Annotated in this window: 50 protein-coding genes, 2 tRNA genes and 1 riboswitch; of the genes, 30 read left to right on the plus strand and 22 right to left on the minus strand. The window is 66.3% G+C overall.

Translation table 11 applies throughout. The features are described from left to right. Positions 1-101: 101 nt before the first annotated feature. The 4 genes from pstS (at position 102) to pstB (ending at position 4,387) form a co-directional block, all read left to right on the plus strand. Positions 102-1,238 carry a phosphate ABC transporter substrate-binding protein PstS gene (pstS, locus tag IV501_RS11450; RefSeq protein WP_200556477.1) on the plus strand — a complete coding sequence of 379 codons (1,137 nt, stop codon included), beginning with the start codon at positions 102-104 and terminating at the stop codon, positions 1,236-1,238. A gap of 68 nt (positions 1,239-1,306) precedes the next feature. Then, the gene (pstC, locus tag IV501_RS11455) at positions 1,307-2,473 is read left to right on the plus strand and encodes a phosphate ABC transporter permease subunit PstC (protein WP_200556478.1); all 1,167 of its coding nucleotides are present in this window, start codon (positions 1,307-1,309) and stop codon (positions 2,471-2,473) included. 5 nt (positions 2,474-2,478) lie between these two features. After that, on the plus strand, positions 2,479-3,588 hold the full coding sequence (gene pstA / locus IV501_RS11460; RefSeq protein ID WP_307812302.1) for a phosphate ABC transporter permease PstA: 1,110 nt from the start codon (positions 2,479-2,481) through the stop codon (positions 3,586-3,588). A gap of 19 nt (positions 3,589-3,607) precedes the next feature. Further along, the gene (gene pstB, locus IV501_RS11465) at positions 3,608-4,387 is read left to right on the plus strand and encodes a phosphate ABC transporter ATP-binding protein PstB (RefSeq protein ID WP_200556479.1); all 780 of its coding nucleotides are present in this window, start codon (positions 3,608-3,610) and stop codon (positions 4,385-4,387) included. A gap of 97 nt (positions 4,388-4,484) precedes the next feature. Here pstB and IV501_RS11470 read toward each other — a convergent pair whose 3' ends face one another. The 3 genes from IV501_RS11470 to IV501_RS11480 all read right to left on the minus strand — a co-directional run bounded on the left by IV501_RS11470 (position 4,485) and on the right by IV501_RS11480 (position 6,822). Then, a complete protein-coding gene (locus tag IV501_RS11470; RefSeq protein WP_307812261.1) occupies positions 4,485-5,324 on the minus strand; it encodes an anti-sigma factor in 840 nt (279 codons plus the stop codon). Continuing rightward, on the minus strand, positions 5,321-5,926 hold the full coding sequence (locus tag IV501_RS11475; RefSeq protein WP_200556480.1) for a sigma-70 family RNA polymerase sigma factor: 606 nt from the start codon (positions 5,924-5,926) through the stop codon (positions 5,321-5,323). Before IV501_RS11475 ends, IV501_RS11470 begins: the two co-directional genes overlap by 4 nt. Positions 5,927-6,192: 266 nt before the next feature. Beyond that, positions 6,193-6,822 carry a DNA-directed RNA polymerase subunit beta gene (locus IV501_RS11480; protein WP_200556481.1) on the minus strand — a complete coding sequence of 210 codons (630 nt, stop codon included), beginning with the start codon at positions 6,820-6,822 and terminating at the stop codon, positions 6,193-6,195. A 48-nt stretch (positions 6,823-6,870) separates the two neighbouring features. On the opposite strand from IV501_RS11480, the gene IV501_RS11485 reads away from it, so the two are divergent. Next, positions 6,871-6,943: transfer RNA gene (locus tag IV501_RS11485), tRNA-Lys, on the plus strand. Positions 6,944-7,016: 73 nt separating this feature from the next. On the opposite strand, the gene IV501_RS16420 is transcribed toward IV501_RS11485, so the two are convergent. Then, positions 7,017-7,733 (minus strand): HNH endonuclease, encoded by a 717-nt coding sequence (locus tag IV501_RS16420; protein ID WP_200556482.1) that lies wholly within the window; start codon positions 7,731-7,733, stop codon positions 7,017-7,019. A gap of 127 nt (positions 7,734-7,860) precedes the next feature. Between IV501_RS16420 and IV501_RS11495 the strand changes: the two genes are divergently transcribed. From IV501_RS11495 to IV501_RS11515, 5 genes are all read left to right on the plus strand, one after another. Then, positions 7,861-9,201, plus strand: coding sequence for a DNA cytosine methyltransferase (locus IV501_RS11495; RefSeq protein ID WP_234698507.1), 1,341 nt, complete (start codon positions 7,861-7,863; stop codon positions 9,199-9,201). A gap of 932 nt (positions 9,202-10,133) precedes the next feature. After that, positions 10,134-10,988, plus strand: a complete 855-nt coding sequence (locus IV501_RS11500; RefSeq protein WP_200556483.1) for a hypothetical protein — start codon at positions 10,134-10,136, stop codon at positions 10,986-10,988. A gap of 138 nt (positions 10,989-11,126) precedes the next feature. Beyond that, a tRNA-Lys gene (locus IV501_RS11505) sits at positions 11,127-11,193 on the plus strand. A gap of 191 nt (positions 11,194-11,384) precedes the next feature. After that, positions 11,385-12,071, plus strand: coding sequence for an arsenate reductase/protein-tyrosine-phosphatase family protein (locus IV501_RS11510; protein ID WP_200556484.1), 687 nt, complete (start codon positions 11,385-11,387; stop codon positions 12,069-12,071). 63 nt (positions 12,072-12,134) lie between these two features. Next, positions 12,135-12,584 (plus strand): arsenate reductase ArsC, encoded by a 450-nt coding sequence (locus tag IV501_RS11515; protein WP_200556485.1) that lies wholly within the window; start codon positions 12,135-12,137, stop codon positions 12,582-12,584. Between the two features lie 79 nt (positions 12,585-12,663). Here the strand turns inward: IV501_RS11515 and IV501_RS11520 are convergent, their stop codons facing one another. Continuing rightward, a complete protein-coding gene (locus tag IV501_RS11520) occupies positions 12,664-12,825 on the minus strand; it encodes a YqaE/Pmp3 family membrane protein (RefSeq protein ID WP_200556486.1) in 162 nt (53 codons plus the stop codon). Between the two features lie 260 nt (positions 12,826-13,085). Here IV501_RS11520 and IV501_RS16180 point away from each other — a divergent pair, with 260 nt between their 5' ends. The 4 genes from IV501_RS16180 (at position 13,086) to IV501_RS11535 (ending at position 16,732) form a co-directional block, all read left to right on the plus strand. After that, complete coding sequence (locus IV501_RS16180) at positions 13,086-14,489, plus strand: ferredoxin reductase family protein (protein WP_234698508.1); 1,404 nt, start codon at positions 13,086-13,088, stop codon at positions 14,487-14,489. Between the two features lie 26 nt (positions 14,490-14,515). Then, positions 14,516-14,920, plus strand: coding sequence for an FMN-binding protein (locus tag IV501_RS11525; protein WP_307812262.1), 405 nt, complete (start codon positions 14,516-14,518; stop codon positions 14,918-14,920). Between the two features lie 215 nt (positions 14,921-15,135). Continuing rightward, complete coding sequence (locus IV501_RS11530) at positions 15,136-15,753, plus strand: LOG family protein (RefSeq protein ID WP_200556488.1); 618 nt, start codon at positions 15,136-15,138, stop codon at positions 15,751-15,753. 94 nt (positions 15,754-15,847) lie between these two features. After that, on the plus strand, positions 15,848-16,732 hold the full coding sequence (locus tag IV501_RS11535; RefSeq protein WP_307812263.1) for a serine/threonine-protein kinase: 885 nt from the start codon (positions 15,848-15,850) through the stop codon (positions 16,730-16,732). Positions 16,733-16,749: 17 nt separating this feature from the next. Here the strand turns inward: IV501_RS11535 and IV501_RS11540 are convergent, their stop codons facing one another. Together IV501_RS11540 and IV501_RS11545 are read right to left on the minus strand one after the other, a co-directional pair. Next, a complete protein-coding gene (locus IV501_RS11540; RefSeq protein ID WP_200556489.1) occupies positions 16,750-18,144 on the minus strand; it encodes a diguanylate cyclase domain-containing protein in 1,395 nt (464 codons plus the stop codon). Further along, positions 18,141-18,974 carry an alpha/beta fold hydrolase gene (locus IV501_RS11545; protein WP_200556490.1) on the minus strand — a complete coding sequence of 278 codons (834 nt, stop codon included), beginning with the start codon at positions 18,972-18,974 and terminating at the stop codon, positions 18,141-18,143. The genes IV501_RS11540 and IV501_RS11545 overlap by 4 nt, the downstream gene beginning before the upstream one ends. A gap of 232 nt (positions 18,975-19,206) precedes the next feature. Here IV501_RS11545 and IV501_RS11550 point away from each other — a divergent pair, with 232 nt between their 5' ends. Next, a complete protein-coding gene (locus IV501_RS11550; RefSeq protein ID WP_200556491.1) occupies positions 19,207-19,965 on the plus strand; it encodes an EAL domain-containing protein in 759 nt (252 codons plus the stop codon). Positions 19,966-19,983: 18 nt separating this feature from the next. Here the strand turns inward: IV501_RS11550 and IV501_RS11555 are convergent, their stop codons facing one another. After that, complete coding sequence (locus tag IV501_RS11555; protein WP_200556492.1) at positions 19,984-20,238, minus strand: hypothetical protein; 255 nt, start codon at positions 20,236-20,238, stop codon at positions 19,984-19,986. A gap of 90 nt (positions 20,239-20,328) precedes the next feature. Between IV501_RS11555 and IV501_RS11560 the strand changes: the two genes are divergently transcribed. After that, positions 20,329-20,631, plus strand: coding sequence for a DUF7882 family protein (locus IV501_RS11560; protein WP_200556493.1), 303 nt, complete (start codon positions 20,329-20,331; stop codon positions 20,629-20,631). 66 nt (positions 20,632-20,697) lie between these two features. Continuing rightward, entirely contained in the window at positions 20,698-20,961 is a 264-nt protein-coding gene (locus IV501_RS11565; RefSeq protein ID WP_200556494.1) for a hypothetical protein, read from the plus strand. A 22-nt stretch (positions 20,962-20,983) separates the two neighbouring features. Here IV501_RS11565 and IV501_RS11570 read toward each other — a convergent pair whose 3' ends face one another. Beyond that, positions 20,984-22,255 (minus strand): APC family permease, encoded by a 1,272-nt coding sequence (locus IV501_RS11570; RefSeq protein WP_200556495.1) that lies wholly within the window; start codon positions 22,253-22,255, stop codon positions 20,984-20,986. A 51-nt stretch (positions 22,256-22,306) separates the two neighbouring features. Then, positions 22,307-23,617 (minus strand): serine/threonine-protein kinase, encoded by a 1,311-nt coding sequence (locus IV501_RS11575; RefSeq protein ID WP_200556496.1) that lies wholly within the window; start codon positions 23,615-23,617, stop codon positions 22,307-22,309. Between the two features lie 143 nt (positions 23,618-23,760). Between IV501_RS11575 and IV501_RS11580 the strand changes: the two genes are divergently transcribed. The 4 genes from IV501_RS11580 to IV501_RS11595 all read left to right on the plus strand — a co-directional run bounded on the left by IV501_RS11580 (position 23,761) and on the right by IV501_RS11595 (position 25,385). Further along, positions 23,761-24,261, plus strand: a complete 501-nt coding sequence (locus tag IV501_RS11580) for a MarR family transcriptional regulator (RefSeq protein WP_307812264.1) — start codon at positions 23,761-23,763, stop codon at positions 24,259-24,261. A gap of 148 nt (positions 24,262-24,409) precedes the next feature. Then, entirely contained in the window at positions 24,410-24,574 is a 165-nt protein-coding gene (locus IV501_RS11585) for a hypothetical protein (RefSeq protein WP_200556497.1), read from the plus strand. Between the two features lie 32 nt (positions 24,575-24,606). Further along, positions 24,607-24,864 carry a DUF6458 family protein gene (locus IV501_RS11590; protein ID WP_200556498.1) on the plus strand — a complete coding sequence of 86 codons (258 nt, stop codon included), beginning with the start codon at positions 24,607-24,609 and terminating at the stop codon, positions 24,862-24,864. A gap of 206 nt (positions 24,865-25,070) precedes the next feature. Further along, complete coding sequence (locus IV501_RS11595) at positions 25,071-25,385, plus strand: hypothetical protein (RefSeq protein ID WP_200556499.1); 315 nt, start codon at positions 25,071-25,073, stop codon at positions 25,383-25,385. A 78-nt stretch (positions 25,386-25,463) separates the two neighbouring features. Here IV501_RS11595 and IV501_RS11600 read toward each other — a convergent pair whose 3' ends face one another. Beyond that, positions 25,464-26,789 (minus strand): LLM class flavin-dependent oxidoreductase, encoded by a 1,326-nt coding sequence (locus tag IV501_RS11600; protein ID WP_200556500.1) that lies wholly within the window; start codon positions 26,787-26,789, stop codon positions 25,464-25,466. Positions 26,790-26,917: 128 nt separating this feature from the next. On the opposite strand from IV501_RS11600, the gene IV501_RS11605 reads away from it, so the two are divergent. Beyond that, positions 26,918-28,255, plus strand: coding sequence for an O-acetylhomoserine aminocarboxypropyltransferase/cysteine synthase family protein (locus IV501_RS11605; RefSeq protein ID WP_200556501.1), 1,338 nt, complete (start codon positions 26,918-26,920; stop codon positions 28,253-28,255). On the opposite strand, the gene IV501_RS11610 is transcribed toward IV501_RS11605, so the two are convergent. Beyond that, complete coding sequence (locus IV501_RS11610) at positions 28,245-29,162, minus strand: NAD(P)-dependent oxidoreductase (RefSeq protein ID WP_267910443.1); 918 nt, start codon at positions 29,160-29,162, stop codon at positions 28,245-28,247. The genes IV501_RS11605 and IV501_RS11610 overlap by 11 nt on opposite strands. A 122-nt stretch (positions 29,163-29,284) precedes the next feature. Next, positions 29,285-29,812 carry a hypothetical protein gene (locus IV501_RS11615; protein ID WP_200556503.1) on the minus strand — a complete coding sequence of 176 codons (528 nt, stop codon included), beginning with the start codon at positions 29,810-29,812 and terminating at the stop codon, positions 29,285-29,287. A gap of 163 nt (positions 29,813-29,975) precedes the next feature. Between IV501_RS11615 and IV501_RS11620 the strand changes: the two genes are divergently transcribed. After that, positions 29,976-30,347, plus strand: a complete 372-nt coding sequence (locus IV501_RS11620) for a hypothetical protein (protein ID WP_200556504.1) — start codon at positions 29,976-29,978, stop codon at positions 30,345-30,347. Between the two features lie 19 nt (positions 30,348-30,366). Beyond that, the gene (locus tag IV501_RS11625) at positions 30,367-30,540 is read left to right on the plus strand and encodes a hypothetical protein (RefSeq protein ID WP_200556505.1); all 174 of its coding nucleotides are present in this window, start codon (positions 30,367-30,369) and stop codon (positions 30,538-30,540) included. A gap of 24 nt (positions 30,541-30,564) precedes the next feature. Here IV501_RS11625 and IV501_RS11630 read toward each other — a convergent pair whose 3' ends face one another. From IV501_RS11630 to IV501_RS11640, 3 genes are read right to left on the minus strand one after another with little or no spacing between them, the layout of a single operon-like run. Next, complete coding sequence (locus tag IV501_RS11630; RefSeq protein ID WP_307812265.1) at positions 30,565-31,644, minus strand: VIT1/CCC1 transporter family protein; 1,080 nt, start codon at positions 31,642-31,644, stop codon at positions 30,565-30,567. Between the two features lie 36 nt (positions 31,645-31,680). Beyond that, positions 31,681-32,598 carry an aldose 1-epimerase family protein gene (locus tag IV501_RS11635; protein WP_200556506.1) on the minus strand — a complete coding sequence of 306 codons (918 nt, stop codon included), beginning with the start codon at positions 32,596-32,598 and terminating at the stop codon, positions 31,681-31,683. A 55-nt stretch (positions 32,599-32,653) separates the two neighbouring features. Beyond that, positions 32,654-33,421, minus strand: coding sequence for a DeoR/GlpR family DNA-binding transcription regulator (locus tag IV501_RS11640; protein ID WP_200556507.1), 768 nt, complete (start codon positions 33,419-33,421; stop codon positions 32,654-32,656). An 84-nt stretch (positions 33,422-33,505) separates the two neighbouring features. Between IV501_RS11640 and IV501_RS11645 the strand changes: the two genes are divergently transcribed. Genes IV501_RS11645 through IV501_RS11655 form a run of 3 tightly spaced genes read left to right on the plus strand, consistent with a single transcriptional unit; the run spans position 33,506 to position 36,564 of the window. Next, positions 33,506-34,612, plus strand: coding sequence for a galactose-1-phosphate uridylyltransferase (locus tag IV501_RS11645; protein ID WP_200556508.1), 1,107 nt, complete (start codon positions 33,506-33,508; stop codon positions 34,610-34,612). Continuing rightward, complete coding sequence (galK, locus tag IV501_RS11650) at positions 34,609-35,769, plus strand: galactokinase (protein ID WP_200556509.1); 1,161 nt, start codon at positions 34,609-34,611, stop codon at positions 35,767-35,769. The genes IV501_RS11645 and galK overlap by 4 nt, the downstream gene beginning before the upstream one ends. Positions 35,770-35,799: 30 nt before the next feature. Then, positions 35,800-36,564, plus strand: coding sequence for a hypothetical protein (locus IV501_RS11655; protein WP_200556510.1), 765 nt, complete (start codon positions 35,800-35,802; stop codon positions 36,562-36,564). Between the two features lie 21 nt (positions 36,565-36,585). Here the strand turns inward: IV501_RS11655 and IV501_RS11660 are convergent, their stop codons facing one another. The 6 genes from IV501_RS11660 to IV501_RS11685 form a co-directional block, all read right to left on the minus strand. Further along, positions 36,586-37,461: a bifunctional methylenetetrahydrofolate dehydrogenase/methenyltetrahydrofolate cyclohydrolase gene (locus tag IV501_RS11660; RefSeq protein WP_200556511.1), complete on the minus strand. Its 876-nt coding sequence runs from the start codon at positions 37,459-37,461 to the stop codon at positions 36,586-36,588. Between the two features lie 82 nt (positions 37,462-37,543). Further along, on the minus strand, positions 37,544-38,842 hold the full coding sequence (gene glyA / locus IV501_RS11665; protein ID WP_200556512.1) for a serine hydroxymethyltransferase: 1,299 nt from the start codon (positions 38,840-38,842) through the stop codon (positions 37,544-37,546). A gap of 42 nt (positions 38,843-38,884) precedes the next feature. Continuing rightward, positions 38,885-38,968: riboswitch (ZMP/ZTP riboswitch) on the minus strand. 171 nt (positions 38,969-39,139) lie between these two features. Beyond that, positions 39,140-39,862 carry a GntR family transcriptional regulator gene (locus IV501_RS11670; RefSeq protein ID WP_200556513.1) on the minus strand — a complete coding sequence of 241 codons (723 nt, stop codon included), beginning with the start codon at positions 39,860-39,862 and terminating at the stop codon, positions 39,140-39,142. A 2-nt stretch (positions 39,863-39,864) separates the two neighbouring features. Next, the gene (locus IV501_RS11675) at positions 39,865-40,404 is read right to left on the minus strand and encodes a cysteine hydrolase family protein (protein WP_200556514.1); all 540 of its coding nucleotides are present in this window, start codon (positions 40,402-40,404) and stop codon (positions 39,865-39,867) included. Next, a complete protein-coding gene (locus tag IV501_RS11680; RefSeq protein WP_307812266.1) occupies positions 40,397-41,902 on the minus strand; it encodes a purine-cytosine permease family protein in 1,506 nt (501 codons plus the stop codon). Before IV501_RS11680 ends, IV501_RS11675 begins: the two co-directional genes overlap by 8 nt. 104 nt (positions 41,903-42,006) lie before the next feature. Next, complete coding sequence (locus IV501_RS11685) at positions 42,007-43,209, minus strand: MFS transporter (protein WP_200556515.1); 1,203 nt, start codon at positions 43,207-43,209, stop codon at positions 42,007-42,009. A gap of 92 nt (positions 43,210-43,301) precedes the next feature. On the opposite strand from IV501_RS11685, the gene purU reads away from it, so the two are divergent. The 3 genes from purU to nagA are packed head-to-tail and all read left to right on the plus strand — an operon-like array spanning position 43,302 to position 45,734. Continuing rightward, on the plus strand, positions 43,302-44,186 hold the full coding sequence (purU, locus tag IV501_RS11690; RefSeq protein WP_200556516.1) for a formyltetrahydrofolate deformylase: 885 nt from the start codon (positions 43,302-43,304) through the stop codon (positions 44,184-44,186). Between the two features lie 5 nt (positions 44,187-44,191). Further along, positions 44,192-44,545 carry a YrdB family protein gene (locus IV501_RS11695; protein WP_200556517.1) on the plus strand — a complete coding sequence of 118 codons (354 nt, stop codon included), beginning with the start codon at positions 44,192-44,194 and terminating at the stop codon, positions 44,543-44,545. A 13-nt stretch (positions 44,546-44,558) separates the two neighbouring features. Continuing rightward, positions 44,559-45,734, plus strand: coding sequence for an N-acetylglucosamine-6-phosphate deacetylase (gene nagA, locus IV501_RS11700; protein WP_307812267.1), 1,176 nt, complete (start codon positions 44,559-44,561; stop codon positions 45,732-45,734). Positions 45,735-45,854: the final 120 nt, after the last annotated feature.

The raw sequence follows: 45,854 nt of genomic DNA on the forward strand, positions 1-45,854 counted from the left end.
ACCTCTGCCCATAGCGTCGTCTTCGGACCAGCACCGGTCTGCCCGGCCAGCAGAGCCCTAGACGTTAGCTCGCCGTGGTCACCACCCCCGAAGGGAACACAGTGAAGTTCAAGAATGTGGCAGTTGTCGGCGCCTTCGCGCTGACCGCTACGATCGCCCTCGCCGGCTGCGCAGGAACCAGCAGCGACACCGGCTCCAGCACCAAGCCCTCCGCCAGCGCTACCGCTGACGCGTACAAGATCGACCCGTCGCTGACCGGCACCATCACCGCCGGTGGTTCGAGCGCACAGGCCAACGCCGAGGCAGCGTGGGTCGCAGCGTTCACGTCGCAGGCCAAGGGCGTCACCATCAACTACGACAAGTCGCAGGGTTCTGGCGGTGGCGTCACCAACTGGCTCGCCGGCAGCTACGACTTCGCGGGTTCCGACTCGCCCCTCAACCCGACGCAGGTCACCTCCTCCGCCACCACCTGTGGCGCAGACGGTGCGATCAACCTGCCGGTCTACCTCGACGGCGTCGCGGTCATCTACAACCTGCCGGGCGTCAAGAACCTCAACCTCTCTTCCGAGGTCATCGCCAAGATCTTCAGCCTGAAGATCACCACCTGGAACGACCCGGCCATCGCCGCGCTCAACCCGAAGGCCACGCTGCCCTCGACCGCGATCACCACCGTGACCCGTTCAGACGGCTCGGGCACGACGAGCAACTTCACCAACTACCTCAGCCAGACGCAGCCCTCGATCTGGACCTACGCGCCCAGCAACGCGTGGCCCGTCGCCGGCTCGAGCGCCCAGCAGGGCGGCTCCGGTGTGGTGAACACCGTCAAGGCTGGCGAAGGCACCATCGGTTACGCCGACCACAGTGCGATCGGTGAGCTCTCCTCCGCGTCGATCCAGGCCGGAACCAGCAAGGACTACGTCGCGTTCAGCGCGGAGGGTGCCTCGGCTGCCTTCGCCAAGGCTGCTGTCGCCACGCCGACCGCCGTCGACGGTGACCTGTCGCAGAAGCTCGACTACACCAAGCTCACCGACAAGTCTGCCTACCCGATCCCGCTGGTCTCGTACCAGATCCTCTGCAAGACCTTCAAGTCGGCTGACCAGGCCAAGCTGACCAAGGCCTTCGTCGGCTACGTCGCCAGCGACATCGGCCAGAAGATCGCCGCGAAGAACGCCGGCGCTGCTCCGATCCCCGCGGAGATGCTCGCGAAGATCACGAAGAGCCTCGCCGACGTCAAGTAGTCAGCCCTAGCGTTCTGCACAACCGGTAGAGCCTTCCCTGCTGCGACACCTCCCGAGAAAAGACATCAGTGACTACAAATCCCGCTGTTCGCTCCCGCCAGAGCCCTGTCAAAGCGTCAGGTTCCACCACCGCGTCAGGACCCCGCTCCCCCCAGGGGGGAGCGGGGTCCGCCCGCGTCAAGTCCCGGCCGGCCGACCGCATCTTCTTCGGCCTGAGCTTCGGCTCCGCATTGCTCATCATGGTCATCCTGGCCGCGGTCGCGATCTTCCTTATCGTGCAGGCCGCGCCGGTCATCGGAGCGAACTGGGCGAGTAATCCCGACCTCAACAGCGGCCCTACCGGTGGCTACGCCACGTTCTGGAACTACGTCCTCCCGCTGATCTGGGGAACGATCTGGATCTCCGCCATCGCGCTCGTGCTCGGCGCTCCGGTGGCCATCGGCATCGCCCTGTTCATCTCGCACTACGCGCCGCGCCGCATCACCGGCATCCTCGGCTACCTCATCGACCTGCTCGCGGCCGTGCCGTCGATCGTGTTCGGCCTCTGGGGCATCATCGTCATCCGGCCGCTGCTGCTGCCGCTCACCGACTGGCTCAACCAGAACCTCGGCTTCATCCCGATCTTCTCCGGCCAAGCCTCCACCACCGGATCGACGATCCTCTCCGGTGGCGTGGTGCTGGCGGTCATGATCCTGCCGATCATCAGTTCCATCTCGCGCGAGATCTTCCTGCAGACCCCGCGTCTGCACGAGGAGGCCGCGCTGGCCCTCGGCGCAACCAAGTGGGAAATGATCAAGATGGCGGTACTGCCGTACGCGAAGTCGGGCGTAGTGAGCGCAGTGCTCCTCGGCCTCGGCCGGGCGCTCGGAGAGACCATGGCGATTGCGCTCATCATCTCCCCGTCCATCGGCTTCTCGGTCAAGATCCTCACCGAGGGAAGCAACTCGCAGACCATCGCGGCGAACCTGGCCCTCAACTTCCCGATCTCCAATGTGCCGCAGCGCGAGGCGCTCATCGGCACCGGGCTCATGCTCTTCGTCATCTCGCTGGCCGTGAACTTTCTCGCCCGCGCGATCATCTCCCGCTCGAATGTGAACACGGGCAGCCGTAAGAAGCGTCGACCGAAAGCCGTCGTCGAATCCGCGGCGGCAGAAAACGGCCCCGTGCTGTCTGCCAGCGACTCCCCCGTCGGCGCGGGCACCGCGTCTGCCAAGCCGGAAGGAAACCCCGCGTGACCGCGATCAGCTCAGGGGCCGCCCGCAAGAACGCCTCCAATGGCCCCGGCCCCATAGTCAACTCGCTGACCACCGGTCAGCTGCCGAAGTTCGTGGAGTTCTACGTTCTCGCCGGCGCGCTCATCGTGATGGGCGGCGTCATGCTGCTCATGGGCTTCAACCTCGGCGGCTGGATCTTCCTCTCGGCTCTGCTCTACCTGGTCGCTCTCGGAGTGCTTTCGGCGATCGCCGAGAACCGCCGCCGCGCGCTTGACCGAATCGTGCGGAGCTTGGTCACCATCGCTTTCCTCCTGGCGATCGCCCCCCTGGTCTCGACCCTCTGGACCGTTGCGTCGAAGGGCATCGGCCAGCTCAACTGGGGCTTCATCTCCCAGACCGGCGGGGCCGTCTTCAATCCGGACACGCTCAAGGTCGACATCACCACCGGTGCGCTACAGGCGATCGTCGGAAGCCTCGAGATCACCGGCATCGCCGCTCTGATGTCGATCCCGATCGGGCTGCTGACGTCGATCTACCTGGTCGAGTACGCGCAGCCGAACCAACCCATCGCACGAGCCGTCACGTTCCTGGTCGACGTGATGACCGGCATCCCGTCGATCGTCGCCGGTCTGTTCGCCTTCTCGCTGTTCTCCCTGTTGGTCGGCCCCAAGGCGTTCAGCGGGTTCTCCGCCTCTGTCGCCCTGTCTGTGCTGATGATCCCGATCGTGGTGCGATCGTGCGAGGAGATGCTGCGGCTGGTCCCAAGCGACCTGCGCGAAGCATCCTTCGCCCTCGGTGTCTCGCGGTTCTCGACCATCATCAAGGTCGTCGTACCGACCGCAATCGTCGGTATCATCACGGGCATCACGCTGGCGATCGCCCGGGTCATCGGTGAGACCGCGCCGATCTTCATCGCGGCGAGCTTCACCGACAACTTCAACGCCAATCCGTTCCAGAATCCGATGCAGACCCTCCCGGTGCTCGCCTACACGGGAATCAAGTTCCCGGGTCAGGACATCGCGGCATCGAATGCCTCCGCCTGGGGCGCCGCGCTGCTGCTCGTGATCCTGGTGGTCATCCTCAACATCATCGCCCGCGTCATCGCCCGAGTCTTCGCGCCCAAGGGCGCTCGCTAACCCGAGAAAAAAGGAAAACGTGTCCAAGCGCATCGAAGTCAACAACCTCGACGTCTTCTACGGTGACTTTCTCGCCGTCGAAGGCGTGTCGATCACGATCGAACCCCGCACCGTCACGGCCCTGATCGGCCCCAGCGGCTGCGGAAAATCCACCTTCCTGCGCACGCTGAACCGCATGCACGAAGTCATCCCCGGCGCTCACGTCGACGGCGAGGTTCTCATCGACGGCAATAACCTCTACGGTCCCGGCGTCGATCCGGTACTGGTTCGCCGCCAGGTGGGAATGGTGTTCCAGCGCGCGAACCCGTTCCCGACCATGTCGATCAAAGACAACGTGCTGGCCGGCGTCACGCTGAACAACCGCAAGCTGTCGAAGTCCGACTCCGAGTCGCTCGTGGAGCGCTCGCTGCGCGGTGCGAACCTGTGGAACGAGGTGAAAGACCGCCTGGACAAGCCGGGGATGGGTCTCTCCGGTGGTCAGCAGCAGCGTCTGTGCATCGCTCGCGCCATCGCGGTCTCCCCCGACGTCGTGCTGATGGACGAGCCGTGCTCTGCCCTCGACCCGATCTCCACCCTCGCGATCGAGGATCTGATCGAGGAGCTCAAGCAGGAGTACACGATCGTGATCGTCACTCACAACATGCAGCAGGCTTCGCGGGTGAGCGACAAGACGGCATTCTTCAACATCGCGGGCACGGGCAAGCCCGGCAAGCTCATCGAGTACAACGACACCACGACGATCTTCTCGAAGCCCAGCGTGCAGGCGACTGAAGACTATGTCTCCGGCAAATTCGGATGATCTGACCTACCAACACAAAGACAGAAGCGGATCGAGCGCCATTGCTCGATCCGCTTCTGTCGTTATCAGGTGTGCATCAGGGGTTGTGTTGCCTGTGTCAGGCCGTCGGGATCGATGCCACCGGTTCGGTGGTCGGCTTCTTCGATCCGCCGGCGGGCTCCACGGTGATGCCGATCGTGTCGCCGCTCGACATCTTGCCGTCGAGCACCCGAACCGTCTTGCCGTTCTCTGCGGCGGTGAAGGTGCCGGCCGGAGTGATGTGAGCACCGTCGATGTACCAGAGCTCGTAGGTCTTATCGGACGGCAGCGCGGGCAGGTCGGAGACGACGACCGCGGAGCGTGCGAGTTGGGCTGACCAGATGACCGTGGCGTTGCCACCACCGGCGACCGCAGCTTCGGCGCGCTGTGCATCTGCGGCAGCGGAGATCTCCGTGAGACCGACGGCCTGGGGCTCGACCTGCTGGGTGGGCGTGTTCATCGAGGTACCGAGCGCGGTGCCCCCGACGAAGATCGCCGCGGCCGCCGCGGCGGCAACCAGGATGGTGCTGGGCCGGGAGTACCAGCGGCGTGCAGCCTTGCGTTCCGCCGGTGCCACGGTCTCTGCGGAGACTGAGCGAATGGCCCGCTCCGCGAACATGGACGTCACGTTCGTGGGAGCAGCATCCGCCTTCGGCGCATTCGTCTGCCCGGGTTCGAGCGACGGAAGCTGCGGGGTTACGGCGATGCGCGCCATGATGTCGCCCTTGAGCGACGGCGGCGGGGTGACCGGGGTGGTGGACATACCGAGCATGACGGCGGTGTCGGTGAAAGCAGCCAATTCAGCTCTCGCCTCCTCCGACGTAGCCAGGTATTTCTCGAATTCTTCACGCTCGGTTTCATCGAGCGCGCCGAGCGCATAGGCACCGGCCAACAGGTGAAGGTCGTCGTGTTCGGTCACGATGCCACCCCAAGTTCATCGCGCAGACGGATCATGCCGTCGCGTAGTCGGGTTTTCACGGTGCCGATCGGCACCTTGAGCATGGCGGACACCTCGCTGTGACTGAATCCGCCGTAGTACGCCAGGGTGACGGCCTGGCGCTGCAATTCCGTCAACTGTGCCATCGCTACCTTCACCCTTTCGTGCTCGATGGTGATCTCCACCGCGTCCGACACGTTGTCGTACTCGGCGACGAAATCCCGAACCCCGATCTTGAGGTCCCGATCTCGTCCGGCCTGGGAGGAACGGATCCTGTCCACGGCTCGGCGGTGAGCCATGGTGAGAATCCACGTCGACGCACCACCTTTGGTCGGTTCGTACCTGGTTGCGTTCTGCCAGATCTCCAGAAAAACCTCCTGGGTGACCTCCTCGGACTGCGAGTGGTCGACCAGCAGACGACGAATCAGACCGAAGACTCTCGGGGAGATTTCGTCATAGAGCGCGGCGAACGCTTTCTGGTCCCCCTGGGCTATACGGCCCAGAAGTTCCTCTTTGGACGGCGGAAGCTGCGTGGACTCATAGTCTTTGCTGCTGTCGGTCTCTCGGGGCACGAGTTCTAGCATGTCGCACTCTCCGCACTTCCGTGCCGAAAGACGCAACTTAGCCGAAGAACTGCGTGCTCCGGGTTCCCGCATTCGTTGGTCACGGTGAGGGTTCGTTACCCGTTCGCAAACAGATTGGTCTGCCGGAATGCCGCTCCGGGGAGGGGATGCCGAGCCGCAGAACGCCTCTCGGCGCATGGCCGCTCGAAGCGGCTAATAGTGGAGCCCGGGGTTACTGCGGCCCGGCGGTGGCCCTTGCGGACCGTTGACTATTGTACGCGAGGAGGCTAGTCGAGCGAATCAGTTCGCCACAGGCGAGCGCAGGCGACGAACTCGTTCGCGGTGGTGGAGAAGCGAAGGGCACGGGTGGTGAGTTCACTCGCACGTTCTGGGGAGGTGGAGTCCGAATCATCCGCGACGCTGGTGCACCCGAGCGACATGATGCGGCAGAAGGCTGCGGCTCGATCGAGCGCGACCGCGAAGTCGCCCTGGAAGAGCCCGCGCAAGATCTGATCGGCGAGCGTGGTGATCTCGTCGGGTCCGGTGGGTGCGGTTGCGCCGGCGACGACCGGATCGATGGATGTCGCGACCTCCACCCCGCGCTGGTACAAGAAGCTCGTGCCGGTCGGGTCCTGTCGCACCAACGCCCGCACCAGGTAGATGCGCCAGAGCGCGCCCGGCAGGCTGCGCGGATTTGCCCGGGACCACAGCTCGGCGACCGCATCGATGCCGTGCTGATCGGTGAACGCGACCAGGCGTTCGACGATCTCTGACTCCGGGTTGTCGCGCACCCTGCTGAGCAGGGCGAGCGCGGTCTCGTGCGCGACCCTGCTGATCTGGGCCGGATCTTCGCCGCCCACGAAGGTGTCGAACTTGTCGCCGGAATACTGCGTCGGCTTATGGAACTCGTCAGTCATCGCCCACCAGCCTACGTCGGTCGCGCGCGCTGCTACATTTGTATCCGCGGGCCTCTAGCTCAGTTGGTAGAGCATCGGACTTTTAATCCGTGGGTCGTCGGTTCGAGCCCGACGGGGCCCACCGCAATCATTGGGATCGGCGGGATTCCTGCCAGTTGCGGTGGTAGGAATCCCGTCCAGAACCCGGCGATCGATTAGTTCGAGAGCTTGATCACCTGTTCGGCGAGAGCGGCCATTGCTTCGCGTCGCTGCGCCTCAGGCAGGCGCGCCCACATGTTGAAGATGCGCTCCTTGTCGTCCACCGAACGCCGACCTGCGGCCATCCAGTTGTAGAGGACGCGCTTCTCTTTAATGCCCCCGGCGTTGGAAGCTTCGGTGATGACCTGAGCGGCCGTCGGGGGATCGATGGAGACGTCGCGCGACTCGTCGTTGCACCGCTGGCATTCGGCACGGAGGTTGTCATCCTCGTCGCCTCCACCACGCGCGACTGGAATGATGTGCCCGATGCTGAGCATCGCGAAGCGTCCTGCGGCATCCGCGAACTCAGCGCCCGCCGCGGATCCGCAGACTTGGCAAGCATGGCCATCGCGCTCGATAATGCGACGACGCTTCGGACCGCTGATGCTCTTCCGACTAACCGGAGCCTTAGCACCCAGATCCACCCGCGTGCCGATGGCCCGAATCAGATACTCGTCCGGCAGCAAACTGGGGTTCATTTTGTAGTTGTCGATCTTCCAGCCCATAGTGCGAAGATCGCGCATCCGACGATCGGCCTGCGCAACGCCCTCCACCGCCTTAAAGAGATCGAGCTTCTTGAACTTGTTGCCTTCCCCGACGCTCGCTACATAGGCCGCTACACGGACAACTGAGGACTGGCGAACGACGGGCTTCTCACCCTGGGTTTGACTCACTGGTGCTCCACTTCTTCGGCTTTCGCCTGAGGTTTTTTCGCCACGCGATCCGCGCAACGTGTCCAGAATGTCGAGCCGACGCATCTCGTGTCAAGGGCCGACGCAAATAAATTCTTTGGCTGGCGCGTTGATCGGCAACGTTCGGCACAAGTTCATCGGCGAGTCCTGGACTGCGATGTCGGCGCCGAGCGGTAGCCTTACCTCCATGTTTGACAGCGTTAGCCCCCTCCAAGTAGTCGAGATCTGTGCCGGAGCCGGAGGCCAATCGTTAGGGCTTCATCGGGCTGGCTTCGGACATTCATTAGCTGTTGAGCTTGATCCTTTCGCAGCCGCCACCTTGCGCGCGAACACCACCTGGAAAGTCGCCGAAGGCGATGTCGCGGACCTTGAACTTTGGAACCCTGCTGACTACGCCGGGATAGATCTGCTTGCTGGTGGCGTTCCGTGCCCACCATTCTCCATCGCCGGAAAGCAGCTAGGTTCGTCTGACGAGCGCGATCTTTTCGCGTGGGCCGTCGAACAAGTGGGCGTCATGCGGCCCCGCGCCGTGCTCTTGGAAAATGTTCGCGGCCTCGGAACAAACAGATTTGCGGGCTATCGCCAACGGGTGCTGGATCGCTTGGCGGAATTTGGATACTCGGCCGACTGGAGGCTCCTGAATTCTTCCGACCACGGCGTCCCGCAGCTTCGCCCTCGGTTCGTTCTTGTCGCCATGCAGCCCGAGGACGCGGCGTACTTCCGCTGGCCCGAGCCAAGCCCGTCGGAGGTCACGGTTGGAACCCTTCTGCGCGATCTAATGGCCGCAAACGGCTGGCCTCACGTTGATGCGTGGGTCGAACTCGCCAACGGGATTGGTCCCACCCTCGTTGGCGGAAGCAAGAAGCACGGAGGCGCCGATCTCGGCCCTACCAGAGCAAAGGCCGGGTGGGCGAAGCTGGGCGTAGACGGGAAAGGTATCGCTGACAGCGCACCCGGCCCAGACGCACCGCACCCGTCAGTTACCCCACCGAAGCTCACGATCCAGATGGTCGCTCGGCTCCAGGGCTGGAATAGCGAATCCGAGTGGGCATTTGCCGGTCGCAAGACCGCGCAGTATCGCCAGATTGGAAATGCTTTCCCGCCGCCGGTCGCCGAGGCCGTAGGGCGTTCTATCCGTTCGGCGCTTCTGCACGAGGGCATGCCTCACGAGGTACCCGAGCTAAGCGCAGACGTCCACGACCCGATCTATCGTGCACTCTCGGATGCCGAGGGCTTTGTTCCGATGTCTCAGTTGATCTCGGCCTTGAACGAATTCAGTCAGGCGTCAGTCGAGCGCCGTCTGGCCGTTCTGGCGCAAGACTTCGAAGTTGAGGTTCTGAATGACACGAAGGGTACGTCTTATCGACTCGGGGAGTTCAAGGGGTTCACGGGTCAGGCTGAGCATCGGCGCCATGCCTATATTGCGGAGCACCGTGGGCGGGTCAGCTAACGGCACTGGAGTGGTTATCACCACCACTGGCGAAGGCAGCAAACTTCACAACGTGTTCGGAGTAGTCGCTCGGGTAGAGGTGGGCGTAGATCGTGTCGGTGGTCGTGATGCTGGTGTGACCTAGCCAGCGGCTCACCTTGTACGGCAACCAGCCACAAGGACGCTGCCGTGTGCCGCACGTCGTGCACGCGCATCTCCTGCAAGCCGAGCGCCCACAGCGTTGGACGGAAGTAGTTGCGGCGAAAACTGCCCACGTCCAGAACGCGGTCGTAGTTGATCTTGGCTACTCCCCCGACTTTTCGCCCGAGCCAGAGAAGCGCTTAACTGTCGCGGCTGCGGGGATGCGGCATCCGATATCAGCGGAGTTCTGCGATGAGCATTGCGTCCCCCAGCGGGACGTCGCGTTTGGAGCGTTTCAAATTCGGAGTCCTGACGACCCACTTCGCGTTGACGCGCGCCGAGACCCAAACACTGGGAGGATGCGGTTGTCGTGTATCGCCCGATAGCCGAGATTGGTGCACGCAGCTTCAAACCTGGAGCGCTGACGAGCAGGCTCGCCTCGATGTCGCGGACTGTCTTCGGGTTCTTCAGGAGTGCGTCCGTGCTGTTGCCCTCGGCTAGCTCGTTCTCCACCTTCAGGGCGAACCGTTCTGCCTCCCGCTTGACCGTGGATGTGCGTTGCTTCTTGGTCTCTTCCTGAGCTGGAAATCGCACCACTCCCGGGGACGTCAGCCTCGGAGGACTGTTCGACCAGCCGCTGCCGGATTACATCCGGCCCGGCATCAAGATCAAGGAGTAGTCCTCGGAGCAGATGGTCGCGTGCGTCGTCGGCACGTGAGCCGCTCCCGTGTGGCGCCCCACGCTCGGGTCGTCCGAGAGCGGCCAGCCCGGCCACGGGCAGCATTGTCGGAGGTGCTCGTTACCCTGAGCAAATGACAACAAATTGGCTTCCGGCAGAAACAGACTTGTCCCGGTTCGCGACGCTCGTAGATGGAATTCCGCAGTGGATGCGGCCCTCGTTAGACGCTTGGTACAAGGACGTACTCAAGCCGGGCCACGGCGAGATGATGACCTGGCCGACGCCCATGATCGTTCAATACGACGCTCGAATGCAGCGGACGATCCCGCTCTCGGGATCCTTTTCCCCCTATGAGCCTTCTACCATCCGAGCGCTGCTCACGGAGAAGGAAGAGCTGGACTTCATCGACTTTGTGGTCGCGACCATTGCAGAGAAGTTTGGCTCCGGAACCCACCATCTAACGTCCCTTGAGGCCCTCCTCGTCAGCGGGAACTCTGCTTGGTCTGTCGGAACACGGGAAGGGTTGGCTGGGCTAGAGCGTCGCGTTCCCATAGGAGTGCAGGAAGCTGCGGAACATGTGATTGATACTCCGGGGCATGCTGGCGATCTGCTCTCGCAAGCGTGGCACGCCGTCTTTGGTCTGGAACCCGATTACGAGAAGGGCTATGCAAAGTCGATCAAGGCTGTGGAGGCTGTGGCGATCCCTCTCGTAAGCCCGAACCATAAGCTCGCGTCGCTTGGCACCGTAGTGGGCCAGATGCGCGCGGATGGAGATTGGTCCCTCGCTCTGGTTCGTGAGCACCCGACGCAGACGAGCGCGAGTGTCGTGCTTGGGACTGCTCAGGCACTTTGGACCGGACAGAACGACAGGCATGCTGGACAGTCCGACTATGTGCCGACGACCCGACGCGACGCGGAAGCCGCCGTGATGATGGCAGTGTCGCTCGTCCAATGGTTCGCGTCAGGGCTCGTGGCCCGCTCCGCCTAAACCCGGCGAAAACCCGTCCGACCGCGCTCCGCTGGGGTGATCCGGGGCGAACCGACTCTGCCCCCACTCTTCCTCAGAAAACGCCGGAATTGCGGGCCACGGCGGGGTAAAGCGGGCGAGGTCGGTTCAGCGTGGTTCACGTAAGAGAAGGTATGCGCGCGGGCTTTTAATCCGTGGGTCGTCGGTTCGAGCCCGACGGGGCCCACCCTAAGAATCACTGCAATTGTGGGGATGTGGAGCTCTACGCCCCGCCCGTTGGGCCAGGGGTATGGCGCTTGCCCACACAGTGAGTCGATCGTGTGTGCTGATGGTCACGGCGGGAAGGGCGAATGTCGCGTCGGCGAGGATGGCGCAGCTAGCTTGACGCTCGTACTTTAGTCAGTGATCATTGACTCAATGAATGCTGAGTGGATTGCAGAACTCCAGCGCCGCGCGGCCAAGCACGCAGCGCTATCAGACCCGACGCGCCTGTCGATCGTTGACCTGCTCTTGTTCGGCGACCAGACACCGAGCGAACTCCGGCACGTGCTCGAGCTCCCATCGAATCTCGTCGCGCACCACCTGAAGGTGCTCGAGGCGGAGGGCATGGTCATCCGCACTCGGTCTGAGGCCGATCAGAGGCGCAATTATGTACACCTGGTGCGCGCGACTCTCGACGGCATCCACGTCGGTCGACCGCGAGCGGTGAGTCGCGTGGTTTTCGTCTGTACCGCCAACTCCGCTCGGTCACAGCTTGCTGCGGCGCTCTGGAGTCAGGCGAGCACGATTCCTACAGCATCCGCCGGAACCCATCCGGCCGCACATATCGCGCCCGGCGCTATCGACACCGCAGACCGGCACGGGATGACCCTTACTGCCGCGAGTCCGCGGCAACTGGATGACGTTATCGCGGCCCACGATTTTGTCATCACCGTGTGCGACAACGCCCACGAGGAACTCGATAGCGTCGGCGACCTGCACTGGTCGGTACCCGACCCCGTCAGGGCCGGCAGCGTCGATGCATTCGATGCGGCGTTCGACGAGCTGTCCAAGCGCGTCACTGATCTCGCCCCCCTTCTCACTCCGCTCAACCGGATCGGATAACGGCAATGACGTCGCACACCACTCGCGCCACCCCCGCACCATCTGAAACGAGAAAGCACGCACATGTCTGACAAGCCCACCGTTCTCTTCGTCTGCATTCACAACGCCGGCCGCTCACAGATGGCCGCCGGCTACATGACCGCGCTGTCAGGGGGTGCCGTCGAGGTCCGCTCGGGCGGGTCTGAGCCCGGCAACCAGATCAACCCGATGGCCATCCAGGCAATGGCCGAAGAGGGCATCGACATCTCCCAGGGTGTTCCACAGCTCATGACGACAGAGCAGGTCAAGGACTCGGATGTCGTCATCACCATGGGATGCGGCGACGTCTGCCCGATCTTCCCGGGCAAGCGCTACGAAGACTGGGAGCTGGTCGACCCCGCGGGCAAAAGCATCGACGAAGTTCGTCCGATCCGTGACGACATCAAGGCTCGAGTGGAAGCACTCCTCGCCGAGCTGCTCCCCGCGAACCACCGACCTGGGACAACTTTGACGCCGGCAAGCTCGCAGCGTTGACATTCGTGGCCATCGCCGGTGACGAGCTGCGGGGATGACTCTCCGTGGACCGCTGTGTACGCGGCTCCATGTCGTCGCACTAGTTGCGGGTAACCCGCCAGATGCCGTAAATGACGCCGGGGATGTGAGCGAGCAGTTGGAGCAGGAAGGCCCACAGCACTCGGATCGTCAGGCCCTCTTTGAGTAGTACCGCAAGGAATGGCAGGAAGAAACACAAGATGATGAGCAGGACATTTTTCATTGTCGTTCACTTTCTCTTCGATGGGCTCCAACTGGCACCCGCACCGCCGGTGACGGCGCTTCACTGCTACTGAGACGCAGATCGCCCCGAAAACGTCACGCTTTTGGTTTCATACTCCGCCGGTGTGAATCACCGTCGATGATTCTGCTTCGGCAGCGACTCTGCGCTCGGATGGGGGGACCGCACGTTGGCGCAGGCCTTAGGTCCCATCGAGTGAGCCACCAAGCGGCACACTGAGCGAAAGACGAGGGGGCGAGTGGATGACCGGCACCGCAACGCAGTCGCGACTCTCGACTCCGTCTGCCAGACACGAGGCCCACTATCGTTCCCGCGCCCGGGTCGGCGACCTCATCGCCATCACTCTGTGGGTGTCGTCCGCCATCTCGGTGGGGCTGTTCCTCGTCTCCGGCGGGACGGCTCGTTTCGGGTCGGCTTCGGATGCTGTGACGAGCCTTGGAATCATGGCCGGCCTGGTCGGCACGAACTTCGTGCTCGCGATGCTGATCTTCGCCGCGCGGATCCCGGTCATCGACCGGGCGATCGGCCACGACCGTGCCATCGCGGTGCATCGAGCCCTGGGCAAGCCCGCCTTCCTACTGTTGATCGGCCACGCCTTGTTGCTTCTCATCGGGTACGCCTTCGCTTCGGGCCTCAACCCGATCGCGGAGATCGCGCCGCTGTTCGCGATACCAGACATGTGGCTGGCGCTGGTGGGAATCATCCTTCTGACGATCGTGGTGGGAAGCTCGCTCGCGAGCATTCGACACCGGTTCAGCTATGAGACCTGGCATCTGATTCACCTGGTGAGCTACGCCGCGGTGCTCGTCTCTATCCCGCACCAGCTGAGCATCGGCAGCGTATTCCTTCCGTTGAGTTTCGAGCGAGCATATTGGCTCGTGCTCTATCTGCTCGCGTTCGGAGCCATATTCACCCATCGCTTCCTCGAGCCACTGCTGTCGAGCATCCGCCACAACCTCCGTGTCGATCGTGTGGTCATCGAGGCGCCGGGGGTGGTGTCGATCTATCTGCGCGGCCGTCGACTTCATTCGCTGCGCGCGGCGGGCGGGCAGTTTCTGGTCTGGCGGTTTTGGACGCCGGGAACCTGGTGGCACTCCCATCCCATTTCGCTCTCTGCCGCCCCGACAGACACCGAACTACGTATTACCGTGCGCGATCTAGGGGAAGGCAGCCGCAGCATCAGCGCGGTGAGAGCGGGCACCCGGGTGTGGTTCGAAGGTCCGTACGGCGTATTCACCGATGCTGGCCGCACAGCAAAGAAACTCGCGATCGTGGTCGCCGGTATCGGCATCACGCCGGTGCGCGCACTCCTCCAAGATTCACGGCTGCTGCCCGGCGAAGCATCAGTCCTGCTGCGCGCATCCACCCCCAATGACACCTTCCTCTGGGGCGAGATCGACGAGCTGGCGCGGGACAAGGGCATCACCGTCACGAAAATGATCGGCCCGCGCAGCACCAGCGGACCAGGATGGATGACCGAGAAGGCCGCCGAGCGCGGCGCCACCCTGCAGAACATCTTCCCCGATCTGACCCGGAGCGATCTCTACCTGTGCGGCCCGACCGCGTGGCTCACGCTGATCGAAGCAGATGCCCAGGCGTCGGGTCTTCCGCACCACCAGATTCACGCGGAGCGTTTCGATTGGTGAGGGCGCGCGCAACGATCGTGGGCGTCGTGGGTTCCGCGACGGTTATCGCCGTCGCCTGGCTCGTGGGAGGCACCCTCGAAGGGAAGACGACTGCCCCCACGAGCACCACATCGACGCCGGGCAACTCCACCTCGCCGTCTGGCGCAGCGTCGGTCTCGGGCACATTCGACGGCGCAACGGAGTCCACCCGCTACGGGACCGTGCAGGTCAAGATCGTCGTCGTCGCCGGGAAGATCACCGACGTCGTCGCCACCAAACTCACCGATCAGGGCGGCCGTTCGGTACAGATCAGCAATAGGGCAGCGCCGATTCTGCGCGCCGAGGTCATCAAGGCCCAGTCGGCAAAGGTCAGTTCGGTCAGCGGCGCCACCTACACCGCCCGGGGCTACCTCTCTTCGGTGCAGTCAGCGCTCGACAAAGCCGGGCTCTGATCGACTCGGTCAGGGTCGACCGGCGATCTTCGTAATCGTGAGGGCGAGCGGGCTGCCACCGGGATCGTGGATCTCGGCCTCGCGACTAAGCCACGACGATGCGATGGGAAATCCGCACGAAACAGAGGCGACTTAGAGTGGCGAAGACCCTGCGGCCCAGCGCCAAAGATCGGTCGAGCCGGTGCCGAGTGCATCGGGGAACCAGGAGGCTCCGTATGACCATCCCCTCTCGCTCCTTCACCGTCGCCGTCTTCTGCGGCTCCAGCCCGGGCAACAGCCCGGTGTTCATCGAGGCCGCGGTCTCCGTCGGACGGCGGCTGGCCGAACGCGGGATCGGCATCGTCTACGGCGGCGGGCACGTCGGGTTAATGGGGGCAGTGGCAGACGCCGCGATGGCTGCGGGCGGAACGGTGACCGGCGTCATCCCTTACTCTCTGCAGCAGCGCGAGGAGAGCAACGGCCAGGTTAGCGAGCTCATCGTCGTCGAGACGATGCACGAGCGCAAGTCGGTCATGGCCGAGCGCTCTGACGCGTTTCTGGCCCTCCCCGGGGGCCCGGGAACGCTCGAGGAGATCACCGAACAGTGGACCTGGGCGCAGTTGGGCATCCACGAGAAGCCGTGTGGCTTTCTCAACGTGGCCGGGTACTACGACCCGATGATCGCCATGGTGGCCGCCATGCGCGACAACGGCTTCACCCATCCGCGGTACACCGACATGGTGCACTTCGATGCGGACCTCGACGCGCTGGTCGATGGTTTCCTGAGCTATGAGCCGCCGACCAGGCTCGCGATGTCACCTGGCGCCGAGCTCAGCCAGACTGTGCTGCCCTGATCGCAGCACTCCCAGGTCGCGAACGTGGCTGCGGGGCTTCCGTGCGCGCTGTCAATCCCCACGGCCCGTTTCGCCGCCCCGGTAAAGTCGCAGGGTGACCCACACCGAGACCGTCCCGAGCGAGGTGCGCGACGCGCCGCTGCTGCTCGGCCGCTACCGCCCCCTGGGCCTCCTGGCGAAAGGCGGAAGCTCCCTCGTGTACCGCGGGCACGACACCCACCTGGGTCGGGATGTCGCCATCAAATTGTTCGCCGCCGGCGGCGCCTCAGAGACTGTGCAGTTCCATGACGAGCTGCGCGTTCTCGCCGAGCTGAGCCACCACGGGGTGGTCACCATCCTCGATGCCGGCGTCGACGACTCGACGCCGACTGACCCGCGACCGTTCATCGTGATGGAACTCGTGCGCGGCGAGACCCTCCGGTCGATCCTTGCCGCGCGCGAGCTCTCGCCACGCCGCATCGGCGAAATGGTGTTCGAGGTCGCCGAGGCACTGGAATACGTGCACGCCCGGGGGGTGATCCATCGCGACATCACCCCGTCGAACATCATGATGGTCGACTACGGCACCACATTCTCGCGCCCGCGGGCACGCTTGACCGACTTCGGTATCGCCATCGACTCGTCGACGGTTCCGGAGAGCGACGGCACCACCACGGGCACCGCCGCATACCTGAGCCCCGAGCAGGTACGAAGAGAGACGATGACGAGCGCGGTCGACATCTACTCGCTCGGCCTGGTGTTGCTTGAATGCTTCACCCGGCGCATCGCCTTCCCGGGCGATGCTCTGCAGTCCGCCACGGCGCGCGTCGGCCACGAACCGCCGCTGGTCGATGCCCTCCCCGGTTCGTGGAGCGACCTGGTGCATGCGATGACCGAGCAAGACCCCGCTGCACGCCCGACGGCGGCGGAGGTTGCCACCGCTGCGCGACGCGAGCTGCGATCGGCGCGACATAAAAAGAGCCGCAAGAACGAGGGCTGAGTAGGCGGCCTTTGCCGTCAGACCTCGACCATCGTGATGCGGTCGCGGCCGGCATCCTTCGATCGGTACATCGCGCGGTCTGCGGCGATGAACAGCGCCTCGGGGGTCGGGCCGGGTTCGGCACCCGGCGCGTAGAGGGAGATACCGGTGCTCGCGCTGATCGAGAACCCCGAGGGGAGAATCTCCGACGGCTCGCGCACCGCCGCAGCGATCCGCTCGCCGATGAGTCGCGCCGCGTCTGCCCCGGCGTCTTCGCAGATCACGATGAATTCGTCGCCGCCGAAGCGCCCGACCATGTCGCCCACCCGCACCACTTCTCGGATGCGCTTGGCCACCAGGCGCAGCAGCGCGTCGCCCGCACTGTGGCCGAGGGTGTCGTTGACCGATTTGAAACCGTCGAGATCGAGAAAGATGAGGGCGAGCGGATGTCCGCGGCGCCCGGCACCGGCGAGTGCACCGTTCAGGTGCTCCCGCAACAGAGCACGGTTGGCCAGCCCGGTGAGCTGGTCGTGTAACGCGAGGGCCTCGAGCTCGGCCGTCAAGCGGATGCGCGCCAAGACCGGGGCCGCCTGTCGCGCGAGGGCGATCTGCAACTCCATCTCCTGCTGATCGAACTCGCGCCGACGCTGGAAGAAGCTCAGCAACGCTCCGACCGGGCCGCCCGCCGAATAGAGCGGAACGATCGTAAAGGCCTCGATCCGCGCCTCGACCATGGCCGCGGCGAGCGCCGGATACACCGGCTCCACCTCGTCGACGGATGACGCGCTCATGACGCCCGCGCCACGGATGACTTCGAGCTCCGGCGCCGCGGAGGGCGAGAAGGTGAACTCCTGCAGCGGGTGCTCCCCCGCCGCGAGAACGGTCTCCCCCTCTGTGGTCACCAGCATCACCGCAACGAACGGCGCGGCGACGGCGTCGCGCAGGCTGGTCACGATGGCTTCGGCCAGCTCGGCTTCGCTGGTCGCGGCGCCGAACGCGCTCGACGCCAGCTGGAGCACGCGCACCCTGGCCTCCGACGCCTCGGCCTCGCGCCGTGCGCTGAGAAGATCACGCTCGTAGTTCTGGCGAGCGGTGGCATCGAAGATCGCGAGTGCCATCTCGCCGCCCTCCCCCTCGTCGCCGATGGTCAGCCGGGAGTTGAGCAGCACGGGCAGTTCCGTGCCATCGGCGCGGCGTAGCGAGAGCGCCACCTCGCGCAGCTCTCCTGCTAGTCGCAGCACCGGCAGGTGCCGGGTCTCGTAGAACAACTGGCTGCCCGGCACCAACAGGTCGGTGAAGTTCTCGCCGACCACGGCATCCGCCTCGTACCCGGTCCACTGCAGGAAGGTCTGGTTGACCCGCTCGATCACCCCATCGACGGAGGCGGTGATCAGTGCGCAGGCGGCCCGGTCGAAGGGGTCGTGTGCGGTCATCCCAGGTAGGCCCGGATCTCGGCCGCGAGCCCCACCGGATCGGAGAGGTTGGGGCAGTGACCGGTGGTTGCCATGACGACCAGCCGGCTCCCCGGGATGGCGTCAGCCACGTACGACCCCACCTCGAGCGGCGCGATGACATCGTCGGTGGACTGCAGCACCAGCGTCGGCACGGTGACGCTGGCGAGGTCGCGGCGATTGTCGGAGAGGAAGGTGACCCGCGCGAAGTGTCGCGCGATCGTCGGGTCGGTGCTGCAGAAGTTGTCGGTGAGCTGTTGCCCGATTTCCGGGCGATCATGATTACCCGTCATCATCGGCGCGACCGCCGATGACCAGCCCAGGTAGTTGGAGTCGAGGGTGTCGAGCAGGGAATCGATGTCCTCCTGCTCGAAGCCGCCGACGTAGTCGCCATCGTTCACGTAGCGCGGGGATGGAGCGACCAGCACCAGAGCGCCGAAGCGAGACGGATCCCGGTTGGCTGCCAGCACGCCGACCATCGAGCTCACCGAATGCCCCACGTAGACGACGTCGTGGAGGTTGAGCTCGTCGAGGATCTCGTTGAGGTCATCCGCGTAGCCGTGAAGAGAGTCGTACTTGCCGGGATCGTAGGCACTGAGATCGGACCCGCCCGCTCCGACGTGGTCGAACAGCACGATCAGGTGGTCTTCCGCGAACGCGGGGACGACGTTGCGCCAGACCTCTTGGCTGCACCCGAACCCGTGAGCGAAGACAATCGGCCGACCGGCCGGGTCGCCCGACACCGCCACGTTGTTGCGCTGGATTACGGATCGCGCGGGGGCCGCGGTTTGGCCGAGGGCGGGCGAGGTCATTCTGGTCTCCGACTGTTGCGCTCGGCCTACGCGATCTGCGGGGCACCGGTAGATGGCGTCGTCGAAATGTTAACTTGCCCTCACCCCGGGAGCAATGCGGGCGAGGGGGATTGCCCAGCGGGCGGGCGCATGGTAGGCGCATTTTCTCGAGAACTCCACCCCCGTTGACAATGGATGCGGACGCCGGGACGCTGAGGGCAACCCGATCCCATCTCGACAGAAGCGGACACGCGTGAGTTTCGAACTGCAAGACGCCGTGCGCCGTTCCGAGATCGTCGCGTACTACCAGCCCCAGATAGACCTGGAGACCGGCGAGATCGTCGGGGTCGAGGCGCTCAGCCGCTGGCGGCATCCCACTCTTGGCCTCCTCACCCCGGAGAGCTTCATCCCCGATGCCGAAGCCAACGGCACGATCAACGACATCGGCGGCTTCATGCTCGACGACGGATGCCGCTGCGCCGCTGCCTGGCGCCGCGACGGGTATGACGTCGAGGTGGCGATAAACGTCTCAGCCGTTCAGCTCGCCTCGGACGAATTCTTCGATCGGGTGACGGCGAATCTCGCCGCCCTCTCCCTCGGCCCGCAGTCGATCACGGTCGAAATCACCGAGTCTCGCGCGATCGCCGATCCGGCGGATGCCGCGATCCGGCTCGCCGCTCTTCGAGCGCGGGGGGTGGACGTCTCGATCGACGACTTCGGCACCGGCCACTCGTCGATCGAGCAGATGCTGGGACTCCCCGCCAACGAGGTGAAGATCGATAAGTCGATCGTTCACCGCCGCACGGACGACGGCGACACCGTGATGCGCGACCTCATCGAGATCGCCCACGAGCACGGACTCCGCGTCGTCGCCGAGGGGATCGAGACGGTGGACCATCTGCTTCGCGCCCGCGACATGGGCTGCGATCGGGCCCAGGGATTCTTCCTCGGCCGCCCAGCTCCCGAGACCGAGATCACGCAGATGCTGGCGGTCGCCGGTCATGCGATCTAGAGCTGAAGGGCTCTGGAGTTAAAGATCCCCGTCGAATCCCAGATCGTCGGAGCCCTCGGCCGCATCCGTGTCGCCGCCGACGTCGATCTGCGTCCAGGTGACGGGCATGCCCGGGGAGAACAGGATGTCGATTCCCGGCCCCGTGCGCAGCGGCGGGATGTTGACGTACCCGCCTCCGGCCCGCACCGCCTCGAGGATCTTGGCGCGAAGTTCTGTGACGGGCTCCGGCAGGAAGTAGTCTTTGCCATCCACGGTCAGTCTGTTCACGATCACCCCCTGAGCCTATGGTGCGCGGCCCCGGGCGCGCACCGGGTTATATTCGTCTTCGATACGGCATCATGCAAGAGACAAGGGAAGACACTCGTGGGATCACTCGAATATGGCGGACGAGAGTTCGAATTCGACGACCGCACCCTCACCCATCTGCAGATCGTGTTCAGCACCAAGCTGCGGCGCCGGGAGAACTTCTTCTTCAGCTGGGTGCAGCCGCTGGAACGCGGAAGCGGCCGGCATTCCATCTGGATCGACAACGGCACCTCGATCCACTTCTCCTTCGGCGGCTCACGGCTTCCCGCGGTCAACCGCGACTGGGTCGAGGCCCTTCTCGCCTCCTCTGGCCGCACGGCCGGGCTGCAGCTCATGCCAGAGCCGGAGGCCCGCGGTTAGCAACCGCCCTTGGCCTCGATTGTCGAGGAGGGTACCGTCCATCGAAACCGAGGGGACGGTAAACACATGATCGTCACGAAGATGACCGTGGACGGAAACGAATTCTTTCTCGACGCAGAGCAGGATGTCGACGGCGCCAAAGAGCAGGTGGTCGAGGCTGCGCAGCACGGCGCTGGTCTGGTCGACGTGACGATCGCCGGACACGTGAGCGTCTCAGTGCTGGTGAGCCAGCAGACGCCGGTGACCTTCGAGCAGATCGTCGCCGAGGAGGAGGGGGCGGATCACGCCTTCGGTGACGACTTCTGGAGCTGGGCCGAGCTGGCGCTGTAGCAGTGCGGCCGAGTTCTCCTCGTCAGGCGGCCGACCCCGTGGTGAGCCGGAGTCGAACCACGCGGTAACCACAGCCGACCAGCACCACGCCGGCGCCGACCAGCACCGACGCGAGCGGCAGGGTGAACGCGAGCACGATGCATCCGACCGCTCCGAGAATCTGCAGCACTCGCGGATAACGCCTGCTCGTCTGCGTGAACGCCGACACGTTGGCGACGAAGTAGTACAGCAGCACTCCGAACGACGAAAACCCGATCGCCCCGCGCAGGTCGGCGAGTAGGACGATCACGACCACGACCGCGGCGAGCACCAGCTCGGCGCGGTGCGGGGTCGAGAACCGCGGATGAACCGCACTCAACCAGCGCGGAAGATCCGCCTCGCGTGCCATCGCCAAGGTCGTGCGCCCGATGCCCGCGATCAGCGCGAGCAGCGCGCCGAGCGAGGCGAGCGCTCCGCCGATGCTCACGACCGGACCGACCCACGGCCAGCCCGATGCCGCCGCAGCATCGGCGAGCGGGGCATCCGTCGCCGCCACCCCGGTCGCGCCGAGGGTTCCGAGCGCGACCACGGCGACCACCGCGTAGACGAGCACGGTGATGCCGAGCGCCAGCAGGATCGCGCGCGGGATGGTGCGCGCGGGGTCTCGCACCTCTTCTCCCATCGTCGCGATCCGGGCGTAGCCGGCGAAGGCGAAGAACAGCAGGCCGCCCGACTGCAGGATGCCGTAGGCACCGTGCGAGACGAGCCCCGCACCGAGAGCGCCGCCACCGAGGACATCGCCGTGCGGCAACCCGGTGGAGAGTCCCGCCGCGATGACCACGGCCAGCACGACCAGCACCGCGACCACGATGACGCGGGTGAGCTGTGCCGTGCGAGTGATGCCCCGATAGTTGACCGCGCCGAGCACGATCACCGCTGCCGCGCCGACCGGGCGCTCCCATCCCGGCGGGGCCACGTAAGCGGCGAAGGTGAGCGCCATCGCGGCGCAGCTCGCGGTCTTGCCGACAACGAAGCTCCACCCCGCGACGAAGCCCCACCACGGCCCGAGCCGCATCCGTCCGAAGACGTAGGTGCCGCCCGACGTCGGATACTCGGCGGCGAGCTGAGCGGATGCCGCGGCGTTGCAGAATGCGACGATGGCGGCCACCACGAGGCCGATCAGCAAGCCGCTGCCGGCCGCCTGCGCCGCGGGGGTGAATGCGGCGAACACCCCTGCGCCGATCATCGAGCCCAGCCCGATGATCGTCGCATCGCCGAGGCCGAGGCGGCGCTGAAGCGCGCTGGTATTGCTCACCGCGAGAACTCTACGCAGCGAAGGTGACCAGCAGGCAAACGGGTCGAGCGCTCACTTGTTCTTGACTTTCCCGTTGCCTTTATCCTTGCCGTTTCCGTTTCCCGGCGAGGGAACTACCGGCGCGACCGTCGATACGACAGAGGTCGACGGGGTGGGAGACGGCGTGGCCGAGGGAGTTGCCGACGGGGTGGCAGACGGAGGCGGAGAGACGCTCGACGGCGTCGACGGCGTCGCCTGATTGTCGTCGGCCCCTACCCTCGCGATCAGCACCGCTGTTCCGATGGCCAGTACGAGAACGGCGGCGGCCACGATTGCGGCCAGACGCCGGTTGCGATCCCGCGGTAGCGACGTCGGCGCGGTCTTACCAGGCTCCTGCACGAGACGAGGCCCGGCCGGCGCTGCGAGCACGGTGGTCGAGCGCGTGACCGGAACCCCGCCGACAGTCATGAGCTTGGTGGGGGCGAGCATCGCCCGCGTGGAGTCGTCCGCAGCGGCGGGAACCACCGGCACCGCCCATCCCGCAAGCTGTGTGCCGATCTCTCGAGTACGCATAGCGACCTGGATCGCTGTCGGGCGGTCCGCAGGCGAACGCGCGGTCATCCAGGTCAGCAGGGTGACCCAGTCGCTGGGAAGGTCATCAGGCACCACCGGGTCAAGCGCCGCACGCGCGGTCATCGCTTCGACGATCGTGCCGGGGTACGCGCGCCTCCCGGTCAGGCTCTCCAGCACCACAAGCCCGAGCGCATAGACGTCGGCGGCCGGCCCGATGTCGGCCCCGGTCGCCTGCTCCGGGCTCAGGTACGCCGCCGTGCCGACGACCGTTCCCGCCGCGGTGAGCCGATCCGCTCCGAGCAGGTGAGCGATGCCGAAGTCGGCCAACTTTGCCCGAAACGTGGGGCTGGGAAGACCCGTCGGTTGCAACAGGATGTTCGCGGGCTTGACGTCACGGTGCACCAGCCCGAGCGAATGCACCGTCGCCAGCGCCTCAGCGACGTCGGCGGCCACCGCGGCGGCGATCTCCCCCAGCAGCGGACCATGATCGAGCGTGGTGCGGAGGTCGGGGCCATCCACGAGTTCCATGACCAGGTAGCTCGGTCCGGCCTCTGCGGCGTCGAGATGCGCGTCATGCAGGGTGACGAGGTTCGGGTGGCTGAGCTTCGCGAGAGCGTCCACCTCGGCACGGCGGCGGTCGCCATCATCCGCTGACGCCACGTCACCCCCGAAGATCTTGACCGCGACGAAGCGGTCGAGCCTCAGGTCGGTGGCGCGGTAGACGCTAGCCATTCCGCCACGGCCGAGCACCTCGACGACCTTGTAGCGTTCGCCGAGCACGCGCCCAACCCACGCATCATCGCTCGGCATCACACACTCCACTCGGGTCCCGGGGGCCACGCGACCCTCGCGGTGCCCACCGAAGAGTATGCACCGCTTGGCGGCAGCCGTGAATCCGCCGCCGCCGACCGGGATTGCTAGAGAAACTAGCAATCCCCGCATAGCGTGGTGGCGTGACCAGTTCCTTCGACTTCAGCGACCTCGTTCGCCCCGTCGCCAACGGCGAGTCCACGCCACCGCCCATGAGCGTCATCGAAGCCCTGCAGGTATATCGCGGGGCTGAAGCCGCGATGCGACGACGCACCGGAACGGCGATGGGCCTCAACGAGAACGATCTGCTCGCGTTGCGCTTCATCCTCGATCAGCACGAGGCCGGTCGCGTCGTCGCTTCCAAGGACGTCACGCGCTATCTCGGCATTTCCAGTGCGTCGACCACAGTTCTGCTCCGACGGCTCGAGGACGGCGGGCACATCGTGCGGAGGGCTAGCACCATCGACAAGCGGTCGGCGGAGATCATCCCCACGCCGTCCGCGTCCGATGACACCGGTCCGCTGATCGCGTCGGCGCTGCGACAAATGTCGGGGGCGGCCGAGCGCCTCACGGAAGAGGAAAGCCGGATCATCGTGAAATTCCTCACGGCAATGCGAGAGACCGTCGACGGGATCGGGGCCTAATCCGGGCGGTGGCGGATGTACGCCACTCCTGTTTTCCCGGTTTGTCAACCGTTTGCTAGACCACTGAACTAGTTGTTTACTGGGTGGCGCCATACGACCTGTGGCGCTCGCGCATCCCGTCGCGTGCACAACCAAGGAGCGAACACCAATGAACATCCTCGTCATCATCATCGCGATCATCGCGATCGTGCTGCTCGCCACCGGCGGATTCGTCTCGTCGTTGAACTTTCTGATCTGGGTCGGAGTCGTGCTGCTGGTCATCGCAGCCATCGTCTTCCTCCTCCGTTTTCTCAGTGGCAACCGACGCGTCTGACCCTGCAGACGACCACAAGCAAAGGAGAAAAGATGAGTCTCGGAACTGGAATCGTGCTTTTCGTGGTTGGCGCCATCCTGGCGTTCGCGGTCAACATCCAGGTGGCCTGGCTGAATCTGCAGTTGGTGGGATACATCCTGATGATCGCGGGAGTGGTGGGGATCATCCTCGGCATCGTGCTGATCACGCGTCGTCGCACAACGACATCGACGACCCGCGCGGCGGTCGACCCCGGCACCGGGGAGCGCGTGACGCGTAACACCGTCGATCGCGACGACCCGCTCGTGTAACGAGTTCGGCGGCTCCCAGGCCGGCGAAAGAATGGAGGCCGAGGCGGACACACCGCCTCGGCCTTCGTTGCGCTCGCCGCACATCCCCTCTCCCCTCGCCCCTCGCCCCTCGTGAGTTGCATGTTTTGGCTGTTTTCAAGGCGTGAAAGCCGCCAAAACATGCAACTCACCGTTGGGGCACCGGTCGGTGCGACTACAGTTCGGGCATGCAGGAGTCCAACGCCATCAAGGAGTGGACGGTGGCGAAGGAGCCCGCAACGGACCCGGGCGAGCGTCGGGCTGAAGCTGTCGCTTCGGTTGCGCTCGGGCTGCTCACCGGCATCGCATCCGCCTATGACTCCCGATTCGACGCGGTCGTGCGCAGCCGTGTTGACGGATCCGAGGTGCTGCGCGTGCCTGCCCCGAACGAATGGTTCGCCGACGAACTGCGCTTCGACCTGAGACGGATGACGAAAGCCCGCTTCGTCGAGAAGTGGCGAGCACAATCGCTGGGCGACCCGCACATCCCCTTCCCCTCGTGAGTTGCAGGTTCGAGTGGTTATGGGGCGCTCTTAACCACTCGAACATGCAACTCAGGGAGGGAAATTGGGACGGCTCCGCTAGAAGTCGTTGAGGTTGTGGCGCAGCCCGCCGTTGCCGAATTCGGAACGCAGGATGCCGCGGCGCCGCAGTTCCGGAACCAGACGATCGAGATAGGTGTGCACCGTCACCGGGTGCAGGTCACCCCAGAAGATGAAGCCGTCGTTGTCGGCCTCTTCGCCGAGACGCTCGATGAAGTCCGCCACTTGCTCTGCGGTACCGACGAAGCCGCTGCCATCGTCGATGCGGCCCTTGCGGGCTTTGCGGGTGGCGAGCTCGCGCAGGCTGACGTTCAGGGCATCCGCCGCTCCCCCGGTCAGGCTCGCGATGCTGCCCTGCGACACGTGTTGGCCGAACACCGACAGGTCGAGCGGGCGGTCGAGGTCGAGCTTCGTGAGGTCGGTCTCGAGGTCGCTCGACTGATTGGCGAGCAGGCGCAGCACCTCCGCGTCAGACGGATGCTCGGAGGCCGCGACGATGCGAGCAACCTCCTCCTCGCTCGACACGATCTCCGGGATGAACGCGAACAGGATCTTGATGTCGGATGCCCGGCGCCCCTTCTCGATCGCCGCGTCGTGGATCTTCTTGCGGTAGGCCTTCACCCCCTCGACCGTGAGCTTGGTGAGCGCCAGCTGCACGTCGGAATTACGGCCGGCGAAGGCGAGCCCGCGTCCGGAGCCGCCGGGCGAGACGATGATCGGGTCACCCTCCTCCGCGGCGAACGGGATCGCATTGAGCGAACCCTCGGTGCGGAAGTACTCCCCCTCGTGCCGAAAGTTGCCGATCTTGCTGCCGTCCGCAAACTGCCAGGTGTCGCTGTTCTCGACCAGGCCGCCGTCGTCCCAGCTGTGCCAGAGCCCGCGCACCGCGTCGATCCACTCCTCCGCACGGTCGTAGGCCGCGTCGTGCGAGATCTCGTCGATGCCGAAGTGGCGCGCGCTCTTCACGTCGGTTACCACGTTGATGCCGAAGCGGTGGCCGCTCAGGTGCTGCAGCGTCGCGAACTGGCGCGCCGCCAGGTACGGCGGATAGGCGCCGGCGTTGATGGTCGGGGTGATTCCGATGTGCGAGGTCGCGTCGAACAGGTACGGCGTGAGCATCAGCGGATCGTGCTTCGGCCCGCCGTACGCCCCCCGCACGCGCAGGTCGATCGTCTCGGGTGACCCGAGCGAGAGGGCATCCTCGATGATCAGCAGGTCGAGACCGGCCTGCTCCAGCTCGCGGATCGACTGCTGATAGATCCGCGGCCCCTGCCAGCGGTAGTTCCATAGATAGTCGGGGCGACCCCAGCCCTGCGGCCCGAAGCCGCGCCCGAAGAACCATCCGAAGTGCTGAAGCCGTGTCATCCGTCGACCCTATAAGGGCACTCGGATGCCGACCACCGCCAGTCTCGAATGTGTCGTCGTGTGAACGGGCGGCTTTGCCGCACGTGCGCGGCGACCGTACCGTGGACCAACCCAGAAGGAGACGCACCGTGACCACCACCGACAAGCCGTACGGCGCCGATCACTTCGGATTCGACACCGATCAGGTGCACGCGGGCGAGATCATCGGTGACGGTTTCGGTGCGCGGATCACACCGATCAACCTGACCGCGGGTTTCGTCTTCGACTCGTTCGACCATGCCAAGGCACGGTTTGAGGGCGACGACGGGGCCTGGGTGTACACCCGCAACAGCAACCCGACGAACGCCGTGGTCGAGTCTCGCCTGACCGCGCTCGAGCATGGCGTCGACAGCATCGTGGTGGGCAGCGGACAGGCGGCGATCACCGTCGCGATGCTCGCCATTCTGAAGGCAGGCGACCACTTTCTTGCCACGCGCAGCCTGTACGAGGGAACGAAGACACTCTTCCGCGACAACTTCGGCCGGTTCGGCATCGAGGTCGAATTCATCGACGACCCCCACGACCTGGCCGAGTGGCAGCGCAAGCTGCGCCCGACCACCCGCGCCGTGTACTCCGAGGCGATCCCGAACCCAAAGAACGATCTGATCGACTTCGAACTGGTGGCCGGCTTCGCGGAGCAGGCCGGGCTGCCGTTCATCATCGACAGCACCGCCGCGACGCCGTATCTGCTGCGCCCGCTCGACCATGGCGCATCGGTCGTCGTGCACTCTGCGAGCAAGTTCCTCACGGGTCACGGCGCATCGCTGGCCGGGGTCATCGTCGATGGCGGCAGCTTCGACTGGGGCCGCTACCCGCAGAAGTTCCCGCAGTTCTCCACGCCCGCGGCCGATGGCAGCACCTACGTCTCTCGCTTCGGCGCCGAAGCATTCACCGCCTATGCACGGTCGATCATCGCGGCCAGGCTCGGTCCGGTGCTGTCGCCGTTCAACGCGTTCCTGCTGCTGCAGGGTCTCGAGACCCTGTCACTGCGGGTCGAGCGCCACTCGCGCAACGCTCTCGCCCTGGCGACATGGCTTGAACGGCAGCCCGAGGTGGTCTCCGTCGACTACTCGGGACTGGCATCCAGCCCGCACCATGCCCTGGCCGAACGATATCTGCCGAAGGGTGCTGGCTCGGTGTTCGGTTTCACGCTCGCCGGTGGTCAGGATGCCGCTCGCACCGTGATCGACGCCGTCGAGCTGTTCACCCGGATGACCCACCTGGGCGATGTGCGCTCGATGATCCTGCATCCGGCAACGACCTCGCACGCGCAGCTCAGCGCCGCCGACCGCGCGCGTCAGGGCATCGACGACGGCCTGGTGCGACTCTCGGTGGGAATCGAAGACGAGGCGGATCTCATCGCCGACCTGGACCACGCCTTCTCGGTGCTGCGCTCATCGCAGCCGGCGCTCGCCGCTACGCGCTGAGGTCGATTTCGCCACTCAGGTCGATCCCGGCTCGCTGCTCCAGCAGCTTCGCGACCAACAGTTCTCCGTCGACCGGTCCGAACGTCGCGAGCGCCTCGCGGTGCAGCCCGGCGACCAGGGTGGACAGCGCGAACGGCGTGCTGGCCGTCTCGGCGAGCGCCGCGAGAGTGTCCAGCTCTTCCACGCAGCGGTCGAGGCCGAACGTTTCCGCGTAATCGCCGGCGAGCAGCCGGTCGAGATGCGTGGTCATGAAGCTGCTTCCCCCGGCACTCCGCGGCAGGATGTCGCGCATCGCCCCGAGCGTCAGCCCGAGTTTCACCCCCAGCAGCAGCGCCTCGGTCACCGCCACCGCCTGCCCGAACCAGAGCAGGTTCGCCAGCAGCTTGACGATCTGGCCGTCCTGCGGGCGCTCGCCTGCTCGTTCGATGCGGGATGCGATGGTCTCGAGCAGCGGACGTAGGCTCTCGACATCCGTCTCCGCACCGCCGACGAACAGGGTCAGCGAGCCCGCCTGAGCCTCGGCCGGGCCTCCGCCCATCGGCGCCCCGACGCTGCGGATGCCCGCGGCCGCAAGCCGTTCGGAGAGCGCAGGGTCACCGCTCGTCAGGTCGAGCCAGATCGCGCCGGGCGCCATGGCCGCGAGCAGGTCGGGCATGACAGCTGCCGTCTCGCCGCGGCCGGGAAGCACCGTGATCAGGACGTCGACGGATGCCGCGAGCTCGCGCGCGCTGCCCGCCGTGCTGTGCGTGCCGCCCGGTGCTCTCGCAGCTCGGGGGTCGAACCCCGACACCGGCCACCCGGCCGCTGCGAGCCGTGCCGCGATCGGTCCGCCCATCCGTCCGAGTCCGAGCACTCCGATGCTTCGCATGGCTCGACCGTACCCGCCGCTGTCTGCCGGGCCGTGCATCCATTCGGTAAAAAGTGTCGTTATGGCTCACTTATAACGACACTTTCTACCAAGTCGATGGAGTGGTGGCGCGGTTGTGCAGGCACTCCTGCAGAACGGAGGGAGGGCGAAGGCGAGGCGGGTCACTCGGGGGCGGCGAGCAGGGCGATCCGATCGCGCAGGTAGTCCTCGAGCGGGGAGACGCCGTGCGCGCCATCGCCCGGCGCCCAGCGCACGAACAGCACCCCGTCGCGCACCGACAGCGGGCCGGATCCCCTCGCCAGAGCCGCCGCATCGAGTGCGATCGGCGTGAACCCGAGGTTCACGTTCTCTCCCTCCGCGAAGCCACCCCGGGATGCCGCCAACCGCTCCGCGCGCCGTTGGTCGGCCTCGGGCGAGCGGTTCGTCACCCCGCGCAACGGCACGATGGCCCGGGTCACCCTGCCCGTGGCATACAGCGCACCGACGGAACCCAGCAGAAGGACGCCGAGTCGCCAGGCTCTCCCCGCCGGCCGAATGCGGTCGGCGGAACGAAACACCGCGATCCCGCGCCCGAGGGCGATGACGCCGAGGGCTTCGTCCGCCACTCCGCGCTGCGCCAGCTCGGTCGCCGTGCGGGAGAGCAACTCGTGCAGGTGTGCGGCGAGGGCCTCGGCATCCGTCTCGCTCATGGGATTCACGGTACCCGCGAGGCAGCCAGGATGTCCCTCCGGGGGCCAGGGTCCTGGCGAGCACTGGCGCTGATCGCGACACAGGCCTACCGTGACCGCCATGCATCGCGAGAGTCTCCTGCATGACCGCAGGCCACGACATCCGGCTCCCCGTCTGAGTCGGGTGAGTCTGTCGAGGGACTGGGATCGCATCTGGATCCGAGCGAAGCTCGACCGCCCCCTGCCCGCCGGCGCGGCACCGTTGCGCATCTCTCTCCACGTTTCTGGCCGGGGCGAGAACGATCTGTTGGAGTTCGGCATCACCGTGGCGCGCGGCGAACTCCGCCGCTACTTCGTCATCGACCATGGCGCTCCGCACGTGCACGAGCTCGATGGCGACGGCTTCGCGATGGGTGAGACGGTGATCGTGGCCCCCTTCGACGCTCACTGGCTCGCCTCGGTCAGCCCGCCTTTGGAGATCGGCGCGCTGCTCACTTACGATGCGATGACCGACCAAGGCGAAGTACCCGTCAGCGTGCTGAACGAGCTTCGCTGATTCGAGAAGAGGTTCCAGCATGCGCGACAAATATCACGAAATCACGGCAGTGAGCGAAGAGGGTCACGCCGAAGCGAAGTCGGTCGCCACGGCTGGCGACCCTGCCGCCCAGCACTCGGATGTTCCGCCCACCACCGCTTCGGATGTTCCGTTCGACGAGGCTGCCGAGGCCCACGAGCACGGGGCCCTGTAGCGCTATCGCCCCGGCGCCGTAGCCTCAGCCGGTAGGGGTGCCGAACAGGAGCCCGAGCAGGTAGGTGACCGCCGCCGCGCCAAAGCCGATGGCGAGCTGACGCAGCGCTCGCAGCAGTGGCGAACCGCCGGAGAGCACCCCGACGATCGCGCCGGTACCGAGGAGCGCGAGCCCGACCAGGCCCGCCGCGATCAGGATCGCCGGAAGTCCGCCGAGTCCGAAGAAGTACGGGATGATCGGGATGATCGCGCCCGAGGCGAAGAAGCAGAAGCTCGACAGCGCCGCCCCGATGCCGGTGCCGATCGCCTCGTGTTGGTCGTTCTCCTCGGTGACGACCAGACTGTTGTCGGCCAGCACCTCTGCCGCGTGTGTGTCGGCCTCCTCCGGCGTCATGCCGCGCGAACGGTAGACCAGACTCAGTTCGTTGGCGTCGACGTCGAGATGCGGCAGCGCGCGATTGCTTTCGGGGTCGGGCGTCGACGCGTCGAGCAGCTCGCGCTGGGACCGCACCGAGACGTACTCCCCCGCTCCCATCGACAGCGCGCCGGCCAGCAGCCCCGCGATGCCGGTGAGCAGCACGACGTGGGTTGCGACGCCGCTCGCGCTGATGCCGATCGTCAGGGCGAGGTTACTGACCAGCCCGTCGTTGGCGCCGAACACCGCGGCCCGGAAGGTGCCGGACAACCGGTTTCTGCCGCGCGTGGCGAGGCCGCGCAAGACCTCACCGTGAATGCGTTCGTCCGCGGCCATCGCGGCGGTCGCATCCGAATCCGATTCGTACGGCGACCGCGCCTCCGCCCGTTGCGCGAGCGCGAGCACGAAGACCGATCCGAATCGCCGAGCCAGAAACCCGAGCAGCCGGGTGCGGATGTCGCCCTTGCGCGGCTTGCCGAGCTGGTCGCCGAGCAGTTCCCGCCAGTGCTCCTCGTGCCGCCCCTCCGCCTCGGCGAGCGCGAGCAGGATCTCGCGCTCCTCGCCTTCGCGGCGTGCGGCGAGGTCGCGGTACACGGCCGCCTCGGCCTGCTCATCGGCGAGGTACTGGCGCCACCGGCGAAGCTCCGCCCGCGAGGGCTGGCGCGACGAATGAGAAAGTGTGGTGGCCACGGGAATCCTTCCGAGGGCGACCGAGAATGCGGCTGATCAGCCTCTCTTAGAGTACCGGACTCCCCAGGAGAGCGACCATGACTCGTCTGGCTGCAGCCAGCGCAGGCCGTCGCCCGAGTTGAAGGCTTCGGCAGGTGCGGTCATCGGCTCGATGGCGATCGCGGTGGCGAGCCCCTCTGCGCGCGGGAAGATGCGGGTGATGAAGATCTGCAGGTAGGGGAAGTTCTCGTCCTGCCAGAGCTCGACGGTCTGACCGTCGGGCGCGGTGAGGGTGAGGACGCTCTCGCCGCCGTCGAAGGTCAGGTCGGCGAAGGCGTCGTCGAGGGCGAGATCGCCGATCGGGCGGCCGGCGCGGAGATCGAACGGGAGTCCGTCGACGGGAAGTGTCGCGGTGGGGAGGAGGCGGTCATCCGTCTCGATCCAGGAGCGAGCACTGCTGGTGAGCACCACCTCGTCGGTGGGCACATCGCCCACTCGGAAGAAGGGGTGAACGCCCACGGCGACGGGCGCCGGTACGTCGCCGACGTTGCGCAGTTCGTGGGTCACGGTGAGGCCGGTGTCGCTGAGCTCGTAGCGGATTGCCGACCAGATCTCGAAGGGGTACCCGCGGGTCGGGTAGATCGTGAGGCCGAGCGTGATGGCGTTCTCGCTCCGCTCGACCACGGTGTGCGGGCGGTCACGCACCAGCCCGTGGATGGCGTTGTGCTTGTCGGGTTCGGTGAGGTCGAGCTGCTGCTCCTCCCCGTCGAGGTGCCAGATACCGTCGCGGATGCGGTTCGGCCACGGCACGAGCACGCCGCCAGACACGAAGGGCGGAACGACGTCTGCTGCGTAGGGCTCCATCACGTCGACGCCGTCGAAGGTGAGCTGACGGATGGCCGCTCCGACCTCGGTGATGATGGCGGTGGTGGACTGGTGGCGGAGTTCGAACTGCTGTCCGGTCGGGGCGCGCATCCGACCAGCCTAGCGACGCCGCACGGGGCCCTTCGACACGCTCAGGGACCGCCGGTCAGGCCGGGATGACCTGGAGACCGGCCGCCCGGAGGGCTCCGGTATCCGCCTCGGCCACCGTGATCAGCGCGTCGATGTCGGCCAGCGGCGCGACCCGGCTGAGCTGCGCGACGCCGAGCTTGCTGCTGTCGGCGACGACGATGCTGCGGGCTGCTGTGGCGAGCATCCGTCGCTTCACGTCGGCCTCGGGCAGGTTGATGTTGGTGACGCCGGCGGTCGCGTCCACCCCGCTGCAGCCGATGAAGGCGAGGTCGGCGCGGATGTGGTCGAGCACCGCCCCGGCGAGCGGGTCGACCAGCGAGTGCTGCAGCGGGCGCAGAGTGCCGCCCGTGACGACGACCGTGAACCGCGGGATGGCCGGCTCGAGCGCCATGGCGATGTTCAGCGCGTTGGTGATCACCACGACATCGCGCAGGTCGGGGCGCTCCAGCAGGGCTGTCGCCACCGCGGTGGTCGTGGTGCCGACATCCAGCACGATGGCCTGCCCCGACTCGACCAGTGCGGCTGCGGCGACGCCGATGCGGCGCTTCTCGTCGCTGGCGTCATTCAGAGACTGCTCGAAGGTGTTCTCGATTCGCTGGCTCGCGACCGCTCCACCGTGCACCCGCTGCACCTCGAGCGACTCGAGGTCGGCGCGCACGGTGACCTCGGAGACGCCGAACAGCGCACTCAATTCGCTGACCCGGGCGAAGCCCTGGGCGTCGATGTGCTCGAGCATCCGGGCACGTCGAATCGCCGCGGGGGGCGGGGCCGACGTGTCACTCATGTCCGCAAGTTTCGATTATTTGCGTTTTATTGTCAATGCGGGCTAATGTTCTTGCGTTTCCCTCCAGATCGGACAAGTGCACCCATGGGCCAGATCGTCAAACGCGAGACCGTGTTGGCAGACGGACGCGACCTCATCTACTTCGATGACGCGGACACCACACTCGGTGCGGAGCGGAAGGCGGATGCTCGCTCGCTCGATGCCCGCCCCGCCACGGCAACGATGCGGCAAGATCCGCTGACCGGCGAATGGATCTCCATCGCCGCCGCTCGGCAGAACAGGGTCTTCCTCCCGCCGGCCGATCAGGACCCGCTCGCCCCGGCCACGGCGAACAACCCGTCCGAGGTGCCCGACCAGTACGACGTCGCGGTGTTCGAGAACCGCTCCCCCTCGTTCGGCCCCGACCTGTCTGAGCACTACTCGCTCGACGAACTCTCTGCCATCGGCCTCGGGCGCACGCTGCCGTCGATCGGTCGCTGTGAGGTCGTCTGCTTCAGCCCCGAGACACAGGGCTCGTTCGGCAGCCAGAATCGCTCCCGCGCGCGCACGGTGATCGAGGCCTGGGCGGACCGCACCTCGGCGCTCTCAGCGCTGCCGGGCATCCGCCAGGTCTTCCCGTTCGAGAACCGCGGCGAGCAGATCGGCGTCACCCTGCACCACCCGCACGGCCAGATCTACTCCTACCCGTACATCACCCCGCGCACGCAGCGCCTGCTCGACTCGGTTGAGCGCTTCGACGGCGACCTGTTCCAGAGCATCCTCGACTTCGAACGTGGCTCCGAACGGATGCTGCTGGCCGGCAAGCACTGGACCGCCTACGTTCCCTTCGCGGCGCGCTGGCCGATCGAGGTGCACATGCTGCCCAACCGCCACGTGCCGGACTTCGCCGGAACCACCGCCGAGGAGCGCGACGAACTCGCCGGCATGTACCTACGTCTGCTGCGGGCCATCGATGGGCTATACGACACCCCGACGCCGTACATCGCCGCGTGGCACCAGGCACCGGTCGATGTCGGTCGCGACGAGATCCGACTCATGCTGCAGATCACCTCCCCGCGCCGTGCAGCGGACAAACTGAAATACCTGGCCGGCTCCGAAGCGGCAATGGGAGCGTGGATCGGCGACGTGCTCCCCGAACAGACGGCAGCCCGCATCCGCGAGGCCCTCGAGAAAGTGGCAGAACCCTCATGAGCGACATCCGCGACGACACCGCCGAGACCTTCACCACCCTGTTCGGTTACGAGCCGAGTGGGCTGTGGTCTGCGCCCGGCCGAGTCAACCTGATCGGCGAGCACACCGACTACAACCTCGGCTTCGTGCTCCCCTTCGCCATCGACCGTCGCACCATCGTGGCGCTCGGACTTCGGGAGGACGGCATCGCCCGGGTCGCGAGCTCGTTCGCCGAGGAGGCCGTGGAGATCCCGCTCGCCGAGCTCAGCCCCGAGGCCCTCGAAGGTTGGTCGGCCTACCCGCTCGGTGTGGCCTGGGCGCTCGGCCAGCGCGGCGCCGACCTCGCGGCCGTGCCCGGTTTCGACATCTACATCGAGTCGAACGTGCCTGTCGGCGCCGGTCTCTCGTCGTCCGCCGCTATCGAGAGCGCCGTCGCCCTCGCGCTCAGCGACGTCTGGCGGCTCGACTTCGACCGCGAGACCCTCGCCCAGGTCGGCCAGCTCGCCGAAAACAAAGCCGTCGGCGCCCCGACCGGCATCATGGACCAGTCGGCCTCGCTGCTCGGCCAGAAGGACTCGGCCGTGTTCCTCGACTGCCGCAGCCTGGAGTCGCAGGTCATCGACCTGGGCTTCGACCGCGCGGGCCTCGTCGTGCTCATCATGGACACCGGTGTCGCCCACGCGCACTCCACCGGCGGCTACGCGGAGCGCCGCGCATCCTGCGAGCTCGGCGCCAGCCTGCTCGGGGTAGCAAGCCTCCGCGACGTGACCGTCGATGACCTCCCCCGTGCACGCGAGCTGATGGATGACGTCACCTTCCGCCGCGTGCGCCACGTGGTCACCGAGAACCAGCGTGTGCTCGACACGGTCGCGGCGCTCGAGGCCGAAGGTCCGCGCGCGATCGGCGACCTGCTGGATGCCTCGCACATCTCCATGCGTGACGACTTCGAGATCTCGGTGCCGGAGCTCGACCTCGCCGTCGAAACGGCTCAGTCCAACGGTGCGATCGGCGCCAGAATGACCGGAGGCGGCTTCGGCGGCGCGGCCATCGCGCTCGTCGCGAGTGAGGATCTATCACGCGTTCAGGTGGCCATTGACGGCGCTTTCGCAGAACATGCCATGGCTCAGCCTGATACTTTCGTCGTGACCGCCTCGCAGGGCGCGATTCGGGAGCGCTAGGGCGGCGCACAATCTTGTAGGGGAGACACGGTGAGAAGATCACTGGTCGAGACATCCATCGTCGCGGGCGGGATCGCAGCACTGCTTCTTCTCAGCGGATGCAGTAGCTCGGGCACCGCGAAAGCCTCGGGCCCCGCGCCCTCCCAGACGACTACGGCCGCTCCATCGGCGAGTCCGACCGCTGCCGCACCGAAAGACGTGCTGTTCACCATCGCCGCCAACGTGCGCGGTAAAGACGGCGCGACGATCGGCATTCAGATGACCGTGCACAAGGCGGTCGCCTACAACGAGTCCGCGGTGAAGCCGCTGGAAACCGAGTTCATCAAGAGCTGTGGCGCCGGCGTGGGCGGCAATCCGGTGACCACCGACACGCTGGAGCAGAACGGCAGCGTGCTTGTGCCGATCGACATCGCCTCGAGCGTGACCGGCAAACCCTTCGTCTCGCCGGTGCAGCTCGCGCTCGGCAGCCCCTACTTCGGGCAGGCCGCCAGTGGTAAGGGCATCACACCCACCGATTCGACCCAGCCCTGCTACGGCGGCTACAACTGGGCGACCGCAGGCACGGCGCACGCCGTCGCCGACTTCGAGAGCGGCAGCCCCGCCCCCGATCCCAAGCTCTGGCGTTACGCCTTCTACGGCTTCGGCGTCGCCTATGAGTCCGATGCGACGATCGAGGCGTGCAAGATCACCCTCACCGATCTGGCGACCTCGGAGGACGTGGCATCGGTAGACGGCTGGGACCCGAAGGCGCCCCAGAGCGGCACCTCCTGCGGCATCGGTTACACCGGCGAGTAGTCCCCCACTCAGCGAGCCCGGCTACAGCCGCTCGGCGGCCTCGACCACGTTGCTCATGAGCATGGCGCGGGTCATCGGGCCGACGCCCCCGGGAACCGGCGACAGGAAGCCAGCGACCTCGGCCACCGACGGGTCGACGTCGCCGATCAGCTTCGCCTTGCCGGTGTCGGGGTTAATCACGCGCGTGATGCCCACGTCGAGCACCGCAGCACCGGGCTTCACCCAGTCTGGCTTGATCAGACCGGGCACGCCGACCGCCGCCACGACGATGTCGGCTTGGCGCACGACATCCTGAAGGTTCTGCGTGCGGGAGTGCGCCAGTGTGACTGTGGCGTCGAGACCTTTGCGGGTGAGCAGCAGCCCGAGAGGGCGACCGACGGTGAGCCCGCGGCCGATAACCACAACATGCTGCCCGGCGATTGGAACGTCGTAGCGCTGCAGCAGCTCGACCAGGCCGGCCGGAGTGCACGGCAGCGGTGAGTCGAGCTCGCCATGCACGCCCAGCACGAGACGCCCGAGGTTGGTCGGGTGCAAGCCGTCAGCATCCTTCGCCGGGTCCATCAGCTCGAGCATCGCGTTCTCGTTGATGCCAGCCGGCAACGGCAGCTGGATGATGTAGCCGGTAACCGCCGGGTTGGCGTTCAGCTCGAGAATGGCGTTTCGCACCTCGGCCTCGGTCGCCGCCGCCGGGAGATCGACGCGAACCGACTCGATGCCGAGTTCGAGCGAATCCTTGTGCTTACCCCCGACGTAGGAGTGCGAGCCCGGGTCGTCGCCGACGAGCAGGGTACCGAGACCGGGGTAGATACCCCGAGCCTTCAGAGCGGCGATGCGGTCGACGAGTTCCGAGCGCACGGTGGCCGCGGTGGCGACCCCGTCGATCTTGACTGCGGTCATGGTGATCTCCTCAAAAGTTAACCGCCGGATGTGCAGTTGTCGGGCCCTGTCGCGGCCTACTCAACCAGCGGATGTGCAGTGGCTAGGCCCAGGTGCCGGGAGACGTGAGACCCGGGTAGAGCGGGTAGCCGTCGGTGAGCTTCAGCACACGGGCACGGAGAGCCGCGACATCCGGAGTCGGCTTCAGCGCCGTCGCGATGATGTCGGCGACCTCGGTGAACTCCTCGTCGCCGAAGCCGCGGGTGGCGAGCGCCGCCGTGCCGATGCGCACGCCGGAAGGGGTCATCGCCGGACGTGGGTCGAACGGAACCGCGTTGCGGTTCACGGTGATCCCGACCTCGTGCAGGATGTCTTCCGCCTGTTGTCCGTCGATCGCCGCGGTGCGGAGGTCGACGAGCACCAGGTGCACCTCGGTGCCTCCGGTCAGCACGTCGATACCGGCGGCCTTGGCGTCGGGGGCGGTGAGGCGCTCGGCCAGGATCTGTGCGCCGCGCACGGTGCGCTCCTGACGGTCCTTGAATTCCGGCTCGCCGGCGAGTTTGAACGCCGTCGCCTTGGCGGCGATGACGTGCATCAGCGGTCCGCCCTGCTGGCCCGGGAACACGGCCGAATTGAGCTTCTTGGCGAGCTCTGTGTCGCGGCTGATGATGAAGCCGGAGCGCGGACCGGCGAGAGTCTTGTGCGCGGTGCTGGAGACGACATCCGCGTACGGCACCGGCGAGGGGTGCAGCCCGGTGGCGACGAGTCCGGCGAAGTGCGCCATGTCGACCCAGAGCTTGGCGCCGACCTCGTCGGCGATGGAGCGGAATGCCTCGAAGTCGAGCTGGCGGCTGTAGGCAGACCAGCCGGCGATCAACACGGTCGGGCGGTATTCGAGCGCCTTCTCGCGCACGACGTCCATGTCGACGCGGAAGGTCTCCGGGTCGACGCCGTATGCCGTGGCGTTGTAGAGCTTGCCCGAGAAGTTGAGCTTCATGCCGTGCGTGAGGTGCCCACCGTGGGCGAGCTCGAGCCCGAGGATCGTGTCGCCCGGGGTGGCGATCGCGGCCAGCACTGCCGCGTTGGCGGTGGCTCCGGAGTGCGGCTGCACGTTGGCGTACTCGGCGCCGAACAGCTTCTTGACCCGGTCGATGGCGAGGTTCTCAGCGATGTCGACGAACTCGCACCCGCCGTAGTAGCGGCGGCCGGGGTAGCCCTCCGCGTACTTGTTGGTGAGCACTGAGCCCTGCGACTCGAGCACCGCGCGCGCGACGAAGTTCTCGCTGGCGATCATCTCGAGGGTGCCGCGCTGGCGACCGAGTTCGAGCTCGAGCGCTTCGGCGATCTCGGGGTCGACGGTCGACAGCGGATCGGTGAAAGTGGAGGGGAGGGAGGATGGCACTGGCGAACTCCTTTGACACGACCGGACAGGGATAACGGTATCCGGTTCGGCCCAGGCGAACGGCCGAACTCGTAGTCAGTCGCTCCCCGATGGTCACCCATCTCAACGCCAGTTGCGACCTGCCCAGCCTAGCAGCGGCGGTTCATGACGTCACCGAGGTTGGTTTGCCCGGGTATCCCGTCCGCCAACAGGCTGAGATCGCCGAATCGTCCACCAACAGGACAGATTCGGGAGTGTGGCGGCCCGCATCATGTTGCCTGCAGCCCGGACAAGCAGCCGGGCCCTGGCCGCCAACGCCTACTCCTGCGCCGAGAACTGAAAGTGCAGGCGGAAGTGCGCCGGGTCGAGCAGGCTGTCGACGCGCTCCACCAGCTCGCCGACCGCGTTGCGGGTGATGCAGCGTGACCAGAGGAACGGAGCGAGGGGCGCACGGTCGAGCACCCGGGCATCCGCCTCCTCCAGCAGCCGGGTTTCGACCCACTGGTCGCCGGTCGCCGCGACCAGGCCGCAGTCGAGCAGCATGCGGGTGAGAGAGCCGGATGCCCGCCCCGCATCGACCGCGTCGAGCACGGCCGGCAGAGCGGGCACCCGCGACTGCTCGAAGGAGATGACCGCGCCGCCGACGATGCGGCGCAAGCGATCGATGGCGACGAACTCCGGTGAGCCCTCGCCGAGCTCTTTCGCCAGCTCCGGATCGGTCACCGGCGCCGCCCGCAGAACGAGAACCTCGGTCGCCAGGCCCTGCGCCTCGAGCGCGCGCGCCCAGCCCAGCCGCACATTCAGCGGCCGTCCGTCGTAGGCCACGAACGAGCCCTTGCCCGAGCGCGTGCTGATCAATCCGGCGCGGGCGAGTTCGGCCAGCGCCGCCCGAACGGTGTTGCGGCTCACGGCGAAGCGCTCCGCGAGAGTGGTCTCCCCGGGCAGTTGCTGCCCCTGCTCGACCTCGCCCCCGCGGATCTCCGCCGCGAGCACGCGCGCGATCTGCTCGTGTTTGCGGCCCGAGATGCGACTGAGCGCCACGACTACGAGAGCACCGCGCTCGAGTCGGTGATCTCGATCAGCGGTCCGTATAGCGCCATCACATCGAGGGCGCGCTGGTGATCGAGGGCGCTGAGCCCCGCGCAGCCGTCGGCTACGATCTTCACGGCTACCCCGGCATCCGCTGCGGCGAGCGCGGTCGACAGCACGCAGCAATCGGTGGACACGCCGACGAGCACCATGGTCGCGTCCTCCCCGATCAGCGCGGCGAGGTCGGGACCCCACTTGCCGAAGGTCGTCTCGGTGACCACCGGATGTCCGCCGCTCGCGAATGCCGGCATCAGGTCGTAGAGCGGCGCATCCGCCGGCACCAGCGCGAAGGGCCACTGCTCGTAGTATGCGACCCAGGCGCCGCGGGGCTCCGTCGGAGCGACGAACCGGGTGAAAACGACCCGGTCGCCGTAGTGCTCGACGAGTCGGGCGACGGTCGGCTCGATCTGCGGGTAGCCGGGCGTGAACCACTCACTCCCTGGGTCGCCGAACACCACCTGCATGTCGATGACGACGAGCCACTCGTTACTCACGGAAGGCATCCACGGCGTCGCGCACAGCTTCCGCCTGCACGGGAATGGCCTCCTGGCGCCGGATCGCCTCACGGCCGAAGATCAGAATCCCGAAGAAGCCGATCAGCAGCGACAGCAGCACCCCGAGGTTGGCGTATGCCCACGGCCCGGTGCGGCCGCCGAGTCCGAACGGCTCCAGCAGGTAGCCCTGCCAGTTGAGCCACTCCGGCACCCCGTAGGAGTTGGTGATGAGGCCCCAGCCGAGTGCCGTGCCGACCACGATCAGCAGGATCGGCAGCCAGCGAACATCGCCGTAACGACCCCGAGTCGTGTACAGGTCGGCCTCCGCGTACTGCTTCTTGCGCAGGATGACGTCGGCGATCATGATTCCGCACCAGGCGGCCACCGGCGTTCCGAGGGTGACCAAGAAGGCCTGGAACGGCGCGATGAAGCTGGTCGCGAAGAAGACGACGACCACGGCCCCGACGATCATCACGATGCCATCGATTCCGGCGGCCGCGGCGCGCGGTATCTTGATGCCCGCGCTGAGCAGGGCGAGCCCCGAGGAGTAGATGTCGAGCACGGCACCACCGACCAGGCCGAGCACCGCCACCAGGGCGAACGGGATGAGGAACCAGACCGGCAAAATCTGCGTCAGCGCGCCGATCGGGTCGGCGCCGATCGCGCCGCTGAGCTTGGTCGAGGATCCGGCCAGCAGCAGTCCGAACACCAGCAGCACCACCGGGGCCAGCGAGGCGCCGAACGCCGTCCAGCCGACCACGCCCGAGCTGCGGGCGCTCCGGGGCAGGTAGCGCGAGTAGTCGGCCGCGGCGTTGACCCAGCCGAGGCCAAATCCGGTCATCACGAAGACCAGGGCTCCGATCATCGCCTGCGGATTGCCGGCCGGGAGTGCGCCGACGATCGCGAGATCGATGTGCGGCAGCGCCAGGATGATGTAGATGACGGTGAGCACCGCGGTGACGATCGTGATCCAGAACTGCAATTTGATGATGAAGTCGAAGCCGATGACCCCGGCGGCGACGATGAGGGCCGCGACGACGATCAGCGCGACGATCTTCGTCGCGACCCCGCCATCCCACCCCAGCTCGGTGAAGACGGTGGAGGTCGCCAGCACGGCCAGCGACGTGAGCGCCGTCTCCCAGCCGACGGTGAGCACCCACGAGAGCACTGCCGGCACCCGGTTGCCACGCACCCCGAAGGTGGCCCGGCTGAGCACCATCGTGGGCGCCGAGCCCCGCTTACCGGCCAGCGCGATGATGCCACAGAGCACGAAGGAGACGACGATGCCGATGATGCCTACCAGCGTCGCCTGCCAGAACGAGATGCCGAAACCGAGCACGAACGAGCCGTAGCCGATGCCGAGCACGGAGACGTTGGCTCCGAACCAGGGCCAGAACAGGCTGCGGGCTCGCCCCTTCCGCTCCGACTCGGCGATGGTGTTAATGCCGTTGGTCTCGACGCCTCGCTGCGGGGCGATCTGACGCTCGGTGCTGGTCACGGGTTCCTCCTGGAGCGGTAGTGAACTTGTTCAGACCTGTTCAGTCGTGGGCGTCACGATACTGCTGTCGGATTGAGCCTGTCAACGATTTCTAGTGACTCCGCCTAGTGCCGCTGGCCGCGCGCTCGCAGCCAGGCGTCGCTGACCAGGCTGAAGACGAGGGCGACGCCGAGGAAGATCAGGTCGGCCAGCGGCAACGCGCCGTATCCCGAGCGATCGAGGATCAGCCCGCCAACGAGCGCGCCCGTTCCGATGGCCAGGTTGAACGAGGTGGTGAATAGCGCCGCGGCCAGGTCACGCAGGCGCGCCGAGGCGGTGTGCAGCATCCGGGTCTGCAGCATGGCCGGCAGCCCGCCGAAGGCGATGCCCCAGACGACGAGCGCCCCGATCACGACGATCGGCGAGTGCGAGAAGAAGACGAACACGAGCACCGGGATGACCGCGACCGCGGCCGTGACCACGAAACCGAACCGCGGCGCGCGGTCGGCAACGACCCCCGCCAGCGCGAGGCCGATGGCACCCGCCCCGCCGAACAGAAACAGCAGCGGCGCCACCGCGGACTCGTCGAAACCGACCTCGTGAATCAACCACGGCGCGATGTAGGTATAGAAGATGTAGTGGCCCATCATGATCACGATGATCACGATGCAGAGCACGATCACGCCCGGCAGGCTGCGGTCGCGGTTCATCGGTACGGCGATCTCGCCGGTCTTCAGCTGCACCCGATGATCGACGGCCGGCAGATAACGGATGACCAGCACCGACAGCACCACGATGATCACGGCGAGCGCGGCGAACGCCAACCTCCACCCGAAGGCGTGGCCGAGCGCGGTTCCGAGCGGCACCCCCAACACGAACGCCGCCGTTCCGCCGCCGCTGGTGATGGCGACCGCGCGGCCGATCTGATGCTTAGGCACCAGGTGGGCGGCGTACGCGCCGACGACGGCCCAGAACAGGCCGTGGGCGAGGCCACCGAGAACGCGGGCGACGACCAGCACCCCGTAGTTCGGCGCAAGCGCGGCCAGCACGCCGGAGGCGGCGATCACCAGCAGCACCACTACCACCAGACTCTTGCGCGAGAAGTTGCGGGTGAGAGCCGCGAGCGGGGTGGTGGAGAGCACGACCGTTCCCGCGAAGATCGTCACGAGCAGGCCGACCTGAGAGGCAGAGACCTTCAGCTCGCCGGCGATGTCGGGCAGCAGGCCGGTCGGCAGAAACTCGCTCGTCACCGAGACGAAGATGGAGCAGGCCAGCACGAGCAGGCCGACCCAGGGGAAGTTGTTGCGGGTAGAAATGGGCGCGGTCACAGCGGTAAATCCTTCGAAAGTGGGTGTGGGTCGCAGCGCCGCCCGCGGGCCACCGCCGACGCGGCAACGACAAGGAGAATACTCTGGATGCCGTGACCCCACCTGGCCCGACCACTCCCACAAACGGCTCCACGACCCACTGGGTACTGACCATCGTCTGTGCCGACCGCCCTGGCATCGTGCACGCGGTCAGCGGAGCCATCGTCGAGTCCGGCGGCAACATCACCGAATCGCAGCAGTTCTCGAGCGACGACACCGGCACGTTCTTCATGCGGCTGCAGGTGCAGTCGGCGGTCGACCGCGCAGCCTTCGAACTGCATCTGGCACCGGTTGTTGCCCGCTACGGCATGGATCTGACGCTGGATGTCGTCGGCCGCCCCATGCGCACGCTCGTTCTGGTCTCCACCGCCGCCCATTGCCTGAACGACCTGCTGTTTCGGGAGCGCGCGGGGCAGCTTCCCCTCGAGATGCCGCTGGTGCTCAGCAATCATCCGCAGCTCTCCGGGCTCGCCGAGTTCTACGGCGTGCCCTTCGAATCGCGTGCGGTCACCTCGCCAGAACAGAAGGCGGAGTTCGAGGCGCGGGTGCTGGATGCCGTGGCCGAGTTCGACATCGAATTGGTCGTGCTCGCCCGGTACATGCAGATCCTCTCCCCCGAACTCTGCGACGCGCTGGCCGGTCGCGCCATCAACATCCATCACTCCTTCCTGCCCGGGTTTAAGGGCGCGAACCCGTACCGCCAGGCGCACGCACGCGGGGTGAAGCTCATCGGCGCGACCGCGCATTTCGTCACGAGCGACCTCGACGAGGGTCCGATCATCGAGCAGAACGTCGTGCGCGTCGATCACTCCCGCACGCCCGCCGAACTGATGGCGATCGGGCAGGACGAGGAGTCGCGCACCCTCACCCAGGCGGTCACCTGGTTCGCCGAGCACCGGGTTCTGCGCGACGGCGCCCGAACGATCATCTTCAAGTAGTCACCATGAAGCTCACGCCGAATCTCGTGCTGCGCTTCGCGCTGGAGCTGTTCGCCCTGTACTCACTCGGCTACTGGGGCTACATCTCCTGGCCGTTCCCTCTTCCCGGGGTGTACTTCATGATCGGGGTCCCGCTGTTCGCCGCGATCATCTGGGGAGTATTCCGGTCGCCCAAAGCGGTTATCCCGCTCGACCCGGTCGGTCGCGCGCTGGTCGAGATCTTCGTCATGGGTGCAGCCGCATTCGCCTGGGTCAGCGAAGGCAATTGGCCGATCGGCCTGGCCTTCGGAGCCGTCGCCACGATCAGCGGAGTGATCAATGGGCGCGCGGAGATCACCCACGAACGTGAGGCCGACTAGCTACGCTGGCGATGTGACCACGTCTGAGCCCATCGCCGTTGAACCCGACACCACGCGCATCCTGTTTTATGGGGCACGCAAGCTCGACGCGAACGGCCAGGTCGACGACTTCTGGATGCTCGTGCAGGGCGACAGCATCATGGCGACGGGGGTGGGTCCGCAGCATCCGCGATCCGACCGCACGGTTGACGTGGCCGGGCGCTGGCTGGTGCCCGGATTCATCGACCTGCACAGCCACGGCGGCGGCGGGCACTCGCACGAGGAGACCGTTGACGACATCGCCGTCGCCCTCGCCACCCATCGCGCCCACGGCACCACCCGCTCGGTCCTGAGCCTGGTCGCCAACCCGATGAATCAGCTGATCGCGAGCCTCGGGGTGATCGCCGACCTCGCACACCGTGACCCGCTGGTGCTCGGTTCCCATCTGGAGGGTCCATTCCTCTCGCGCGATAAGCATGGCGCGCACAACCCCGCCTACCTCCGCGAGCCGTTCACCTACGACGTCGAAGAACTCATCGGCGCTGCCCGCGGCACCCTGCGGCACATCACCGTCGCTCCCGAACTGCCGAACGCCCTCGAGGCCATCGACGTGTTGGTCGAAAACGAGGTGACGGTATCCATCGGGCACACCGAGGCGACCTTCGAGCAGACGACGGAGGCGTTCGACCGGGGCGCGCGCATCCTCACTCACGCCTTCAATGCGATGCCGGGCATCCACCACCGTGCGCCGGGCCCTGTCGTGGCGGCCTTCGACGACGAGCGGGTCACCATCGAGCTGGTGCTCGACGGCGTTCACGTGCATCCCGCGGTCGCCGCGATGACCTTCGCTGCGGCTCCCGGACGCGTCGCCCTCATCACCGATGCGATGGCAGCGGCCGGCGCCAGCGATGGAGACTACCGCCTGGGCAGCCTCAACGTCTCGGTGCGCGAGGGCCGTGCTCTGCTCTCCGGCACGTCGACGATCGCCGGCTCGACCCTGACTCAGGATGTCGCGCTCCGCTGTGCGGTCGAGAGCACCGGCATCCCGGCTCGGGACGCGGTCGCGGCCCTCACTCTCGTGCCGGCCCGGGCTCTCGGCCTGGAACGCCGCCACGGACTGCTCTCCCCCGGCTTCGCCGCGGACGCCGTGCTACTCGACCACGACTGGCGAGTCGAGTCGGTCTGGGCCGCCGGCGCCCTCATCCTGTAGAAACTCGCTGGTTGAGTAGCGCCCGAGCGGGCGAGGACGCGTATCGAAACCCACCACGCAGCAGGCCGCGATACGCGTCCAGGCGCGGGCGCGCGGGCGCGACTCGCGCCCCCAACACTG

The sequence above is a fragment of the Lacisediminihabitans changchengi genome (assembly GCF_016634425.1).
GTDB lineage: Bacteria > Actinomycetota > Actinomycetes > Actinomycetales > Microbacteriaceae > Lacisediminihabitans > Lacisediminihabitans changchengi.

Bases quoted from the DNA above. Each gene is read 5' to 3' on its own strand.
- IV501_RS11475 (WP_200556480.1), bottom strand. From the start codon at position 5,926: ATGCTAGAACTCGTGCCCCGAGAGACCGACAGCAGCAAAGACTATGAG.
- IV501_RS11480 (WP_200556481.1), bottom strand. From the start codon at position 6,822: ATGACTGACGAGTTCCATAAGCCGACGCAGTATTCCGGCGACAAGTTC.
- IV501_RS11500 (WP_200556483.1), top strand. From the start codon at position 10,134: ATGACAACAAATTGGCTTCCGGCAGAAACAGACTTGTCCCGGTTCGCG.
- IV501_RS11510 (WP_200556484.1), top strand. From the start codon at position 11,385: ATGAATGCTGAGTGGATTGCAGAACTCCAGCGCCGCGCGGCCAAGCAC.
- IV501_RS11515 (WP_200556485.1), top strand. From the start codon at position 12,135: ATGTCTGACAAGCCCACCGTTCTCTTCGTCTGCATTCACAACGCCGGC.
- IV501_RS11520 (WP_200556486.1), bottom strand. From the start codon at position 12,825: ATGAAAAATGTCCTGCTCATCATCTTGTGTTTCTTCCTGCCATTCCTT.
- IV501_RS16180 (WP_234698508.1), top strand. From the start codon at position 13,086: ATGACCGGCACCGCAACGCAGTCGCGACTCTCGACTCCGTCTGCCAGA.
- IV501_RS11530 (WP_200556488.1), top strand. From the start codon at position 15,136: ATGACCATCCCCTCTCGCTCCTTCACCGTCGCCGTCTTCTGCGGCTCC.
- IV501_RS11540 (WP_200556489.1), bottom strand. From the start codon at position 18,144: ATGACCGCACACGACCCCTTCGACCGGGCCGCCTGCGCACTGATCACC.
- IV501_RS11545 (WP_200556490.1), bottom strand. From the start codon at position 18,974: ATGACCTCGCCCGCCCTCGGCCAAACCGCGGCCCCCGCGCGATCCGTA.
- IV501_RS11565 (WP_200556494.1), top strand. From the start codon at position 20,698: ATGATCGTCACGAAGATGACCGTGGACGGAAACGAATTCTTTCTCGAC.
- IV501_RS11575 (WP_200556496.1), bottom strand. From the start codon at position 23,617: ATGCCGAGCGATGATGCGTGGGTTGGGCGCGTGCTCGGCGAACGCTAC.
- IV501_RS11585 (WP_200556497.1), top strand. From the start codon at position 24,410: ATGAACATCCTCGTCATCATCATCGCGATCATCGCGATCGTGCTGCTC.
- IV501_RS11590 (WP_200556498.1), top strand. From the start codon at position 24,607: ATGAGTCTCGGAACTGGAATCGTGCTTTTCGTGGTTGGCGCCATCCTG.
- IV501_RS11595 (WP_200556499.1), top strand. From the start codon at position 25,071: ATGCAGGAGTCCAACGCCATCAAGGAGTGGACGGTGGCGAAGGAGCCC.
- IV501_RS11600 (WP_200556500.1), bottom strand. From the start codon at position 26,789: ATGACACGGCTTCAGCACTTCGGATGGTTCTTCGGGCGCGGCTTCGGG.
- IV501_RS11610 (WP_267910443.1), bottom strand. From the start codon at position 29,162: ATGCACGGCCCGGCAGACAGCGGCGGGTACGGTCGAGCCATGCGAAGC.
- IV501_RS11615 (WP_200556503.1), bottom strand. From the start codon at position 29,812: ATGAGCGAGACGGATGCCGAGGCCCTCGCCGCACACCTGCACGAGTTG.
- IV501_RS11625 (WP_200556505.1), top strand. From the start codon at position 30,367: ATGCGCGACAAATATCACGAAATCACGGCAGTGAGCGAAGAGGGTCAC.
- IV501_RS11635 (WP_200556506.1), bottom strand. From the start codon at position 32,598: ATGCGCGCCCCGACCGGACAGCAGTTCGAACTCCGCCACCAGTCCACC.
- IV501_RS11640 (WP_200556507.1), bottom strand. From the start codon at position 33,421: ATGAGTGACACGTCGGCCCCGCCCCCCGCGGCGATTCGACGTGCCCGG.
- IV501_RS11645 (WP_200556508.1), top strand. From the start codon at position 33,506: ATGGGCCAGATCGTCAAACGCGAGACCGTGTTGGCAGACGGACGCGAC.
- galK (WP_200556509.1), top strand. From the start codon at position 34,609: ATGAGCGACATCCGCGACGACACCGCCGAGACCTTCACCACCCTGTTC.
- IV501_RS11660 (WP_200556511.1), bottom strand. From the start codon at position 37,461: ATGACCGCAGTCAAGATCGACGGGGTCGCCACCGCGGCCACCGTGCGC.
- IV501_RS11695 (WP_200556517.1), top strand. From the start codon at position 44,192: ATGAAGCTCACGCCGAATCTCGTGCTGCGCTTCGCGCTGGAGCTGTTC.